The organism is Pelovirga sp., from assembly GCF_059864205.1.
The window spans coordinates 1-57671 of the sequence record NZ_JCBCBS010000046.1 but is presented as its reverse complement, the minus strand read 5'-3'; the positions used below and the strand labels follow the sequence as shown (position 1 = coordinate 57671).

Sequence of the window (57671 nt, the reverse complement as noted above, 5' to 3'; positions counted from 1 at the left end):
GCCCTTTAAGGAGTAGCCTATGTGTGAAGAAACCCACAGCCATCAGCATAGTGGCCACAGACTTGTTGTCGAACCTCAGCAGAGTCTGCTCAGCAATAACGATCACCTTGCCGCTCACATCCGCAAACGTCTGGACAACCTGGGGATTCGCGGCATCAATCTGATGGGTTCGCCCGGTAGTGGCAAAACTGCCCTGCTCGAAGCACTGATTGATCAATATCCTCACGGCAATCTGGCCGAACTGGCAGTTCTGGAGGGGGATCTGGCGACCAGTCGCGATGCCGACCGGATTAATAACAGGGGCGTCAAAGCGCAGCAGATCACCACCGGTAGCGCCTGTCACCTGTCGGCGTCCATGGTGGCCGAAGCCTTGATCGGGGTATCGCTGGAGGGGGTGAAAACCCTGTTTATCGAGAATGTCGGCAACCTGGTCTGCCCGAGCAAGTTCGCCTTGGGCACCCATAAGAATGTGGTTGCCGTGTCTATCCCGGAAGGGGATGACAAGCCGATCAAGTACCCGGTCATGATCCGGGTAGCGGATATAGTCGTTTTAACCAAAGCCGATCTGCTGCCGCACTTTGATTTCAACGTGGAGCGCTGTCGGCAGGAGATCGAACAGATCAATCATCATGCGCAGGTGCTGGTGACCTCGGCCAAAACGGGGGAAGGGATCAGCGAATTGTGGCAGGAGTTGCAGAGTTAGCACTGCTGATTGGCAAGAAAGGCCCAGACTTCCTGTAGAAAAGTTAATATGAGCAAATATCAGGACCTCACGATAGCACCAGCGTCGGGATCTTTGAAAGCAGCGGGAACTGTTTGAGGCGCCAGCCGAGTTTTTCCCGCAAGAGAAAACATCCCGACGCTGGAGCTTAACGAAAGACAAGGGCATACCACCTATGTGTCTGGCTATTCCATCAAAAATTGTCCGTATTGATCGCGATACCTGCATGGGAGAGATCGATACCATGGGAGTCACGCGTGAAGCGAATTTTTCCCTGGTTGACGATGAGATTACTGTTGGCGACTGGGTGTTGGTGCATGTCGGACTGGCTATCAGTCGCATTGACGCCGATGAGGCGCAAAAGACCCTCGCCATGTACCGGGAGATTATTGAGCTGCAGGACGGAGCCCTGAATGCAGGCGGCTGACATCCTGCTACAGATGGTGCGCAGCAATGATGCCATCCGTGCTTTTGCCGAGCACATTAAGATTGAGGCAGCACAACTCAAGAAGCCCCTGCGGATCATGGAGGTCTGTGGCGGCCATACCCATGCCATCCTTCAATACGGGCTCGATCAGTTATTACCCGGCACCATCAAGTTGGTTCATGGCCCGGGGTGCCCGGTCTGTGTCCTGCCGCAGCACCGCATCGATGCCGCCATCAATCTGGCTCAACGGCCCGATACTATTCTGGTCACCCTGGGCGACATGATCCGCGTACCGGGCAGTCGCGGCGTCTCCCTGCAGCAGACCCGCGCTACCGGTGCCGATGTGCGCTACCTCTATTCACCGCTGGACTGCCTCGCCATTGCCGCCGACAATCCGCAAAAAACCGTCATCTATGTTGCCATCGGTTTTGAAACCACCACCCCCATGACCGCCCTGCTGCTGGAACAAGCGCACAGCAGGCAACTCGACAATCTCCTTGTCCACAGCAATCATGTGCTGGTGCCCCAGGCGATGGAACTGATTCTGGCCGCCGGTGGAGCCGTCGATGCTTTTATCGCACCGGGACATGTCAGTGTTATGGCGGGGGCGAAGCAATATCATATCCTCGCGGAAAAATATCACGCGCCGGTGGTAGTCTCCGGCTTTGAGCCGGTGGACTTGCTTGACGCGGTTCTGCGCATCATCCATCAGGTCAATACCGGTATGGCCACGGTCGATAACGCCTACAGTCGCTTTGTCAAAACAACCGGCAATCGCAAGGCGCAACAACTGGTCGATAAGTACTTCGAACCCCATGATGATTTTCTCTGGCGCGGCATCGGCCGGATTCCCGGTTCGGCGCTGAAGTTGCGCAGCGCCTATGGCGAACGTGACGCCGAGGTGCAATGCCCCGAATCCTGCCCCGCACCAACAGAAGAGCAGCGCGGCAACTGCCTGTGTGGTTCCATTCTGATGGGGCTGGCGCAACCGACCGACTGCCCCCTGTTTGCCGGCGGCTGCACCCCACAAAATCCGCAAGGCAGTTGCATGGTCAGTAACGAAGGAGCCTGCGCTGCCTACTACAAGTACCGGAGGGATTGGTAATGGACACCATTCAGTTGGCCCATGGCTCGGGTGGTCTGGAAAACCAGCAGCTGATTCGTGAGCTTTTCTTTGCCGCCTTTGACAATCCAATGCTGGCCGCCTGTGAAGATGCTGCACTGATTGAGGGGGGCAGCTTTGCCGTGAGTACCGACAGCTTTACCGTCAGCCCGCTGTTCTTTCCCGGCGGCGACATCGGCAAACTGGCGGTTGCCGGAACCCTCAATGATGTCGCTATGCGCGGCGCCCGACCGCAGCACCTGACTGTCGCTTTCATTATTGAAGAGGGCTTAAAAGTGAACACGCTGGCCAGCATTGTACTAAGCATGAAGGATGAACTGATCATCAGCGGCGCTCAGGTGATTGCCGGAGACACCAAGGTGGTACCGCGCGGTGCCATCGATCAGCTGATGATCAACACCACCGGTTTCGGAGCCATTGTCAGTGATTGCAATACCCGCCGCATCGCAGCCGGCGACCATCTGATCATTTCCGGAAATATCGCTCGCCACGGCGCCTGTATCTTTGCCGCTCGTGAAGAGATCGCCATCAAAGGCTTGACCTCCGACTGCTGCACCCTGTGGCCGGCGATTGCCCCGTTACTCCATGCAGGTCTTGGCATCCACGCCATGCGTGACGCCACCCGTGGCGGGATCAGCGCCGTGCTCAATGAATGGGCACAACAGACCGGCCTCTGCCTAAACATCCGCCAGGATGATATCCCGGTCAGCTCCGAGGTGCGCGGCTTTGCCGAAATTCTCGGAATCGATCCCTACGTTCTTGCCTGCGAAGGGGTGTTCATCCTCGCCGTTGCACCGCAGGACAGTACTGCTGTGATTGACCTGCTTCACCGTCACGGACATCCGCAGGCCACGCTGGTCGGCACGGTGGGAATGGCGCAACAGCAGCCAGCGGTGCTGCTGCATTCCGCCTACGGCACCAGGCGCCGGATGGAATATCCGTCCGGGGAAATCCTGCCGAGGATCTGCTGATGCATGAATTTTCGATCGTTTCTTCGTTGCTTGATCTGGTGGAAGCCGATGTCCGTAAACATCATGCCAGATCCGCCACCAGGGTGGTGGTGCGCATCGGTGATATGTCCGGCGTGGTGGCTGAGCTGCTGGCAGAGGCCTTTCACGTGTGCAAGCGCGGTACCCTGGCCGAACAGGCCGAATTGGTGGTTGAAAAGCAGGAGGTGCTGATCAGCTGTCACTGTGGTTACAAAGGGCCGATTAAAGACCGGCGCTTCATCTGCCCGGTGTGCGGCGTGGCAGATATTGAGGTGACTGCCGGGGAAGAGATGATCCTTCAGCAGCTGGAGATGGAGGTAGGGGAATAGCCCATGAAGCATGGCTAAAAAGACGCCGGTCGGCACATCATCTCCAACCGGCGCTACCGTTTATACAACGACCTGAATCGCTTCCCTTAGATACCAGCTGGCAATACCAAAGTAGATGAGCACGCCACAGACATCAGCAATGGTGGTGATCAACGGGGTGCTGGCCGTAGCTGGATCACACCCGAACTTTTCCAGTAAAAACGGCAATCCAAGACCAATCAAACTCCCTACCAACACGACAATAATCATCGTCAGGGCGACAACCACAGCAATATCGACGCCGGCGCGCAGAACCCCGACAGCCATCACGGCAAAGGCCATCGTCAGGCCAAGGGCGCCTGCCACCAGCACCTCTTTGCCCAGCAGTTGCAACCAGTCCTTGCCGGAAACATCACCGGTAGCCAAACCACGCACCATCAGGGTTGCTGACTGTGAACCGGCGTTACCGGCACTGGCCACCAGCAGCGGCATAAAAAACAGCAGTGCCAGATGGGTAGCAATGGTCTCTTCAAAGTAAGCAATGCTGGCACCGGTAAAAATATTAGCGAAGACCAGGACCACCAGCCAGGAGACACGGGAACGATACAGGGACATGGGCGAGGCGGCACGCAGACTGGTATCCAGTTTGCCGACGGTGGCCGACTTGTGAATATCTTCAGTTGCCTCCTCTTCAGCAACGTCCATGGCATCATCATAGGTAACGATACCAACCAGCTTATCACCACCATTAATAACCGGCAGGGCAAGCAGGTCATAGCGCGAGATCAGCCTGGCTGCCTCTTCCTGCGGTTCATCGGCATGAATCGAGACCGGGTCGGTGGTCATGAATGCGGAAATTTTTTCTTCCGGGTCAGCCATGATCAGTTCGCGCAAGGAAACCGTTCCAATCAGCCGCCGGCCACTATCAACCACAAAGGCCTGGTAAATGGTTTCCTTGTCGGCTCCGGTTTTGCGTAAAAACGCGATGCCCTGGGTAGCGGTCATCTTGGCATCAACCACCGCATAATCCGAGGTCATGATCGAACCAACCTTATCCTCACTGTAGGAAGCAAGTTTGAAAATATCGTCGCGCTCGGCTTTTCTCATACTGGTCAGAAGCTGTTGCTGCTTTTCCAGCGGCAACTGATTGAACAGGTCGGCCCGCTCGTCGTTAGGCATCTCGCGAATCAGCTCGATCAGTATGTCCTGATCCAGGGTCAGAACAATTTCGGCCTGCTGATCGATGGAAAAGTAACCGATGACATCAGCACGCACCGCAAGGGGCATCATCACCAGCAGAGTGCCGATTTCTGCGCTGCTGAAGTCTGGCAGAAGGGCGGCAATATCTGCAGGATGCTCATTGCTGATCAGCTTGTGCAAACTGTGGCTATCGGCGGACAGCAGAATCTGCCGCAGGTCGTCCGTCATCATTGTTTCGCTCATAATTCTCTCCTGTATCACAAGGCAAAGAAGAGAGTTAACAGGCGCGCACATCCGCCACTTGTGCCTGATCGCGTCGATGGTTCAACAGCGGACACAGCAATCCTTCATTGGCGAATACAAAACGCACGCAAAAACACAAAAGTCAGTTGGATGACGGCACAAGTCTGTGCAAAAAACACTACAGAGGGGGTACCGCTATCGCTTTATCAAGCAGATAGCAGCACAGATGGCAGAACTATCTACTTGAATGTGAGCCGGTCAACACCGGCCTGCAACTGTCGCCTTCTTGTCTGTTCACTAGGTTCTCCTGGTTAAAAACGATACTGCAGAGTATAAACGGCCACCAGAAAAGTCAATCAAAACCTGGGCATTTGTGCGGATGGTGACAGTTGCTCCACCCCCGCAGGAACCTCAAAAATAAACTCACTGTCGGCCGGATCGAGATTCCAACGGACAGCGACAAAGGTAATCCGCGTCAGGTTGTCCTGCGGGTCGGTCACCTGGGTTGCCACCAGAGGAAACAGCCGAAAGACAGTCCCCTGCTGAAACGCCAGCACCGCCTGGTGATTGACCGTCACTTCGATCTGCTTGAAAAATTGCGATGGGCGTTTAGGTGTCAGCAACAACAGATAATGTCCGGCCTGATCCTGACGACCTTTGCCCCAGGCGATGTCAAAATTCTGCGTCAAATCCCCCAGGCCAGTGAAAAAAGCAGCCGGATTATCGCCGTATTCGGCTTCAACCTGGCTTATCTCGCTGACAATCACCTGACGGTTTTCCGGTACGTAGACCCACAGGGTGGTTCCGTCAGAAAGAACCTGCTGTTCATTGGGCATCTGATAATCCCAACGGAACATGGGCATGGTTGAACCGGTGCGCGCTTGCGGCGGAAACTTGAACCACACCTTGCCCTCACCACGCTGCACCCGGTCAATGGCAACCACTGTCGATAGCTGAACAAAATCCGCCGTGAAGTCACGAATCTGCTGAGACCTCGGGGTTGCAGCGCGAAACGGGGTTTCCAGGGTTGCGATAACACTGGTTAGCTCTTCATCTGCTGCGGCACTGATCGAGCCAGCGAGCAGGACCAGGCAGGTTAGTAAAACCACAGACCACTTCATTGCTATTCTCCTTATAAAAACCTGATCCGCCAGCATAGCATTTTTTAGCCAGGCGTGTGCATTAACCGGTGATCCTCCGGAAACCAATCGGGAGTCGCCTTCAGGAGGTAGAGAAGGGAACATCGATATGTTGACCGTGCAGGCTAATGAAAAGCCCAACCCTGGCAGCAAAACGTTTTTTTGTACCGGCAACCAGCGTCACTGGTAATGCGTACATCAGGCTGCTATCAGCCCTGACGCTGCCCTCCTGATAACGGGGAACGCTGATGTTCAGGCTGGGGAGGCCAGGCCGACCGCCGCTGCCGCCTAGTGCCTCGAGGGCGCTGAGAAAGGCCGAGGCAACGACATTGCCTGCCTCCTTTAACGCCGAACAGGCCATTTCATTGAAGGCCGGTGTTGTCGCAGTTTCTCCTACTAAAGCAGTGACCAGTTGCTGCGCTGCCCTGTTGTCCAGCGCCAGGATAAAGGTACCACAAATCCTGCCCGACAGGTTCAGGGCAACCTCAACACCGTCGCCACGCAATTGTTGCAGGCAGGTGTGAGCGGCAGCAGAAGAATGAATGAAATTCTGACCCTTCAGCACGAGGGATTCCCGTGACAGCAACTGTCCGAGAGTTTCCAGCGCAGAGCGCACACCCGCTTCAATCAAACAGCTGTCCGTGGAAACATCAACAGTCTGACCGGCACCCATCATATCCTTTTTTTCCGTCGCTCGAGCAATGACTGCAGGTCCAGCAGAAAAACCACCTGACCATCGCCAAGGATGGTTCCGCCGGCGCAACCGGGAATCTGATCAAAGGGGGGTGCCAGGCGCTGGACAAAGACTTCCTGCTGACCAATCAGGCGGTCGACAACCAGGCCAATACGGCGCCCCATCACCTCTGTTACCACCAGGGGAAGCTCTTTCATTTTTCCCCCTTTTTGCTGCTTTAGCATTTTACGTAAAGAGAGCAGGGGGATAAAGGCATCCTGATAATGAACCATCAACTGCTTACTGCTGCTATGGATTTCCGCCGGACTGATTTCAATCGCCTGGATGACACGGGTAATAGGAATGGCCAGCCGCGCACCGTCCGATTCGATCAACAGCACGCGGATAATCGCCAGTGATAATGGTAGCTTGAGGGTGATACTGGTACCTGCTCCCGGGGTCGAATCGATCAACACCAGACCGCCCATCCCCTCAATTGCGGTTTTGACAACGTCCATACCGACACCACGACCGGAAATGCCGGTGACGGTATCTACCGTTGAAAACCCCGGTTGACAGATCAACTGATACAGATCGTAATCACGCACCATTTTTACCTCGGCGCTGCTCAACAGTCCACGCTCACGGGCAATGCGGCGAATGGTCTGCGGATCAATGCCGGCGCCGTCATCTGTCACCTGAACCAATACCTGGTCGCGATCGCGCCAGGCTTTAAGACTGATGACTCCAACATCTTTATCTTTAAGTCCATGATCGACAGCGTTACGCACCATGTGAGTCAGGGGATCAACCAGTTCTTCAACGATGGCCCGATCTATTTCAATATCGGCGCCATCAGTCTGCAGTTCAATTTTTTTAGCACTGCTGCGAGCCAGGTCGTAAACAATGCGCGATAAGCGTGAAAACAGGGCCCGTAACGACACCATCCGCACCTGTAGCACCTGGTGATGAAGATTTTTGACCAGACGTGATAACTGTCCTATTCCATCGTCAAGGTCTTTTAGGTGCCGCTGCTTCAGGGCGTTCTGTAGCTGATAGCGGGTGGTAATCAGTTCACCGGTCAGATTAATCAGCTGATCAAGGCGCTCGGTACTGACACGCACGCTGGCGCTCTTCTGTGGTCGCGCACCGAAACCGGTGCTGACCACCGGCTTGGGGAATGAAATCTCCTCGACCTCGCTATATCCGACCAGCTGCGCATGGATTTCTTTTGTGGGCAGTTGAGGGCGTAACTGCACCAGCAGTCGCCCGTCTACCTTGTCGCTCAGAATGTGTTCGAGAGACGGCCAGGATTTCAGCACGATACCGAATTCGCTGCACCTTTTCAGCAAGACCAACAATCGTGGCGCCGCTATCGAAACTGTATCGACCAGGTCTATTTGTATCAACAGCGGCTCTGCGGCGCCCGCTGTTTTAGTGCCTTCTTCCTCTCCTGGCGGAGGTTGACTCCGTTCCCGGCTCACAGGGCCTTCTGAACGTTCTTCCAGGGTCAGAGCCTGGAGATAAAATTCAACACTGCGTTCCGGGCGCTCCTGACTGATGTCATCATGCAGCGCCTCGAGCAGATCGACTCCCGCCAGCATCTGATTAATTTCACCTGCGCTCATATAACCACGCTTGCGACACAGATCCAGGTCATCTTCGAGGCGATGAGCCAGGCGGGCGGTTTCCTCATATTCCATTGTCGCCGCCATCCCCTTGATGGAGTGGGCCTCTCGGAACAGGGCATCGATCTCCTGACGGTTTTCCGGATCACTGTCGAGACGCAGTAATATGTCGGACATGGCCTGCAGATGCTCCGCCGCTTCGACCAGAAACATGCTGCGGTATTTTTCTTTTTCCATCTCTTTATCCAGCGCCTTGAACCAACAGGATCAACTTGCTATAACCCGTTCGGCCACCTCAAGAACCTGCTCCCTCTGGAACGGCTTGACAATAAAATCCCGAGCCCCGACAGTGAGGGCATCAAGGATCAGATGTTTCTGCCCCAATGCGCTACAGACAACCACCCGGGCTTCCGGTTCTAGTTGCAGAATTTTTTTTAACGCCTCGATCCCCCCTAAAACCGGCATGACGATATCCATGGTCACCAGGTCCGGACGCTGCTGTTCATACATCATTACCGCCTGCTCACCGTTCTCCGCTTCGCCGACAACCTCCCATCCGGCCTGCGAAAAAATATCGATCAACATATTGCGCATAAAGAGCGCGTCATCAACAACCAGAACTTGTCCGGGCATATTGTTCTCCTCTGCTTGTACAAGCTGTTTCTATCGCTGCCACGACATAGTTGACATCGAGCAGGCTGATCATATTATTTCCCGAGGCAAAAACACTGCGAACCAAGGACTCTTTGGTGGCAGACTCATCATCCTTGCCAAAGCTTTTTTCCAGCGCGATCAACGGCCGCAGTCGATCAATCGCCAGAGCTAGGGGGCCATACTGGTTGGCCAGAACAATAACGCGCGAACTCCCCTGACAGGTGGCAAAACCGAGGACCAGGGGTAAGTTAACCACCGGGACGATACGTCCGTGAAAAGCAATAGCGCCGCTGACCGTTTCCGGGGCAGCGGGAAAGGGATGCAGCTTGGGCGCTTCGACAACCTCCTGAATGTCGATCAGCTCCAATGCATAGATTTCGTTGCCAATCTCAAAAGGGAGCACCTGGATCATGGCGCTGTGCGCTCATGGTCGCTCCCCAGATTAAAGCGGCGAACGGATGTCAGCAGTTCTTCGGCCAATCGTGACAGGCGCTGTGAGGCGAAAGACATTTCCTCCATGGCAGCGGTTTGTTCTTCGGTTGCCGCGGAGACCTCCTCGGTCGCGGCGGCATTGACTTCAGCCACCCGGGCAATCTCCTCGATGGCTTCAACAATGGCCTGTGACCCGTGGCGCTGTTTTTCGGTAAGATCGCGAATATCAATAGAGCGCTCCTGGGCCGCTTCGGCCTTGTTGATGATGGCCTTGAAGGCATTGCCGGTAACATCAACCGCTTCCCTGCCGATATCTATCGATGTGACGCTCTGCGCCATGGATAACTGGACCTTGTGGCTCTGCTCGCGGGTTTTTTCTATCAACCGGGTAATTTCAGCGGCGGAGGTACTGGTGCTGTCCGCGAGTTTGCTGACCTCTTCGGCGACTACCGCAAAGCCATGACCATATTCTCCAGCGCGCGCTGCTTCAATGGTGGCATTAAGGGCCAGCAGGTTGGTCTTCTGGGCAATACCGGTAATGACATCGATAATGGTACCGATCTTCTGTACCTGCTCGCTGAAGTCAACGATCATGGCCCCGTTTTCTTCAATCTGACTGAGCACCAGTTTCATACTTTCCAGCGCCTTGTTGGTCAGACCTTCTCCCTCACGGGCGGAGATGGTCGTCTCCTCAGCTGATTCCGTCAGCTTACTGGATGAATCCGCCACCAGCTCAATCTGCTCGGCCATTTCACGTACCACGCGTGACACCCGTTCGACCATTTCCGCCTGGGTTTCGGCACCACGGCTGATCTGCTCAATCGAACCGGCAACTTCGTGGGCGGTTGCGGTCATTTCTTCGGCGGTTGTTGCCAACGCCATGGACGATTCATTGACATTCAGGGCGCTGCCGCGGATCTGTCCGACCAGATTACGTAGACTGTCAACAACCAGATTCAGGGAATTGGACAAATCTTCTGTTTCGTCACTGAACAACCCTTTTTGTAAGCGCACTTTGCGACTTAAATCACCATGACTGAGGCGTTCAGCACCTTCGGTAAGAATCTTGATGTTGGCGGTGAAGGCCCTGGAAAACAACCAGCCAAAGATCAGACCAACCAGCAAGGCACCAATCACGGTGATGAGTTGATGCGTCCATTCGGGTGCATCAAGTCGTGGCACCAACAAGTTCAGCAGCACAACGGAGGCCACCACAGCAATGAAGCCGATGACAAATTTATAACTGATCTCTATGCGCATGTTTATCCTCCACCTTCGCAACAACGAGTTTTCATTTTTCGTATCTATTCAGCACCGGGGCGGGAATCCTACGCTGCCCGTCCTCCTGATGGCGCTCTAACGGGTCAATGTGTTGCAAAATGATCAAACCCCGGTCGAAGGCATTGATACATATCGCCATTGTCCTGCCGTAAGATGATCCCGGCACCCGCTGTGATATGACCAATCTTCGCGACCCCGGGAGCGGGCATAGCGGTCTGCTCAAGATCGTGCCGCGAAGAGGTAAACAGCAGTTCGTAATCTTCCCCACCGGCCAAAGCCAGATCGATCAAGCCTGGATCCCGGGCTAGTGCGCTGCGAAAAGCCTGTGACAGGGGCAGCGCAGCAAGGTCCAGCTCGGCACCGACAGCGGAAGCAACCAGCAGATGATTCATATCCGCCAGCAATCCATCAGAGACATCAAGCATCGCTGTTGCCAGCTCGTTTTTACTTAAATATCGTCCCACGTCAATCCGCGCACTGGGGGTGTGAAAGCGCTGCGCCAGAGCTGGCGGTGGAGTCTGCCCGGACTGCAGCAGTTTCAGTGCCAGAGCACTATCACCAAGGGTTCCGGAAACGTAGATGGCATCACCACAACAAGCTCCATGGCGCGCCACCGCCTTACCTGCCGGCACCTGCCCCTGAACAGTAACCGAAACAATCAGCGGGCCGGGCGATCCACAGGTGTCACCGCCGGCAAGAACAACATCGTGCTGTTTTGCCTCGTGAATAAATCCACGAATAAAGTCTTTCAGATCCGCTTCTTTGAGATGTTTTGAGCGCCCAATTCCCAGGAACAGGGCCCGTGGCGTTCCCCCCATGGCAGCGATGTCACTGAGGTTCACCGCAACCGACTTGCGCCCCAGGTCAAACATACTGATCCAGGCGCGGGTGAAATGAACATCTTCAATCAGCAGGTCGTTGCTGGTCAGCAGCAACTGGTTGATCGGCAACTGGTCGATGGCACAATCGTCACCAATACCGCACAACAGCCGGTCGCAAATCCCCACCTGTTGCTGTATCCAGCGGATCAGCTCAAACTCACTACTCTGTACGCTGTTCGTTTCAGTCATCTCTTTGTGTCCAGCTTTCTAAGCGTTTAATTATTATCTTTCTTTCATCATAAGTCAAGTTATCAGTTGCCTCAAACAACAACGGCCAGCTGACGCTGACCGTTGTTGTTCATTTCTGGGGAGATGGGACTGACCGAAGTTTAAACCTGCGGCCCGGCTTTGGTGAAATCAAAGTCGTGGTTATCTTCATCGATATACTTTTTAAAGTTCTGAATAAACATGCCTGCCAGCTTGTTGGCGGTACGGTCAAAGGCCTCCTGATCTTTCCAGGAATTGCGCGGATTAAGCAGCTTGGAGTCAACACCCGGCAGCGCTTTGGGAATATTCAGCTTAAAGAATCGGGTCTGATCAAACTCAGCCGAGAGGATACTACCATCGAGAATGGCATTGATACAGGCTCTGGTCGCTTTGATGCTCATTCGCTCGCCAACACCATAGCCACCACCAACCCAACCGGTATTGACCAGGTAGGCGTTGACATTGTGTTTTTCCATCTTCTCACCCAGCAACTTGGCATAAGCGGTCGGATGCAGGGGCAGGAAAGCTTCACCAAAGCAGGCAGAAAAGGCCGCTGTCGGCTCGGTTACTCCACGCTCGGTGCCGGCAACCTTGGCGGTGTAGCCTGATAAAAAGTAATACATGGCCTGCTCTTTGGTCAATTTGGATACCGGCGGCAACACACCAAAGGCATCACAGGTCAGGAAGATGATGTTTTTCGGGTGACCGGCGCGCAGGCTCGGTTCGTAATTGTCGATATGGTGAATAGGGTAGGAGACTCGAGTGTTTTCGGTTTTATCCTTGCTTGTGTAATCAATAATTCCATCTTCATCATAAACTACGTTTTCCAGTAGAGCATCACGACGAATGGCGTTGAAGATTTCCGGCTCACTGGCGGGGGAAAGATCGATACATTTGGCGTAACAACCCCCTTCGAAATTGAAGATACCATCATCGTCCCAACCATGCTCGTCATCGCCAATAAGCTTACGCGAAGCGTCGGTCGACAAGGTGGTTTTGCCGGTTCCGGAGAGACCGAAGAAAAGACAGACATCGCCCTCTTTACCAACATTGGCACTACAATGCATGGAAAGAATCTTGTTGAGGGGCAACCAGTAGTTCATCATGGTAAAGATCCCCTTTTTCATCTCTCCGCCGTACCAGGTGCCACCGATGATGGCGACGTTTTTCTCAATATTGAAAATGACAAAAACATCAGAATTCAATCCCATCTCTTCCCAACGCTTGTTGGTATAACCGGCAGCATTATAAACCGTAAAATCGGGGGCGAAGTTGTCCAGACCGACAGCATCGGGGCGGATAAACATATTTTTAACAAAGTGCGACTGCCAGGCTATTTCGGTAATAAAACGCACCTGACGGCGGGTTGAAGGGTTTGCCCCGGAATAACCATCAGTTACATAAATATCCTTACCGGACAGATAGTTAATGACCTTGTCATAAATCTCGTCGAAAAAATCAACGGAGATCCGCTGATTAATCGTTCCCCAGGCGATGTGCTGCCTGGACGGATCCTGCTTGACAAAATATTTGTCTTTGGGCGAACGACCGGTGAATTTTCCGGTATCAACCATCATGGTGCCGTTGGCGGAAAGCTTGCCTTCCTGGTTTTTGACCTCGTGTTCAAAAAGCTCATCATATTTTAAGTTACGATAAACCTTACCTACGCTTTTTAGCCCCAATTCCACAGCAGTCAAATCACTCATTAATTTTCTCCCTGTTTTTCAGGTTTTAATGTCCCCCCGATGCTGCCAGGCATATCGAGGCTAGGTCAGTTAAAAATAACTCTGTTATAGGTTATTCACCTCGCGTAATATAGACCAAACACCTGCTGATCGCAACAACTGCACGAGCTTTGGCGGATTTTTTCATTCATCCGAAATATCTGTTCGATCGCATTGATACGGACGGCTTTTAAATGTCTCAGCTGTTTGTTATCATCCCCTGCCAGTGGTGTAAAAGGAGCCCTTTTATGCGTGTTTTTATTACCGGAGGAACCGGCTTTGTCGGCCGACAGGTCACTCAGGAACTGTTACAACAGGGTCATCAGATCAGAGCGCTGGTGCGCGAAACCGGCAAATCTCTACCTGTAGAGGTTGAAACAGTGAGCGGCGATACCACCAGCTATGAGATGTTGGCAGATGCCGCTCTAGGATGTGATGCGATTATCAATCTGGTTGGCATTATCCGCGAGTTTCCCGTTAAAAAGATTACCTTTGACCGCCTTCATACCCAAACCACAAAAAATCTGATCCGTATGGCGCAGGAAACCGGTATTCGACGCTTCATTCAAATGAGCGCTAATGGTACCCGTGTTGATGCGGTAACCGGCTACCACCAGAGCAAATGGCGTGCCGAACAAGCACTGCGTGATAGCGACCTGGATTGGACCATTTTCCGTCCCTCCCTCATCTTTGGCGCCGATGATTTATTTGTCAACATGCTTGCCGGATTAATAAAAACGTTACCCGTTGTTCCGGTAATGGGGGATGGCTGTTATCGTTTACAGCCGGTCTGTGTCGTTGATGTAGCTCGCAGCTTTGTCCAGGCCCTTGAACGCAACGACACCATTCATCAAACCTACCATTGCTGTGGGCCGGAGCAGTTATCCTACGACCAGGTCCTTGATCTCATCGGTCATGCGCTAGGACGTTCCCGTCCCCCACTAAAACTACACCAACCTCTATGCCTGATGAAGCCTTTGATCTCTATTTTCCAGCACCTCCCTCCATTTCCCATGACCAGTGATCAGCTAACCATGTTACTGGAAGAGAACATTTGTAACTCTAGTAACTGGCAGGAAGTATTTGACCTGCAGTTAACCGATTTTGCCGAAGGTATCCAGCAGTACCTTTAAAAATAACGACAGCCCTCCAGGGCTTTGCCTTAGAGGGCTGTCGTTCTATTTTTTGTCACTAAACTACTGGATGTTAGCAGCATCCCCATTGCGGCTATTGGTCATACTATCAAGCAGAACCTTGCTGCCAATTGATGCCGTTTTCTTGACCAGATTCTCTGCCGTTTCAGCATCTTTGCGACGAAAAGCGTCCAGCAGGGCGTCGTGTTCATCAACGGAAATTTCCATCCGTCCGTTGACCGACAAGGATGCTATGCGTAAGCGGCTGAACTTCATTCCCAATTGATGAATCAATTCATAGAGCTTGTTATTATCAGCGGCTTTGAGAAAAACTTCATGGAATTCATTGTGAACACGGTAGAAAGAACGAACGTCACCCTCTGCGGCCAAGGTTCTTAACTTGTTATTGACCGTTTCCAGACGCTCTAGCTCTTTTTCCGTGAGGTTGCGGGCGGCAAGAGACGCAGCGTAGCCTTCAAGGATGCTTTTGATCGCGTAGAACTCCTGCACATCGCGCTCTGACAGCGCTGCCACTACGGCTCCCTTGCGCGGAATAACGGTCAGGTACCCTTCAGATTCCAGCTGCCTGAAGGCTTCGCGGATAGGTGTCCGGCTGATGCCAAAGCGCTCTGCCAGTTCGGGCTCGGCAACTTTCTCGCCCGGTTTAAGATTACCCTTAAGAATCGCATCACGAATGGTTTCGAGAATTTTCTCTCGCAAGGTCTGATGACGTTCCATATGCTTACTCTTCATAGTAGTTCTCCGCATTGACTATACAAATTGTATACAGTATACATCTTGTGTCAATCTTTTTTTTTGGCTCAACCGGGACCTTCGTACAGGGTATTAATTCTTACTTTCGTTGGTCGGCAGTTAGATATTGTTCCCGACTGAACCCTGCTTTTACCCTCAAACTATGGTAAAATCTCGCTCTATCCCTTGGCGAAAGGCTATTATGTCAGAAGTTTATGTCCACGTTCCTGCTGCACTTTTCCCCGAACGAATTAACTTTCTCCTTGCGCGCAAACTGCAACCTGAGGTTGCCTGTCAGGATGCCAATATGGCCAAGCTCGATATTGAACTGCTTGCTGATAGCGCCGCTGCGTTGGCAGTCGCTGGGCTCAAAACGGTATTACATGCCCCCTATGTTGGCTTTTCTCCAGGGGCTGCGGACTTTCACGGTCGCCGACTGACTATCAACCTGCTTGAACAGACGCTGATTCTGGCAGAGCGGATCAATGCGGAAAAAATTATTTTCCACCCCGGTCTTGAAGCCAACGCCCATGAGCGCAGAGTAGGGGATTGGTTTGAACGCTCTTGCATCCTCTGGTCAAATTATGTGTCCTGGGCCAAGCTCAATGATTGCGCGTTCTGTATCGAAAACATCTACGAAACGTCTCCAGTGCCGTTAATACGTCTGATTTCTGCCATTAATTCCCCTTATTTTGGTCATGTTTTTGATGTCGGACACTGGAATATTTTCAGCAGAGAGCCACTAACAACCTGGCTCGATGCCGCAGCACCCCATATTTACCATCTGCATTTACATGATAATCGCGGCCAGATGGATGAGCATCTCGCCATTGGCTCGGGTACGGTGCCGTTCGATCAGCTCTTTTCCTGGCTCGATAGCTGCGATACATCACCTTCTATCACTCTGGAAAACCACAACCGCCACGCCCTGGATCAATCGCTACTCGCCCTCACCAGCACATCGAGAGGGTCCAATCACCAATAAAAAAGGCACCCGCATAGAGTGCCTTTTTCATAGGTGTCGAACCGTATTGATTGTGATCAGTCAGCGCATTTTGCCTGCGACCTGGATACGGATCAGGGCACGCTGGAGTGCCGCTTCCATAATGGCATAGGATTTATCTTCCTGTGACATGGTTTTTAGTGCCTCTTCAGCACGACCCAGGGCCGCCTTAGCGCGGGCAAGATCAATTTCATCAGACTTTTCTGCGGTATCGACCAGAACCGTTACAGCATCTTCATCAATTTCAACATACCCCCAGTTAACGGCAACATGGAAATGCTGACCGCCTCTTTTATAGCTCATTTCCCCGACACGCAAGGTTGTCAGCAGGGGGGTGTGACCAGGCAATATTCCGAGTTCACCAATCAGGCCTGGCAGGGTCAACTCTTCAACCTCCTCAGAAAGAACCTGCTTGTATGGTGTCACCATTTCAAGCTTGAGTTTTTCAGCCATCACGCTATTCCTTTATCTGACAAATCGGTCATTCTCTACGCTGCCATCTTACGAGCTTTTTCGATGACTTCATCAATGGTACCGACCATGTAGAAAGCTTGTTCCGGCAGGCTGTCGTGTTTTCCATCAACAATCTCACGGAAACCCTTGATCGTATCTTTCAACTCAACGTACTTGCCTGGTGAACCGGTAAAAACTTCAGCGACATGGAACGGCTGAGAGAGGAAACGCTGAATTTTGCGTGCCCGCGCGACCACCTGTTTATCCTCTTCAGACAGTTCGTCCATACCGAGGATCGCAATAATATCCTGAAGGTCTTTGTAACGCTGGAGAACGTACTGAACGTCGCGAGCAACCTTGTAATGCTCTTCACCGATCACCTGAGGATCAAGAATCCGGCTGGTCGAGTCAAGCGGGTCAACGGCGGGATAGATACCCAACTCAGCAATCTGACGCGAAAGTACCGTCGTAGCATCAAGGTGGGCAAATGCCGTTGCCGGAGCGGGGTCAGTCAGGTCATCAGCAGGCACATAAATAGCCTGAACTGAGGTAATCGAACCCTTATCGGTGGTGGTGATACGCTCCTGCAGTTCACCCATCTCGGTTGACAGGGTCGGTTGATAGCCAACCGCCGAAGGAATCCGCCCCAGCAGCGCCGAAACCTCAGAACCGGCCTGAGTGAAGCGGAAAATGTTATCAACAAACAGCAGCACGTCCTGACCTTCTTCATCACGAAAATACTCAGCAACGGTCAGTGCCGAGAGAGCTACCCGGGCACGGGCTCCCGGTGGTTCATTCATCTGGCCGTAGATCAGCGATGCCTTACTGAGAACCCCTGAGTCTTTCATCTCTTCCCACAGGTCGTTTCCTTCGCGGGTCCGCTCACCAACACCGGCAAACACCGAAAAACCACCGTGCTGCTGGGCGACATTATTGATCAGCTCCATAATCAGAACCGTCTTGCCGACCCCGGCACCACCGAACAGACCGATTTTTCCACCACGAGAATAAGGAGCAAGCAGATCAACCACCTTGATTCCGGTTTCGAATGCTTCAACTTTGGTCGACTGACTGATAAAATCAGGGGCAGGGCGGTGAATCGGCCACCTCAGATCTGTTTCCACCGGGCCCATTTCATCAATCGGCTGGCCAATAACGTTGAGGATACGTCCCAGAGTTTTAGGTCCGACCGGCATCAGAATCTGATCACCGGTATCAAGGACATCCTGGCCACGAACCAGACCATCGGTAGCATCCATAGCAATGGCGCGAACGGTATTTTCACCGAGGTGCTGAGCGACTTCACAGACCAGGTTCCATTCCCCTTCGCCGAGGGCAGGGTTGGTGATTTTTACCGCATGATAGATTTCCGGCAGCTTGCCGGGTTCAAACTCAACGTCGACAACAGGGCCGATAACCTGTGTGATCTTACCTTTATTCATAACGCAACCTTTCCTCCTAATCCCGCGGGAATGAACCTGTTTCTATTTGAACTCTCGGTATTATTTGATTGATTCAGCACCAGAAATAATTTCCATCAATTCTTTGGTGATAGCAGCCTGACGAGCGCGGTTGTACTGCAGGGTCAATTTGCCGATCATCTCTGATGCATTACGGCTGGCACTATCCATCGCTGACATTCTGGCTCCCTGCTCAGAAGCATTAGACTCGAGCAAGGCACGGAACAATTGTACCTCAACCATTTTTGGTAAAATCTGCGCAAGCACTTCGCTACGACTTGGTTCGTAAAGATAGTCGACCGAATCAATTTCTGCCTGTTCTTCTTTTTCGGCCCTAAACGGCAATAACTGCTCTACCGTGACATTCTGGACAACGGCACTTTGAAATGCATTGTAGATCAGGTAAACCGCGTCATAGGTCTCTTGACCATACATGGCGACAATCTCCTCGCCAATCAGTTGCGCGGTTTTGAAGCTCACATTGCCGGTAACATCCTCATAAACCTTGATAATTTTATCGCCAACGCGATTTTTTAAGAAGTCACGGCCTTTACGGCCGATAATCATCAGATCGATATTGGTGTAACCTTTGGTGTTGTTACGAATAAAACGTTCTGCTTCTTTTGAAGGATTAGCGTTAAAACCGCCACAAAGACCACGATCTGCTGTCAACAGCAATACCAGCGCCCGTTCTTTGCCTCGTTGACTCAAGAATGGGTGCCCATCAGCCTCTTCGCGCTGGGCCAGATGCGACACCACTTTCTGCAGTTTTTGGGCATAGGGTCGAGCCGCTACTGCAGCTTCCTGGGCGCGGCGCAATTTCGCCGCAGCGACCATTTTCATCGCCTTGGTGATCTGCTGGGTATTTTTGACCGAGCCGATCCTCTTTTTTATGTCTTTCAGACTTGGCATCTGTTCAACCTTTTCTCAAGATCAGGCAACAAACTGACTTTTGAATTCATCAAGGGCCTGATTGAGCTTGCTCCCAAGATCGTCATCAATCGCCATTTTTTCTTCCAGATCTTTAAGAATATCTGATTTTTGTGATTCCATGAATGACATCAGTTCGGTTTCATAACGGCCAATAGATCCGATCGGATACTGATCGACGTAACCATTATTCGCAGCATAAATCACCATAACCTGCTTGGCCACCGGCATGGGCACATATTGACCCTGCTTGAGGATTTCAACCAGGCGCGCACCACGATTCAACTGTGCCTGTGTGGCTGCATCGAGGTCTGAACCAAACTGGGCAAATGCGGCCATTTCGCGGTATTGAGCTAGAGCCAGACGCAATGTACCGGCAACCTGCTTCATTGCTTTAACCTGGGCAGAGCCACCAACCCGTGAAACCGACAATCCGACATTGATCGCTGGTCTGACCCCGGAATAGAAAAGATCGGTTTCAAGGAAGATCTGACCATCGGTGATGGAAATAACATTGGTCGGAATATAAGCAGACACATCACCGGCCTGGGTTTCAATAATCGGCAAGGCGGTCAATGAACCGGCACCGAGGGCATCACTAAGCTTGGCAGCACGCTCAAGGAGGCGGCTATGGAGATAGAAAACATCCCCGGGGAAGGCTTCACGACCTGGTGGGCGGCGCAGCAACAGGGAAAGCTGACGATAAGCAACGGCCTGCTTTGACAGATCATCATAAATAATCAGCGCGTGGCGGCCACTGTCACGAAAGAATTCCCCCATGGTAACGCCGGTGTAGGGTGAAATAAACTGCAACGGCGCGGGATCGGACGCTGTCGCGGCGACAACAATGGTGTAATCCATGGCACCGTACTGTCTGAGCTTATCAACCACCTGGGCTACCGTCGAACGTTTCTGACCGATAGCGACATAGATACAGATAACCCCATTACCTTTCTGGTTAATGATGGTATCAATAGCTACGGCAGTTTTTCCGGTCTGGCGGTCACCGATAATCAGTTCGCGCTGGCCGCGGCCAATCGGAACCATGGCATCAATCGCCTTCAAACCGGTCTGCATCGGCTCATGCACCGACTTTCTGGCAACAATACCCGGTGCTTTGATTTCTACCTGACTATAAGTATCGGTTGCGATATCACCTTTGCCATCAATGGGAATACCGATACCGTTGACTACCCGACCGACCAGGGCTTCGCCTACCGGCACCTGAACTATCTTCTCGGTTCTCTTAACCAGGTCACCCTCTTTGATATGCTCGGAATCACCCAGAATAGCGGCACCAACGTTGTCTTCTTCAAGATTGAGAACCATGCCCATGGTACCACCGGGAAACTCGAGAAGTTCGCCGGACATAGCCTTGTCGAGTCCGTGGATACGGGCAATACCATCACCTACGGATATAATGGTACCGGTTTCGCTGACTTCGACTTCACGACCAAAGTTTTCAATCTGCTTCTTGATTATCGCGCTGATTTCTTCTGCTCTAATTTCCATAATCGTGTCCCGTTACCCCTTTGCTAAGGTATCAGCCATACGTTTCAGCTGTGTTCTCACGCTCCCGTCAAACAACTTACCGCCCATTTCCGCCTGCAGTCCGCCGATTAACGCAGCATCTTTTTCCACATTCAGCACCACGGTTTTCCCGGTCTGCTGCTCTAGTCCTTTGCGAATCGTATCGATCCGTTCCTTTGTGAGCTTGTTTGCTGCGCGGATATTTGCCCGAATCACCCCCGATAATTCATCGGCAAACTGCCGATAGTTTATATCGATTTGTTTGACGAATGAAATCCGCCCTTTTTCCAGCAACAAGCCAAAGAATTTGCGCATCGCTTCACTGAGGATAAGAACCTCGGCAACATCATGGAGGATGGCTGCTTTTTTCTGCAGGGAGATGGTCGGGCTATCAAGTAGCAGCCGCAACAGATCTTCCCTTTCAAGCAATCCTGCCATGGTTGAAAGTTCAGCACCAAACTGATCGACCTGCTTGTTTTCCTCTGCAAGTCTCAGCAGCGCTCTGGCATACCGGATAGAAATCGCACTGTTACTCAATGTAGCTCTCCTACCTTCTGCATGTATTCGTCGATCAGACGGCTGTCATCTTCTTTGGTAAAGTTCTTTTTGAGCAGATCCTCAGCAACACCTACGGCTAGCTGGACAGCTTCCTGTTGCAGACTCAAACGCGCCTTAGCCACTTCAAGCGTGGCGGCCCTTTCGGCATCCTGTTCGATTTTAATTGCCTGCTCCCGGGCATTATCGATAATTTTCTGCTTTTCCATTTCTGCCTCTCTACGGATCGAAGCAGAAATGGTGGCTATTTCCTGTGTTGCCTGGTCCAGCTTCTTATCATATTCGGCAAATTTGGCCTCAGCTTCTTCCTTGGCTTTTATGGCTTCTGCAAGGGCCTTTTCGATATCATCGCGACGACCACTAAGAGCGTTGCGTATCGGTTTTTTTAGAAAATATACAAGAATGGCAACGACAATTGAAAAGTTCAACAAACGGTAGAGAAAATCTTTAAGCAGCACACCACTGTCGACGGGATAATCAGCTGCAACAGCGATACCACAGGACAGCACTACCATCACCAGTGCTGCTGTCAGTGTTTTGTATGTCACGTTCATCTTCAAACCTTCCTGCCTTAAGTCAATGATCTGCCGAGAATTTTGGTGGCAATCTGCTGAGCCAGAGATGCTGATTCCTTTTTCAACGTCTGATTTGCCCGAGCTGATTCCTGACCTACCTGTTCTCTGATTTGATCCATTCTCACACTTGCATTGGATTGTGCTGTTGCGATCATTTTGGACTCTTCTTCACCAGCAAGCATTCTAAATTGTGCGCGCTCATCATTGGCCAGTTTTTTGGCTTCTGCCAACTGCTGCTGGTAACGGTTCATTTTATCATCTATCTCTGCCTGTAGCTCTCTTGCGTGGGCATAAGACCCTTCTATTTTTTCACGTCTTTTTTCCATCACTGCGCGCAGTGGCTGGAACAATATCCTATTCATTAGATAGAGTAGAACGATAAAATTTATGAACTGTAGAATGAGTGTCCAGTTAAGGCTAATCACCTAGCTCACCTCTTTTTTTATGGTAAATGCCATGCTCGATTTTCATGTATACAGTATACAGATAGACCGATCGGCGAATTGGAGACGACTTTAAAGAACGGCATAGCTATCATACCTTCGCAACAGTTGTCAACACTCTGTTCGACGGTCGCCGGAGTTGCTATGGAAAGACCTACTCCGGCAACGTGTCTGATTCCTTTTTTTGGTTGTTTTCACCTTTTGGGGTTGACTGCTTGTCCGTGCTGTGGCGCATTTTTATCTCGCCATTGAAAATCACTTTTTCGTCAATCTTCAAACAGGGTGTTTCAATCGTTCCATCTACCTGTGCCGGCGCTCGCAATTCTACCATGGTGGTCGCCTTGATGCCCCCGACAAAGCGCCCACTGAGAATGAGTGCGCCAACACTGATTTGCCCTTCGATCTGCGCCGTTTCACCGACAACTAGGGTATCACTGGAACAAATTTCCCCAGTGAAAATGCCGTCAAGCCGCACCAGCTCATCAAAGTTCAAGGTTCCTTCAAAGCGACTTCCTTGACCCATAAAGGCCTTGATATCCGCCTTATCGATAGCTACCGGCTTTTTCACTTCTCCTTTGTCTTCCTTTTTCCCACCGAACATAGGCTTTCCCTTTTCATTTTCGTTAGCAGAAGCGTGCTTATGTCCCCAGCAATTGTTCAACCAGTCTGGTCAGATCTGCATTGTCGTGGTAATAAATTTCTATTTTGCCGCCGCGTCTTTTATCAACAAGCTTTACTTGTGTTCCCAGATGGATTTCAAGTTCATTTTCAAGTCCACAGATTTCAGGACTTTTTGCTGTTTCAGTTTTAACCTTAGGAGCGCCATTAAAGCTTTTTATTTTTTTAATCAGTTTTTCGGTCTCTCTGACCGACAGTTTTTTTCTGATGATCTCGTTGCCGGCCTCAATGACATCCTCATCCTGCTCAAGGGACAAGAGAGCCCTCGCATGTCCCATGCTCAGTTGGCCCGCTATCACCATCTCCTTGATTTTCTCCGGCAATCGCAACAACCTCAGGGCGTTAGCCACTGTACTTCGATCTTTTCCAACTCGTTGAGCTACGTCTTCCTGGGAGAGATCAAAGGTGGCAACAAGATAACGATAGGCTTCGGCTTCTTCCAGGGGATTCAGATCTTCGCGTTGAATATTTTCAATCAGAGCTATTTCCAAAGCGTGATTTTCACTGACATCCTGAATGACGACGGGGACCCTGTCCAAACCGGCCTTTTGAGCTGCGCGCCAGCGTCTTTCTCCAGCGATGATCTGATAGCGGTCTCCTTGCTGGCGCACAACAAGGGGTTGAATAACCCCTTTTTCCTTGATTGACGCAATCAGTTCCGCCATTTTTTTATCGTCAAAGTTTTTGCGTGGTTGTCTTGAATGGGGCTGCAGTTCTTCTATTGGACAGGAAAAATATTTCTTCCCTCCTTCTTGAGCGGCAGAACTGATCAGCGCACCGATCCCCCTACCAAGAACCGGTCTTTTAGCCATGGCTTCCTCCTGCCAACAATTCGCCCGCTAAATCGATATAGGCCTGTGCCCCACGGGATGCAATATCATAAAGAAGAGCCGGTTTGCCATAACTTGGGGCCTCCGACAAACGGACGTTGCGTGGCACGATGACGGTAAATACTTTATTACCAAAATGTTGACGGATTTCCTGACTAACTTGATGACATAGGTTGTTTCTGCCATCAAACATGGTAAGAAGAATTCCTTCCAGCACAAGTCGTTTATTCAATTCCTGCTGTACCAACCTGATCGTCTGGGTTATCTGCCCGAGCCCTTCCATGGCATAAAATTCGCACTGAAGAGGAACCAAAACAGAATCGGCAGCAGCTAGTGAATTAATCGTCAATAGTCCCAGAGAGGGTGGGCAATCAATAATGATATATTCATATTGTGAGCGGATTTCATCCAGGGCACCCTTGAGCTGCTGTTCACGATTTTTTGTATCAATCAATTCGATTTCTGCACCGATTAAGTCAGTATTAGATGGTAGCACATCCAAAAACTCCAACTCAGTGCGACAAACAACCTCTGATGCTTTTTTTTCTCCCAGAAGAACACTATAAACCGTTGATATCACATTGATTTTGTCAACCCCAAGACCACTGCAGGCATTTGCCTGCGGATCCATATCTATCAGCAATGTGCGTTTTTCCGCTGCAGCCAAGGAGGCTGAAAGATTAACTGCGGTGGTTGTTTTACCTACTCCACCTTTTTGATTTGCTATAGCGATAATCCTGGCCACGTTGGATTCTCCTCATTCCTGAACAACTCAGCAGGGCAGATTACCATAAAACTATTATTCTTTCAGCTTAAAGATTGTGTAATTATTCAGCAACCGATACGGCAGTGTGGCCCTGCAGTTGATAACACCTGAAGGCAACTCCTATACTGTCAATCCTGCGTGTTTTTGGACGAAATCCGGCTTTTATTTCTGGATCCCCGACAAAAGCACTCGGGAATGACAACATGTGCCGGCATGCTGAATAGTTACATGACTGTTTTATTTCATTCCTTGATAACTAACTTGATCAGATTATCACTGCATAAGCCGTTGGCCTATTCCCTCTTTTTGACAATGCGCAGCAAGCATCTTTCAGCACCCGAAAAGGGAAGTTGGTATTTTATTCCACATATGGGAATATCATACCAGTTTTTCCATTTGTTTTTAACAGCAAACAATTCTTCCTCCCCCTCTGGTCCCTTCATGGCGATCAGCATTCCGCCCGGTTTAATAACTGGCAAGGCCATCTTCAAGAGATCGTTCACATCGGCAACGGCCCGCGCAACCACTACATCAAACCCCTGCCACGCTGGGTTGATCCTGGTTATTTCTTCAATGCGCGCACACTCGATCTCGAGGTTTTTTATTCTCAACAGTCTTTTTACGTGCTTCTGAAAGTTAATTTTTTTACCTACACTATCAAGGGAATAGAAGGTTTTCTGTGGCATCGCCAGGGCAAGGGGAATTACCGGGAGTCCGGCGCCAGAGCCCATATCCAAAACTCGAAATTGGTCCCCCAACAATCCTACCAGCACCAGTGAGTCGAGCAGGTGCTTCTCGACAACTTCATCCATTGTTCTGATAGAAGTCAGGTTGATCTTGGCATTCCAACGCAACAACTCCTCGGCAAACAGTATCAGACGATCAACCAGTTGAACATCCACTCCTTCGATACCAAGAAGTCCTGCACCCCTTTTTAATCTATTTTTCACGCGATTTTTTTCTCAAGTAGACACTTAAAACAGCTACCGCGGCGGGCGTTATTCCCTGTATACGACCTGCCTGACCGAGGCTTGTGGGACGATATTTCATCAGTTTTTCTCTGACCTCAGAAGATAGGCTCGCGACCTTTTCATAATCGATATCATCCGGAATAATCACCTTTTCGTATCCTACGAAACGTTCTACCTGTTCGATCTGGCGAGCTATATACCCTTCATATTTGATTGATATTTCGACTTGTTCAAGAACTTTTTCCGGGAGAAGTTTCATTTCGGGTATTTGTTCACTGATTGTTCGGATAGAGATGTCAGGCCTTCTGATAATTTGTTCGAGCGTTACGCCACTCTTTAATTCACCAAGCCCAAACAGGCTGCACAATCTATCATCCTTGCTGGTTATTTTGGTCTCCCTACAAAGTTCATATGCTTTTTCTATTAACCCAGTCTTCTCCTGGTAACGTCGCCAGCGCTCATCGCTCACCAAGCCAACATACCTACCCAACTCAGTCAAACGCAGGTCGGCGTTATCTTCACGTAATAATAATCGGTATTCTGCTCGTGAAGTGAACATACGGTAGGGTTCTGTCGTGTCTTGAGTAATCAAGTCGTCGATCATGACGCCGAGATAACCCTGATCTCTTCTTATTATCAGCGGATCTTGTTCACGACATTGCAAGGCGGCGTTAATTCCTGCCAGCAAACCCTGCCCAGCCGCCTCTTCATATCCGGATGTTCCATTTATTTGTCCAGCATGAAACAACCCCGAAATCTCGCGGGCTTCCAATGTCGCTTTAATTTGGCGCGGTTCCACAAAGTCATACTCTATGGCATACCCTGGACGCATGATTTCGACTTGTTCAAACCCAACCATGGAGCGAAAATATTGTAGTTGAACGTCCGCCGGTAACGACGTCGACAGTCCACTTGGATACATCTCTGCCCCCTTGATTCCTTCCGGCTCAACAAATGATTGATGGCTTGCTTTGTCAGGGAAGCGGATAACCTTATCCTCAATCGATGGACAGTATCTTGGCCCTATACCTTCGATAACACCAGCATATAAGGGTGATTTATGAATGTTGCTGCGGATGATGTCGTGCGTCTTCTCGTTTGTGTTGGCAATATAACAATCCACCTGGTGACGCTCTATCTTATCATTCATAAATGAAAACGGTCGTATTATTGCATCTCCCGGCTGCCTTTCAAGCTTGGAAAAATCGATTGAGCGCGAAGACAGCCTCGCCGGTGTTCCGGTTTTTAACCTTCCAACGGTGAAACCCAGAGAGCGCAGACAGTTTGATATTTTTTCCGCCGACGGCTCTCCGGCCCTGCCCCCCGAATAATTTTTCATTCCCACGTGGATCAAACCGCGCATGAAGGTTCCAGTTGTCAAAATAACCGATCGACCAAGAAAATCTAGTCCCTCGCGCGTTTTAACACCCACAACCCTATAATTTTTAACTATGATCTCTTCTACTACACCCTGCTTCAAATCAAGATTCTCAGTTGACTCCAAAACCAGCTTCATTCTGGCACTATAAGCCATCCTATCTGCTTGAGCTCTCCCTGCCCTAACAGCTGGACCCTTGCGCATGTTCAGTCGGCGAAACTGAATTCCTGTCTCATCTATATTCAGCCCCATCTCGCCACCCATTGCATCTACTTCATGAACGAGGTGACCCTTTGCCAAACCTCCTATTGATGGATTACATGACATCTGGGCAACCATATCCAAACCCATCGTCAACAACAGAGTAGAACATCCCATGCGCGCAGCGGCAAGTGCAGCCTCACACCCGGCATGGCCGGCTCCGACAACAATAATCTGATATTTTTTTCCGTACCCTGCCATCACCCACCTACCATTATTGTTTCACGTGAAACAAACCTACTTGCCAATACAAAAAGAAGAAAAAATATCATCAAGCACATCTTCTGTAGTAATGCTGCCGGTCACCCTTCCCAGGGAATCAAGAGCAGAGCGCAAATCAATTGAAAGAAGGTCAAGGTCGACAGATCCAAGGTTGTTAAGGAAGTTTTTTATCGAGGAGACTGACCCGGTCAGTGCTTCATAGTGCCGGCGCTCGGTAATATAGGGTGATTCTGAGGAGGGAAGATAATCATTTAACAAAAAGGAGGCGATAGTATCAGTAAGAACATCAATACCATCACCGAGCTTAGCAGAAACAGTAACGATAGGACCGGGGAAAAAAGAAAGGTCATGATGTTCCGACAGGAGATCTGACTTATTTACCACCAAAACAACAGGAACGGCTGATAAATCCGCAAGAAGAGCCCTAAACTGATCGCACAAAGGTGCGGAACCGTCCAGCATTAGAAGAACCAAATTTGCAATCTTTACCACATTGCGCGCCCGCCGTACTCCTTCCTGTTCAACAAATTCATCGGAACTGCGCAAGCCCGCCGTATCGACAAGACGAACGTTAATTCCGCCTATCTGCGTTGACTGTTCTATCAGATCACGAGTGGTTCCAGGAACAGAAGATACAATGGATCGGTCTTGCTGGAGTAAAGCGTTCATAAGCGAACTTTTACCAGCATTAGGAAGTCCGGCAAGCACAACAGTAGCACCATCATGGACAAATTGTCCTGCACGATACGTATTCATTAGATCAGACATTTGAACATGAAGGTTTTCTGCAGTAGAAAAAAGTCGATCTAAATTTTCTGTTGGTAGATCTTCCTCAGGGAAATCTATCCAGGCTTCTGTTTGAACCAGAAGATTTTTTATAGTGGCAGAGTAGCTGTGTAACTGTCGACTGAGTAAACCGTCAAGTTGTTGCAGAGCAGACCGTCGAGAAAACTCGGATGTAGACTGAATAAGACGAGAAACAGCTTCAGCCTGAACAAGGTCAATACGCCCATTTAGATACGCACGATAAGTAAATTCCCCAGGATTTGCCAACCGGATATCATTAGCATAAGCCAGTTGTAAAATCCTTCGTACTATCTGACGACTACCATGACAGTGTACCTCTACAACCGGTTCACATGTATAGGTGCGGGGAGGGTCCATGTATACAACCATTACTTCATCAATATCACTGTCGTCTTCATCAACAATCCGACCAAGATAAAGATAATGAGATTGGAAATTTCCTATCGGGTTTTTTGTCCGAAAAAAGGATTTTAAAAAGGACAATGCTCTGTAACCTGATATGCGTATAACAGCGATACCAGATTCACTAACAGCGGTAGCAGGGGCAATAATAGTATCCTTATCAAGAATCATGATATGGCTATCATGCCTTTTGTGCCTGACGACGAATCAACAATTGTTGAAGAATTGTCAGCAAGTTATTAACCAACCAGTAGACAACCAACCCGGCAGGGAAATTAAGAAAAAGGAAGGTAAAGATAATGGGCATCATCAGCATCACTTTTTCTTGTGTTGGATCAAGGTTGGTTGGCGTTAACTTTTGTTGTAAAAACATGGATGCACCCATGATAACGGGAGTGATATAGTAGGGATCTTTGGCAGAAAGATCAGATATCCACAAAATAAAAGGTGCGTGCCGTAACTCTATAGAATCAAGAAGGACCTTATAAAGCGAGAAAAAAACCGGAATTTGAATCAAAATAGGTAAACAGCCGCCAAGAGGATTAACCTTATTATCACGGTAAAACGACATCATTTCTTGATTTAAGCGTTGTTTGTCATCAGCATATTTTTCTTTAAGTCTCTTCATTTCCGGCTGCAATTTCTGCATGCCCTGCATAGATTTATAGCTTTTATGCGTAAGGGGCCAGAAAATCAACTTTATGCATACAGTTAACAAAATAATAGAGAAGCCATAGTTATTGATATAGCCATTAAAAAAAAGAAGAACATTAAAAAGCGGTTTAGCGAGAAAATGAAAAAAACCGAAGTGAATAGCCTCCTCAAAAGAAGAATTGCTTGACGAAAGATATTCAAGATTTTTTGGACCAAGATAAGCAACATGCTGAAAAGATTTATTTTGCCCAGGTAAGAGAATAAAAGAGCTGGATGAAAATCTATTCTCAATAAAATCGGGTTCATAGCGTATCAAAACCTGATCTATGTTGCTGTTAGGATTAAGTACCTGTAAGAAATATTTATCAGTAAATCCCGACCAAACAAAGTCATTGTAAACAACTGAGTTTTTAACAATATCTTTTGGTTTATCTTCTTTTAATTTATTACCATCAAAAGTAAGTGGGCCTACAAAAGAATAGAAGTCCGATTTTTTATCAGTAGACCAGGGTGTAATTAATGAAATATTATATTTGCCGGCAAAGTGTTCTTGGTTGTTGTTTTGAATAGTAAAACTAGTATCAATATGGTAGGAGTTTTTATATAACGTAAATGTTTTTATAACAGAAAAACCATTGTATTCTGATTGAAAAGTAAGAAGAAGAAAGTCATTTCCGTCGTCAAAGTTTTGATCTCCAATATCAACCAAAGTATAGAAAATATCTTCAGGTAAATTAAGACCATCTGAAATAAAAGATTTAAAAGAATATGTTTCAAAATTCTGAGAACTTAACAAATAAAAATTAGAGTTTTCACTATTATCATCGGCTTTATAATCAGAAAAACTAATACTTTTTATAGATGCGCCTTTTGTAGAAAAGATAATGGTGTAAGTTCCACTATTTATTTCAATCAATTTTTCTTCTATTGAATTTGAATAATCAGTAGAAACAAGTGATTCATTTTGTTTAACAAATGGGGGGTCCACTGCGGGTAAAGTAATATCTGTTGTTTTAACGGTGGGTTGTGGCAGTGGAGCAGGTGTAAAAAAAAGACTATAACCAGACCATAGCAGTATGATTAGAACGATAGCAATAATAGTTCTATTGTCCATTATTTCGTATCCTAATTTTGTGATGAGGGACCGGATCAAAACCACCGGGGTGGAATGGATGGCATTTGATAATCCTTATTAAGGAATAATACAAACCTTTAAATATTCCATGTATAATTAATGCTTCACGTACATAGGAAGAACAAGAAGGATAAAAACGGCAGCAATTTTGTTTAAGGGGAGAGATTAGATATTTATAAATATCTATTAAGTAGATGAAAGGAAATACAAGTAATTTACTTGATCGAGAAAAGTTCATCTAATTCATTTTTTACAAAAATTGTGTTTTGTTTAGTAAAAGGGCGCCTTACAATCAAGACAAAATCAAAGTTTTTTAAATTATGCTGATTCAATCTAAAAAACTCTCTTAAAAACCGCTTAATATAGTTCCTCTTAACAGCATTGCCATTTTTCCGACTTACAGTAAGACCAAGACGAGTAACACCTTCCAGGTTATGTTTAAATAAAAGAACAAAATGGGGTGATTTTTTTCTGCACCCCACTTTTTCCGTATACCTGAAATCTCGCGGTTTAAGTAAACGATTTCTCTTAAGAAAAAAAAAGTTCACCTATTTTTTAGGAATGCTTGCCGCTAAGCATTTACGTCCCTGGGCACGGCGCCTGTTAATTGTGGCACGTCCATTTTTGGTTTGCATCCGCTTCCTAAAACCATGGGTACGTTTTCTTTTGATTCGACTAGGCTGAAAAGTTCTCTTCGACATAGATAATCTCCTAAAACTGACAAAAGATGAATTTTAGTTGTTTTTTATAAAAAGTCAATAAATTTTGTAAAAAAATTAGCTGGAAGGTAATAAAAAATAAATATATAATACTGGGTCGATCTTAAATAAACATTAATAAAAAGAGTGGTAGAAATGGAAAAATTTTGGCTTGAGGCTATTCATAGACTTAGTGACGAGATAGGCGAGCAAAATAAAAAAACCTGGATAGAACCACTCATTTATTTAAGATGCACAGATGCTTTGTTAATCCTTGAGGCCCCAAATAGATTCATAAAAGATTGGTTTATAGATAATTATCAAACAAAAATAGCTAAAAAGTTAAATGAAATAACTGGAAAAAAACTAAAAATTGAAATAAAAATCAATAAGAAAAATGAAATTAAAAAAGAAGAAGAATATAAAACAGTAATAGATAATGATAAAAAACAGAAAATAGCTGAAAGAAAAGAAGAATCAATAAAAGTATCAAATATAAACCTTTTATATACTTTTGATACTTTTGTTTCAGGCCCATCAAATCAATTTGCCCATGCCGCTGCAATGGCTGTAGCTAAAAACCCCGCAACAACTTACAATCCTCTCTTTATATATGGCGGTGTTGGTCTAGGAAAAACTCATATTATACATTCAATAGGTAATGAAATATTGAAAAGTAATAGAAATTTGAATATTACTTATTATTCTTCTGAAAAATTTACTAACGAACTTATAAATTCATTAAGACATGGAAGAATGGAAGAATTTAGAAATAAATTCAGAACTATTGATGTTTTATTAGTAGATGATATTCAATTTATTGCAGGAAAGAAAAGTACACAGGAGGAATTTTTTCATACATTCAATGCTTTATATGAATCACATAAACAAATTGTAGTAACATCAGACAAATTTCCAAAGGAAATTCCTGATTTAGAAGAAAGGCTTAGATCAAGATTTGAATGGGGTCTTATAGCAGATATACAAGAACCAGATACAGAAACAAAACAAGCAATATTAAAAATGAAGTCTGAAATAAATAATATAAATATTCCAGAAGATGTAATTTCGTTCCTAGCTAATTCTATAACAAGTAATGTTAGAGAATTAGAAGGTTATTTGATAAGAATTGGAGCGTATTCAAGTCTTACATCTACTCCAATAAATATAGATATGGCAAAAGACGTTCTCAAAAATATTATAACTGAAAATAATAAAGAAATTACAATCGATAGAATTCAAAAAACAGTCGCTGAATACTATCAGATTAAAACCGCAGAAATTAAATCGCAAAAAAGATTGAAAAACATAGTGTTACCAAGACAAATAGCTATGTATATAAGTAGAAATATGACTAATTTATCTTATCCGGAAATTGGTGATAAATTTGGTGGAAAAGATCACTCTACCATTATTCATGCAATTAAAAAGATTGAAGAAAAAATGGCTTCGGATATGAGTCTAAAAATGACTGTTGATAAATTGATGGAAAAGTTGTTGGGATAATTTTTTAATAATGAATTTTTATAATATTTGTGTATAGAAAATTATTGTTAATTTATTTAAATTTACAATAATCATTAAATTTAGATGGTTTATAGAGATATCAACATATAAACAGGCCCTACTATTACTATTTTAAAAGATATTAAATATAAAAGAAGTATTTCCTGTTGAGGAGTTTTTTATGGAATTTAAAATACAAAAAGATACCTTTCTAAATGCTTTGTTTAGAATTCAAGGAATTGTAGATAAAAAACATACAATCCCAATACTTTCAAATGTATTTATTGAGGCATATGATAATCAAATCATTTTATCAGCAACTGATTTAGAAATAGGTTTAAAAACTTGTTTTAAATGTGAAGTTAAAGAAAAAGGTAAAATAACTATTTCTGCAAAAAAACTGTTTGAAATAATAAAAGAATTGCCAAATGATATTATAAATATAAAAGAAAAAAATAATTATTGGATTGAAATATCTTGTGGAAATTCTTTATTCAATCTTGTTGGATTACCTCCAGATGAATTTCCAAAAATTCCAGAACAAAGTAATGATCTTATAGATTTTGACAGCAATATATTAAATAAAATGATTTATTCTACTGTTTTCTCAGTATCTAATGACGAAACAAAATTTAATCTTACAGGTATTTTTGTCAAATTTGATGATAATAAACTTAATTTTGCATCAACAGATGGACATAGATTATCAGTTATAAGTAAAGAATTAAACTTTCAACTAAGTGAAAAATTTAAAAATGGTTTTATATTACCAAAAAAAGGAATAATAGAATTAAATAAAATAATTGATACTAATGGTAAAATGATAAAAATAGGTGTAACTGAAAATTTATTCAATTATGTTGATGAAAACACAACTTTTGTGATGAGAATGATAGACGGTGATTTTCCTGACTATAAGAGAGTGATTCCAGAGAAAACTGATAACTACTCAACAATTGAAGTAAAGAAATTTACTGATGTACTTAAAAGAATATCTGTTCTTTCGAATGAAAAAACTAAAGGAGTAAAAATTAATATTTTTAATAATGAATTAGTGGTTTCATCTTCAAATCCTGATTTTGGAGATGCAAAAGAAGAGATGGATGTTGTTTATAAAGGAGATGATATAACTATAGGTTTTAATGCCAGATATATAATAGATATTCTAAATATTATAAATGAGGAAAAAATTAATTTTTATATAAAAGATAATATATCTCCAGGTATGATTATTCCCTTAAATAATGAAGAATATCTATCAGTCGTAATGCCTATGAGATTTTAGTTTAATGCTTTTAGAAAAAATAAAAATTATAAACTTTAGAAATATTGATTCTTTAGTTTATTACCCAGGAAAGAATGTTAATTATATCATTGGAGACAATGCACAAGGAAAAACTAACTTTTTAGAAGCAATTTATTTTATGGCTTATGGTAAAAGTTTCAGAACAAATAAGATAAATAATTTATTCAACAACAAAAAGTACTTTTATTTAAATTCAGATATAAATAATGATAATGTTTTTTACTCTATAGATATTAAAGTTAACGATATTGAAAAAAAAATAAAATTAAATAATAAATTAAAAAAAATAAAAGATATTTCTGAAAAATTAAACATTATTTTATATTTTCCCAGTGAAATAAATATATTACTTAAATCACCTTCCTTAAGAAGAAATTTATTAGATAAGTCTATTTTTTTACATGATATTAAATACCTTGATCTTCATATTGATTATATAAGATGCCTAAAAAACAGAAATATTTGTTTAAAAGAAAATAAAGATGATTATATATGGAGAGAACAATTAATTGACTTATCTTATCATATAGTAAAAAAAAGAATTTCTTACATTGATAGAATAAATAAAATTTTATTTCAGAACGTTGATTTTTTTGAAAATGAAATTTATAAAATAAAATATAAAAATTTAGATTTAGATAACTATAAAATAAATATAAGTAAAGAATTCGATAAAACAATAAAACATGAGCAAAAGGTTGGTTATACCCTGCTTGGACAACATACGGATAATGTAACATTCCATATTAATAATAAAAATATTGAAAATTACGGGTCAGAGGGTCAAAAAAAAACATTTTTGCTTCTATATAAATATTCACAGTTAATAAATTTTTATAATCATAAAAAATTTAAACCCATATTGTTAATAGACGATATATCAAGTGAAGTAGATAAAAAACGAGAAAAATTGTTAATTGAGAAATTACTCTTAAATTGTGATCAGTCTTTTATCACATCTTTGAATAAACCCTCTTTTATCAATAAAAAGGCTAATTTTTTTTATATTAACAATGGAAGACTAATTTCAAATAAGGAAATAGAATGACTGAAGAATCAAATTATAGTGGTGAAAGTATTCAAGTTCTAGAAGGACTAGAGGCTGTACGTAAAAGACCTGCAATGTATATAGGTTCAACCTCTATTCAAGGATTACATCATCTTGTTTATGAAGTAATTGATAATTCTATTGATGAATCTCTTGCTGGTTATTGTGATGAAATATTAATTAATATACATGATGATAGTTCCGTTACAGTTGAAGACAATGGACGTGGTATTCCTGTAGAAATTATAGATAAATATCAAAAATCTGCAGCTGAAGTTGTCATGACTATTTTACATGCAGGAGGGAAATTCGATGACAAGGGAGAAGGGGCCTATAAGGTTTCCGGAGGTCTCCATGGTGTCGGTGTATCTGTTGTAAACGCATTATCTATGCAATTAGAACTTGAAATAAGACGCGGAGGTAAAATTTATCGTCAACGCTACAACAAGGGAATACCAGAGGCACCGTTAGTAGAGTGTGGAACAACAATTAAAAGAGGTACTAAAATTACTTTTTGGCCTGATCCTGAAGTTTTTGAAACAGTATCTTTTAACTTTGAAACACTTTCTCAGCGTTTTCGGGAAATGGCTTTTCTCAATGCAGGTGTAAGAATAAAGGTTGCCGACGAACGTTCAGATAAATTTTATGAATTTATGTATGAGGGTGGTATACGATCTTTTGTAGAATACTTGAATAGAGCAAAAAGTCCTCTTCATCCCACACCAATCTATTTCCATGGAAAAAAAGAAAACGCAGAAATAGAAATTGCCATTCAGTACAACGATGGCTTCGACGAAAAAGTATTTTCTTTTGCCAACAATATCAATACCCATGAGGGTGGCACACATCTAAGTGGTTTTAAGGCGGCATTAACACGAACAATGAACACCTATGCAACAGCAAATAACTTGCTGAAAAATGTGAAAATAGCCATCTCCGGAGATGATTTACGCGAGGGTATTGCAGCAGTCATATCTATAAAAATTCCTGATCCCCAGTTTGAAGGACAAACCAAAACAAAACTGGGAAACTCAGAGATAAAAGGTCATGTAGAGGCCTTGATGAACGAACAGCTGGCAACATTTCTTGAAGAAAATCCCCAAGTTGCCAAAAAAATACTGGAAAAAGGAATAGAGGCCGCACGCGCTCGGGAAGCAGCGCGCAAAGCCCGCGATTTAACGCGACGTAAGGGTGCCTTAGAGGGCCTTTCCTTGCCGGGCAAATTAGCTGACTGTCAGGAAAAAGACCCGGCGTTATGTGAAATTTACCTGGTCGAGGGTGATTCTGCCGGGGGTAGTGCCAAGCAAGGTCGAGATCGTCGGTATCAGGCGATATTGCCGCTTAAAGGTAAAATTTTAAATGTCGAAAAAGCACGCTTTGACAAGCTGCTTACTTCCAATGAAATAAAAACCCTTATCACTGCCATGGGCACAGGTATTGGCAAGGACGATTTTGATGTCAGCAAGCTTCGCTATCACCGGGTTATTATTATGACTGACGCTGACGTTGATGGTTCGCATATTCGTACCTTGTTGTTAACCTTCTTTTTCAGACAAATGCCGGAAATAATTGAACGTGGTCATCTTTATATTGCCCAACCACCGCTGTATAAAGTGAAGCGTGGCAAGAAAGAAATCTATCTTAAGGACGACGACGTTCTTCTTGATTACCTGCTGGATACAGGAACTGAGGGTGTGGCCCTGGAAATGGATAATGGCCAGAAGATTGTTCGTGGTAAGCAGATCATCCCCATGTTGCGACATATTATCGACTACAATGAGCATTTCGATAAAATTGTGAATCGGGGTATACCAGCGCAGATTCTCAGCATTTTTTTGCGCGGAAAAATTCGTAATGGTTTTGCCGATCAGCCCACCCTCGAGCCCTTGGTAGAGCAGTTACGCCAGATCGAGCCGACGGCCCGTTTTGATCTCATGGAAGATCCAGACCGGATTATCGTTCGACTCGGTAATTTACATGCGCGTATCGATCGGCAAACTGTCGAGATACTTTCAACCCATGAGTATAAACTGTTGAACCAGGCCTATCGTCAGATTGAGGATATCTGTGCCGAGCATCCGATCGTTATTTCAGTCGAAGGAAAACAGGAGCAGGAGGTCAATAATCGTCAGGATCTTCTCAATGCCATCCTCAGCAGAGCTAAAAAAGGTCAATATATTCAGCGCTACAAAGGTCTTGGCGAAATGAATCCGGACCAGTTATGGGAAACCACGATGAATGCAGAAAAAAGAATTTTGCTGCAGGTAGCCATCGAGGATGCTGTTAGAGCCGACGAAATATTTACCGTGTTGATGGGCGATCAGGTAGAGCCGCGGCGTGAATTTATCGAAATGAATGCTCTTAATGTTGTGAATCTTGACGTTTAACCATCACTTGAAAAAGGCTTCCGCCGGAAGCTTGGAGGAATAGATGATCCAAGAACAAAATAAGGTATCGGTAAATATTGTCGATGAGATGCGCAAGTCCTATATGGATTATGCCATGAGCGTCATTGTCGGCCGGGCGCTGCCGGATGTTCGTGATGGGCTTAAGCCGGTCCATCGTCGCATTCTGTTTGCCATGCACGATCTCGGTAATGATTTTAATAAGCCCTATAAAAAATCAGCACGGGTTGTTGGTGATGTCATCGGTAAATATCATCCCCATGGAGACAGTGCGGTCTACGACTCCATCGTCAGGATGGCCCAGCATTTTTCTATGCGCCACCCACTGGTGGATGGCCAGGGGAATTTCGGCTCGGTCGATGGTGATTCGGCAGCGGCCATGCGTTATACCGAAATTCGTATGGATAAAATGGCTCATGAGTTACTCGCAGACATCGACAAGGAGACCGTCGATTTTGGCCCCAACTATGATGAATCCCTTGAAGAACCCCTGGTATTACCCTGTAAATATCCCAACCTGCTGGTCAACGGCTCAGAGGGAATCGCGGTTGGGATGGCAACAAAGATTCCACCGCACAATCTCGGTGAGGTGATCGACGGTCTGATTGCCGTTATTGATGATCCGCGTCTTGGTGTAGAAGAGTTGATGGATATCATTCATGGGCCGGATTTTCCCACGGCCGGATTTATCAATGGTAAGGAGGGTATCCGCGAGGCGTACAAAACCGGTCGCGGCATTGTTCAAATGCGCTCGCGTGCCATGGTAGAGGTTGATCGGCGCAGTGGGCGCGAAGCCATTGTGGTGACGGAAATTCCCTACCAGGTCAATAAAGCCCGGCTGATTGAAAAAATAGCTGAGTTGGTCAAAAACAAGAAAATTGAGGGCATTTCCGATCTGCGCGATGAATCGGACCGGGATGGCATGCGGATTGTCATCGAACTGAAAAAAGACATGGTCGCTGGTGTTGTGCTCAATCAGCTTTACAAGATGACGGCGATGCAGTCTTCTTTCGGCATTATTATGCTGGCCATCGTCAAGGGACAACCAAAAATTCTGACGTTACGCGAAGTTCTCGATAATTTTATCGATCACCGCCGTGAAATTGTTACCCGCCGCTGTATCTTTGAACTGAAAAAAGCCGAAGCTCGTGCGCACATTCTGCAGGGATTAAAAATCGCCCTTGAACATCTCGATGAAGTGATAGAGCTTATCAAAGGCAGTGCTAACTCACCGGAAGCCAAGAGTCGCCTGATGGAGCGCTTTGCTTTTACTGATATCCAGGCACAAGCTATTCTGGACATGCGTCTGCATCGCTTGACCGGCCTTGAAAGGGATAAGATCCTTGAGGAGTTGGCGCAGGTTCTGGCGCAGATTGACCGGCTTAAAGAAATCCTCGCCAGCGAAGTTGAAATTCTCAACATCATTAAGCAGGAGCTGCTTGAAGTTAGAGAAAAATTTGCCAACGCCAGACGTACCGAAATCATCGATCGTACCGCTGATCTGACCCTGGAAGATATGATTGTTGAAGAAGACATGGTGGTAACCGTTACCCATAGTGGCTATATCAAGCGCAATGCGGTTTCCCTCTATCGGGCGCAGCGACGGGGCGGCAAGGGGCGCAGCGGTATGCGCACCAAGGACGAAGATTTTGTCGAGAATCTTTTCATCGCTTCAACCCATTCCTATATTCTGATTTTTACCAACCTCGGCAAGCTGTATTGGCTGAAGGTTCATGAGGTACCACAGGGCGGCATGGCCTCGCGCGGCAAGGCAATTGTCAACCTGCTTGAACTGGCGCCGGATGAAAAGGTCACGACCATTCTGCCGGTGAAAAAGTTCGAGGAAGGGCGCTACATTGTTACTGCTACTGCTCGTGGAATTATCAAAAAAACCGACCTGATGGCTTATTCCCATCCACGCAGCGGTGGTATTATTGCCCTGACCATCGATGAGGGGGATAGCCTGATCGAGGCACGCCTGACCGACGGCAACCGCGATCTTATTCTCGCCAGCAGCAACGGCAAATCGATCCGCTTCCCGGAAACCAATATCCGCTCCATGGGGCGGACAGCACGTGGCGTACGCGGCATTACTCTGGATCCGGATGATGAAGTTGTCGGATTGCAATCGGTAACCGACAGCACCGCCATGGCACTGGTAACGATTACCGAGAATGGTTACGGAAAGCGAACCGATATTGCCGAATATCGTGTACAAAGTCGTGGAGGCAAAGGGATTATTACCATCAAAACCAGCCGGCGTAATGGCCGGGTCGTGGCAATCAGGATGGTAGACGAAGATTCCGATCTGATGTTTATCACCAATCGCGGAAAAATGCTGCGCACCAATGTGCGCAATATCCGCTCCATCGGCCGCAATACGCAAGGGGTGCGGATGATGGTCCTCGAGGCGGATGAACTTATTGTTTCTGTGGCAATGCTGGCGGAAAAGGATTCAGTCGATGAGTCTGGAGAAATTGAAGAAGCAATTGAGGCAGGACTTGAAGCAGGACCTGAAGCCCCGGAAGGCGACGAAGAGCAGGAATAACCTATTCAAGCTATCGATATTGTTCATGATTGTGTTGTTGGTCGGGGCCATCGGCTACGTAAAATGGCAAGGCTATCTTTTTTCCGAACCACAACGTCTATTGACCAAAGGAGTGAAGCAGGAAAGCCTGGGGCGTTCGACAGAAGCTCTGGCCAGGTATCGACAGATTATCACGCAATATCCACAGGAGTCTGTTGCCCCCGAGGCACTCTATCGTATGGCGCGGCTTTGGCATTTTGATCTGCAGAATCCACAACAGGCTTTACTGAAATACCTGCAGTTGGAGCGTGACTACACCGATAGCAGCCATATTCAGCAGGCCCGCGAAGCCGCCGCTCGTATCGTTAAAATTGATCTGGGAGACGATATCCAGGCGATTGGCTATTATCAACGCCTGCTTGACAATAGGCAGGGGACTCTCGATCAATATCTGTACGAGATTGCTGACAGCTACTTTCGCCTGGAAAACTATCCGCAGGCGCGGATTGAACTGGAGAATCTGCTGTCAACATATCCCGACAGTTCCTTGATTCCAGAGGCTCTTCATCGCAAAGCCACGATTCTGGTGCTTGAAAACCGCACGGACGAAGCTTATCAGGATTGGCGTCAGTTGGTTGAGGATTTTCCCGACAGTGGTTATGCCGGAAGGGCACGTTTTAATCTGGCCTCAATGCTGGAGGAAAAGGGGGAACTGGAATCGGCACTGGCGGAGTACCGCAGTTTGGAAAATTATCCACGACCATTGTTGCTGGAACAGAAAATCGATCATTTAACACGACGCATCCAAAACAGAAATGAGGGGTTGGAATGAATACCAGAATAGCAGTAGTTGGCGCAGGCAGCTGGGGCACAACCCTTGCAAATCTACTGGCGGAAAAGAATCTGTCCGTTACCCTTTGGTGTTTTGAAAAAGACCTGGCGCAGCGAATGCAGACAACCAGGATAAACGACCTCTATCTCCCAGGCATTTCCCTGTCGCACAACCTGAAGATAACCGATGATCTTGGCGAAGCCGTCAGTGAAGCCTCTTTTGTTATCTATGTCACGCCGTCACAGGTGTCGCGCCAGGTACTGCGTCAGTCACTACCAGCCTTAAGGGCTGATGCTATTATCGTCTCCGCTTCGAAGGGGATAGAAAACGACAGTTTGCAGCTGCTTTCCCAGGTGTTTGACAATGAACTTCCCACAGGGTTGAAGCGGTCCGTGGTTTTTCTCTCCGGGCCTTCTTTTGCCCGCGAGGTCAGTCAGCATATGCCGACCGCAGTGGTTGCTGCCGGTTATGAACCAGCGGCTGCTGAGGCTGTGCAACAGCTCTTCAGTACCCCGGTATTTCGGGTCTATACCCACCACGACATTGTCGGGGTTGAGCTGGGCGGCGCTATGAAAAACGTTATTGCCCTGGCGGCCGGGGTCGCCGATGGTTTAGGTTTTGGGTACAATACTCGCGCCGCCCTGATTACCCGGGGGCTGGCGGAAATGACACGCATGGGGGTCAAGCTTGGGGCCGACCCGACAACCTTTGCCGGTCTGGCTGGTATGGGGGATCTGGTGCTGACCTGTACCGGCGACTTATCGCGGAATCGCAGTGTTGGTATAGAGCTAGGCAAGGGGCGCTCCCTCGAAGAGATTCTGGCGGGAATGAACATGGTCGCAGAGGGTGTTAAAACCACCCTATCAGCCTATCAATTGGCACAAAAACTGGGGGTGGATGTTCCCATTATCGAACAAACCTACTTGATCCTTTATCAGGATAAAGATCCGCGTCAGGCGGTAACTGATTTGATGTTGCGCGACCTCAAAGCGGAAAAAATTTAAACTGATACGGATTACAGACAAAGGAGCACCCATGAGGATTCTGATAACATTTATACTGCTGATGTGGTTTGCAAGCGGCAGCCTGTTTGCTGCTACCCTGGTTGAGATGAAAACCAGCCACGGAGCAATTCAGATTGAACTGTATCCAGAGCAGGCCCCAAAAACAGTAGAAAACTTTCTTCATTACGTCGATCAGGGATTCTATGATGGAACGGTTTTTCATCGTGTCATTAAAGGATTCATGATTCAGGGGGGCGGCTTTGACGAGCAAGACCGCCAAAAGGAAACTGCAGCGCCGATCCGTAATGAAGCCGGCAACGGACTGAAAAACCGCGCTGGTAGCCTGGCAATGGCACGCACCAGCCAGGTTGATAGCGCCACCAGTCAGTTTTTTATCAACCTGACTGACAACGACTTTCTTAACCATCGTGGCAGAACCCCTAACGTTTTTGGCTATGCGGTTTTTGGCCAGGTGGTTGGGGGGATGGATGTAGTTGAAACAATCGGTAAACAAAAGACTTACAACCGCAATAACCTCTTTCAGGATTATCCCGAACGTCAGATAATCATTGAAAGTATTCGTAGAATTGATACATTGTAGCGTATTCGGTTGTTTTTGCAGACCAATCTTGATGCCCGCGCATAAAGCATCAGGATGGATGGCTCAGCTCAAAGCGCCACATGCAAGGCGCGCCATGGTTGAATAATGAGGCGTACTAACCTCCGTCGAAGCAGTGAGACGATGGCTGCAACACAGCAGTTGGTGCGTTTTTACGACGCCATCAATCTTGGCGGCTAACCGGCGACCCAGAGAAAGGCGGATAGATGGCACGATTTCGGGTCATGAGCTACGATCTCAATCATGCCCACAGCCGTTCCGGTGAACTGTGTCAGAAGCTTTGCGCCCAGATTATTCGCCAGCAGGGTGCCGATCTGGTAATGCTGCAACGCATCGGGCCGCCATTGGGAGAAACATCCCTACAGTGGTTGGCAGAGCAAGTCGGGTTGCCGGCTTATGGATCCGATAGCGAAGGCAACTGTGCCTTTTTATCTCGTTACCCACTGCATAACCTACAAACCATCCCTTTAGGTTATGGTGACCACAGCCTCAGAGCCGATTTTGATCCAGCCGCCGAGCGCGTTCATCTCGTTAATCTGACCTTAAGCTGGCAGCCGCGCAAGCGCCTTAAGCAAGTCATCCGACTTCTTGGCGAGCAGGTGCTTGGCGGTCGCAGTTTTCCCTGTGCAACAATTATCGCCGGAGACTTTGGCCTTCCTCTGTGGGGCTGTGGACAAGTTGCTTTTAATCCACAACTGGTGCGTGCGAACTATCCCCTGTGGCGGGCAAATTACCCGGCAGTTTTTCCTCTGTGGGGACGGGGTCGCGTCTATTTTCAGGGCCCTATTACTGCTTTAAGTGGTCAGATAATCACCAGTAAAGAAGCAAAAAGAACGCTAATTCAGCTGCCTATGGTTCTAGATGTAGAAACCCGTGATACCCGCAGTACTCTGCGCATCAAAGATCAGGTAACACTTAACCATAAACACCCAAAGCCTGTCTGTGGATAAGTTGATGAAATGTGGAAAAGTGGTTTGTGCTGAGAAAGACCGGGTATGAAGAGCCGCGAAAAAGCATTGCAACTGCTCAAATTTCTTGAGCAGGTTTACCCTGACGCCCATTGTGCACTGAATTACCGATCTCCTTGGGAGCTCCTGGTGGCCACCATTCTCTCAGCCCAGTGTACCGATGTACGGGTGAACCAGGTGACTGTTGAACTGTTCAGGGTTTTTCCCGATCCAGCCAGTTTAGCGTCGGCAGCACAGGAAAGGGTTGAGGAGGTGATTCGTTCAACTGGGTTTTTTCGCAACAAGGCTAAAAATCTGATCAACTGTGCGGCGCAGGTACTTGAAAGACATCAGGGCGAAGTGCCGCAAACCCTGAAAGAACTCGTTGCCCTTGCCGGGGTTGGGCGCAAAACGGCCAATGTTGTTCTAGGAAATGCCTTTGGCGTACCAGGTATGGTGGTTGATACCCATGTTAAGCGCCTGGCGCGTCGATTTGCCTGGACCAGATCTGATCACCCGGATCAAATAGAAAAAGACCTGTGTCGCTTGTTACCGTCATCCGAGTGGACCCAATGCGCCCATCTATTGATCTGGCATGGGCGGGCTTGTTGTAAGGCCCCTGTTCCCCACTGCAGTCGCTGTGTAATTGTTGCGCTTTGTCCACGAAAAGGGGTTGAACGGGCACATTAATCCAGGCGTGAATATGGGTAGATAATAGGTGAGATAAGTTGACATAAGAAAAGCCCCGCAAGAATTTGCGGGGCTTTCCGGTCTACCCTCAGAGGCGTCCATAACTACAGCGATTGCTGTAGAAAACAGTTGATAATCTAGATTTTTACGACATTTGCTGATTGTGGGCCTTTTTCCCCCTGGATGACGTCAAAGCTTACACGATCTCCCTCAGCCAGGGATTTGAACCCCTCGGACTGGATAGCAGAAAAATGGACGAAGACATCAGGACCGTTGTCCTGCTCGATAAAACCAAAACCTTTAGAATCGTTGAACCACTTTACAGTACCTTCTGCCATGCTTTTACTCCTTATACATTTTGTCGAGGGTAACCGATTACTACGTTTTGCTTCTAGCACAAGAAACAATGAAAAACAACGTTATTTTGCAAGGAAACCATGTTTTTGTAGCACTTTTTGAGGCAACGTTAGCATTACAATGGTGGTTAACACCCATAGTGACATAATGATTTTAGACAAATATGATGAGGCTGTGTTGGCAATTGTACGAAACACAGGGTAGACTCAAAAATAACATAACAACATAACAACATAAGGAGGTCGCCGATGGCCGGCAATTCATTTGCGAGTGAAAAAAATCTGACGGTCAATGGTATCAATTACCGTTACCATAGCCTGAAATCAGCCTCGGCAACGGGACTGGGCAATATTGATCGTCTTCCATTTACCATCAAAATTCTGCTGGAAAACCTGCTGCGCAAAGAAGATGGTCAATTGGTCCAGCGCCAGGATATCGAAGCTGTTGCCAAGTGGGGCACAAAAACCGCACAGGCCGGCGAAATTGCGTTCAGTCCGGCGCGGGTATTAATGCAGGATTTTACCGGTGTGCCGGCGATAGTTGATCTGGCGGCGATGCGCGACGCGGTGGCCAAACGAGGCGGGAACCCGGCAGCTATCAATCCTCAGATTCCCGTCGATCTGGTTATTGATCATTCGGTCATGGTCGATCATTTCGGTAGTTCCGACGCTTACAAGGCGAATGTTGATCGTGAAATGGAACGCAACCGCGAGCGCTATACATTTTTGCGCTGGGGACAGAAAGCTTTCAATAATTTTCGCGTGGTTCCACCAGGTACCGGAATCTGCCATCAGGTCAATCTTGAGTATCTGGCCCAGGGCGTGTGGAGCGACCAAGCTGACAGCGAAACCTGGGTTTATCCCGACACCCTGGTAGGTACCGACAGCCACACGACCATGATCAACGGCCTCGGCGTGCTGGGCTGGGGGGTCGGCGGCATTGAAGCTGAAGCGGCGATGCTGGGCCAACCCATCTCCATGCTGATTCCCGAGGTAGTGGGTTTTCGTCTGACCGGTAGCCTGCCCGAAGGGGTCACCGCCACCGATCTGGTTCTGACCGTGACCCAGATGTTGCGTCAACACGGTGTGGTCAGTAAGTTTGTCGAATTCTTTGGTGCCGGACTGTCGCAACTACCACTGGCGGACCGCGCTACCATCGCCAATATGGCGCCGGAGTATGGAGCAACCTGCGGATTCTTCCCCATTGACCAGATAACCCTGAAATATCTGGCGTTGACCGGACGCAGTCAGCAGACCATTGATTTGGTCGAGGCTTACTGCAAGGAGCAGGGACTATGGCGTAGCGATGATCTGGCGGAGCCGGTTTATAGTGCTGTGCTGGAGCTTGATTTAAGCACGGTCAGACCCAGTCTGGCCGGACCGAAGCGCCCGCAGGACCGCGTCTTGTTGGAGCAGATGCGGACCTCGACACAGGAAGTTATCCCTGCACAGAACCCCGATAAGGCTGTTCCCATTCCTGACAGCAAGGATCAACTGCACCACGGTGACGTGGTGATCGCGGCGATTACCTCCTGTACCAACACCTCCAATCCGGCAGTGATGATGGCCGCCGGGCTGCTGGCTAAAAAAGCCGTGGAAAAAGGACTGAACACCAGGTCCTGGGTTAAAACATCCCTGGCTCCCGGATCCAAGGTGGTTACCAGCTACCTGGCCAAGGCCGGCCTGCAGGACTTTCTTGACCAGCTAGGTTTTAATGTGGTCGGTTATGGCTGTACCACCTGTATCGGTAATTCCGGACCCTTAAGTGGACCGATCGCTGAAGCTATCGAAGCCGGTGATCTCACGGTCTGCTCGGTGTTATCGGGTAACCGCAACTTTGAGGGGCGTATCCACGCCCAGACCAAAGCCAACTGGCTTGCCTCACCACCCTTGGTGGTTGCTTTTGCCCTGGCCGGTACCACCCGTATTGACCTGACCAACGAACCGATCGGTACCGGCACCGACGGTCAACCGGTCTATCTGAAGGACATCTGGCCGAGTAACGCCGAGGTTGCCGAGATGGTGGCCCTGGTCAATGCGCAGATGTTTCTTAAGGAGTATGCCGAGGTTTTTGATGGCGATGAAAGCTGGCAGAACCTGCCGGTACCCGAAGGTTTGACCTATGCCTGGGATAAAGAATCAACCTATATCCGGCGCCCGATCTTTTTTGATTCCCTGGAAGTTGCACCTGGCTATCCGGGGATTAAAGACGCCAGAGTGCTGGCTTTGCTCGGCGATACCATCACCACTGATCATATTTCCCCGGCCGGATCGATCAAGGCAAGTAGTCCGGCAGGGATCTATCTGCGTGAGCGCGGGGTTGACGAGGAGGAGTTCAATTCCTATGGTTCACGTCGTGGCAATCCGGAACTGATGGTCCGTGGCACCTTTGCCAATATCCGCCTGCGCAATCGTATGATACCGGGTAGTGAAGGGGGCGTTACCAGGCACTACCCTTCCGGTGATGATCTGAGTATTTATGATGCATCACAACGCTATATCGATGAATCGGTCCCGCTGATCGTGGTGGCAGGCAAGGAATACGGCACCGGTTCCAGTCGTGACTGGGCCGCTAAAGGGACTTTGATGCTTGGGATCAAAGCGGTATTAACCCAAAGCTACGAGCGTATTCATCGTTCCAACCTGGTCGGGATGGGGGTCTTACCGCTCCAGTTTACCGGCAAAGACAGTGCTGAAAGTCTGGGGTTGGACGGTAGTGAAACCTTCAATCTGCCTGCCGGTCCAGTCCTGCAGGCAAAGCAGAAATTGCCGCTTGAGATTATCCGTGCCAACGGCCAGCGCCAGATCATCGAGGTGCTGTGCCGGATCGACACCGATCAGGAGGTGGCTTTCTTCAAAAGTGGCGGAATTCTTAACCACGTGTTGCTGGAACTGATGAAGAAGTAGCGACATTTCAAGGCAGATCGATCATGACAGCGCCGGTGGAGAAAACCAACTCCATCGGCGTTTTTTGTGGGTCAACTATTCAATCAATCTCAATGTCGCTGATAATAACTTGCGTGCCGGCAACCTGCCAGCGGATATTGAAGCGGTCAAGAAGACAGCCGTATGAGCGCTGATCGTCCCCTTGGTGGCGATAAGCCGGACGTGGATCGAGGGACAGGGTTTCGCGGATCAGGGTTTCCAGTTCCGGCGCCTGAACAGAAAAATCGATCAGTTTGCGCCGGGCCTGATCACTGAAGCTGACCTCCAGGCAGGATTGTGGCTCGCTGCCGGCAAAGCCGCCCTGCGCATTCGGAAGGCTGTCGGCATAGGGGATATAGGGCTTGATATCAATGATCGGCGTTGCATCGATCAGGTCTGCTCCCTGCACCTCCAGCGTCAATGCGCCAGGCTTGTTGTGAATGTCAAGCAATGTAACGGCGGACAGGCCGATGGGGTTGGGGCGAAAGGGGGAACGCGAGGCAAAGACCCCAACGCGGCGGTTGCCGCCCAGCCGGGGCGGTCGCACCGTCGGGCTCCACCCCTGATCAAGATGCTGGTGAAAAACAAAAAGTAGCCAGAGATGACTGAAGCCATCAAGACCACGAACAGCTTCGGCGGAGCTGTATTCGGGCAGAAACTTGACGGTGGCCCTGATCGACGGTGCCAGACCCGCCTGGCGCGGGGTTGCGAACTTTTCCCTGAACGGCGAGTGGATGATGGCAATGGGGGACAGCTGCAGCTTATTCATTAAACCCCCTTTGCTGATTGCAGATTGGTCAAAGGAGCTTTGCGACTGCTCAACCAGACCCCGAAGAAGACCAGAATGCAGGCAAATAATTGTGACATGTTAAGTTTGTCACCCAGAATGAGCATCCCCATGATCACAGCAAATACCGGAATCAGATTGACATAGGCGGCGGCGCGATTAGCCGGAATTTTGCTGACACCGAAATTATAACAGCCGTAGGCCAGACAGCTGATGGCAACCCCGAGATAGATAACGGCCAGAGCAGGAACCATTACCCAGCCGGCCGGCAGACCCGCACCCGGCAGTAGCAAAAAAGGGAAAAAAAACAGACTGCCGATAAAAGCCTGAAAAGCCGTCAGGAACAGGGGCGGGTAGTGACTGCTTAAGTGTTTGACCGAAATGGTATAGCCGGCAGCAAAAATCATCGCGAGAAACTCCAGAAAATTACCCAGTAAGGGGTTAGGCGCATTGTCGCTGCTGTCTCCAGCCAGGCTCAACCAGATAACGCCACCAATTGCTACACCGAAGCCGATCAGGGTCTGGCGGCGAATCTGTTCCTTCAACAGACCCCAGGCCAGCACAGCCACCAACAAGGGCAGGATAGCGGAAATCATTCCGGCTTGGGAAGCACTGGTCAATTCAAGGGCTTTGGCTTCAAACAGAAAATACAGACAGGGTTCGCAAAAAGCCATTAACAGCAGGTATTTGACATCTTTGCGGCGGAATGTCAGACGCCGGAAAGATGGGATAAAGATAGAGAAACACAGGGTAGCAATCAGCATCCGGCCAAAAACCACCTGCATTGGATGATATCCCGTGAGCGCCAACTTCATGGCAACAAAAGAGCTGGCCCAGAGAATCATCGCCAGCAGCAGACAGATTTGTGGTAACCATTGATTGAATTTCCTCACCTAAGTACTCCATAGTAAGATTCAGCCGGAAGATAATACCCCCTGATAAATCTTTCCATCAAAAAACATAAGGAACCATTATTGTCTTGTAAGAGAGACAGAGAAATTTTCACTACCTACAAATAACCTGATTGGGTAACTTTTCTGATTGCAGGGCGAATAACAGGAAAACCCTTATTGCGGAGAACAGCATGCTAATCTGTGAGCAATGTATACCTACCTTTGACGATACCCTCAACCACCACCAGATTCAGCTGGAGCGTCAAACGATTTTCACCCTCCAGATCAATGTCGGCAAGCTATGTAATCAATCCTGCGCCCATTGCCATGTTGACGCCGGCCCCTGGCGCGACGAGATGATGACGACAACGACCTTTGACCGACTGATTGAGCTGCTGGAGCAGTCGCCTGCTGTGCAAACCGTCGATATGACCGGCGGTGCACCGGAACTCAACCCCAACTTTCGTCCCTTCGTGAAGAAGGTCAGGGCGCTGGGCAAGAACCTTCTGCTGCGCTGTAATCTGACCGTGCTGTTTGAGCCCGGGCAGGAAGATACCGCCGCATTTCTGGCACAACAGCGGGTCGAAGTCGTAGCTTCTTTGCCCTGCTATCTCGAAGATAATGTCAACAATCAGCGTGGTGACGGGGTGTTTGCTAAAAGCATCAAGGCCCTTAAGCAACTCAACGCTCTGGGTTACGGGCAGCCCGACGCAGAGTTGCAATTAAATCTGGTTTACAACCCCGTCGGAGCGCATTTGCCACCCAGTCAAACCGCTTTGGAACAGGCCTATCGCGAGCAACTTATGGGTCGGTTCGGGATTGTTTTCAACCGGCTCTATACCCTCTCCAACATTCCGGTAACCCGTTATGCCCAGCATTTGCATCGAAACCAGCAGTATGATGACTATCTGAATCTGCTGGTGGAGAACTTCAACCCCGTCGCTGCGCGCAACCTCATGTGTCTGCAACAGGTCTCTGTCGCCTGGGATGGTAGCCTTTATGACTGTGATTTTAATCAGATGGTTAACCTTCCCGTGGGCGGTGAGGTCTGCAACATCTGGGATATCGAACGTCTCGAACAGGTCCCTCGCCGCATCGCCACCGCTGAGCATTGTTTCGGCTGCAGCGCTGGTGCCGGCAGTTCCTGTGGCGGAGCACTGCTATGAGCTTCGAGACGATCGTAACTATTCAGCGCTATCCTTGCGCAGGGCCTTTGGATCCTGTGGCAAGGGTTTTTGTCGCCATGGACGGCGACAAAAAGCGGTCATGGAAGACCCAACGGGAAACAATCGCGTCCCTTGACATAGGATTCAAAGGCCCGGTGCTGAACAGATACAGACGATCAATGAAACCCGCAGTCAATCGATTCAGAATTATTACGGGGATGTGCTGCAAAGCAGTCATGATCTACGGACCACCTCAGGGTTTTCACAACCACTCTGGTTTTTTTCTCTGTCATCCCTCAGCCGTAGCCGATACGCCAGGAGCCAGCCCATGCTGTTGATCTGTTTCCGCCAAATCGTTCTGATCCTCATGCTGATGGGGGGATCTCTTGTTCAGGCGGCGGATCTGCGATTATCTTTTGGCGATCCTGAACAGGGAATTGCCGACGGTTGGCGTGAGCAGCATTTTCGCGCGACAGATCCGACGCAGTACCGCTTGCTCGAAGATGGTGGCGAGGTGGTGCTGCAGGCTGAAAGCCGCAAGCAGGCGTCGGGGCTGGTGTATGAAATCGATGTCGATCTCGCCTCCTATCCGATTCTCGTATGGCGCTGGAAGGTAGAGGGTATTATTCCTGCCGGAAACGCCCTGACCAGGGAGGGAGATGACTATCCTGCCCGCGTCTATGTGGTGTTTCCCCACTGGTTCAAGCCCAAAACCAGAAGTATCAACTACATCTGGGCCAATCGCCTGGCGCAAGGGGAGGTTGTTCCCAACCCATTTTTCGGTAATGCCCGCATGATGGCGGTGCAAAGCGGAAATGAGCGGGCCGGCACCTGGATTACAGAATGTCGTAATGTTTATCAGGATTACCGCGAGATTTTTGGCGATGCTCCGCCAACAGCCGGAGCCATCGCCCTGATGACCGATACCGATAATACCGGCGGAGAAGCCCGCGCCTGGTACGCCGATATCCGTCTGGTGGCGGCAGACAAGGATGCTGATCCGCCCCTTTACTGCCCCTGAGCAGGCTTGATGTTGTTGCCAATACTCCTTCCTTGGAGCCGTTTTTGAACCGCCGCCGCAGTCTGATCAGGGTTTTCTTCAGGGAGGGTGTAGGGAAGTCAGAACAGTTCGGGTGAAAAAACCGTTGGCAGTTTGGCAGCCGCTTTAACCGTCCTGTTCCCAGATATCAGGGTTTGTAAGAATAGTCAAAGGTCATCTTCTCAGGCGCATGAAGGAAAACAGAATGACTTGCGAGACTCTCTTATTGCATTTCTGACAATTCCAATCATGCCGGTGCCATTCGACTTATTGCTTCGGCGACAAAACAGTTAAAAGTTGAACTTACATCCTCATTCCCGCGAAAGCGGGAATCCAGTGAGATTTTAGGCTGTTAAAGAACGGATCCCCAATTAAGGCACGCGGGGATGACAGGTTATTTACTCACCGGAGTAATAACATCCTTCTAACCGGGCGCAAGGACACCAATATCAGCAGGATCAGGGCGCTCCACTCCAACCACAGGGGCAGCAATTCCTGCACGGCACCGATCTGTGCCGGAACTTCAATGCTAAATTCCCTGACAACCCCGTCAACCAGCACTCCGAGTACCAAGGAAGTAGAAACAATTCCGATCAGGTAGCAGCCAAGGGCACGATTGCCCATTTCCCGGCGCAGCACTCCGAGGGTGGCCAGACTTGTGATCGGGCCTGCCAGCAGGAATACCAGTACGGTACCCGGGGAGACCCCAGCCACCAGCATGGCTGCGGCGATGGGCGTCGCGGCGGTGGCACAGATGTACAACGGAATACCGATCACCGCCATGAGCAACATCGGCCCGAGACCACTGCCGTAAGCGGCCAGGGCTTGCGGCGGCACAAAGGCCAGAAGCAGACCCGCCATCACCAGACCGATCACCAACCAGAGGCGAATATCATCCAGGAGCTCACCGAAAGCATAACTCACGCCGTTACGCAACCGATCGACAAAGGGAAGCTTGGCGGCATTCTGCGGCACTGATTTGCAAGTACAGGTATCCTTGCAAGCAATATTGTCGGAAGACACTGAGTCAGGAGACAAGGGGAGATTGGTTGCAGATCTGTCTGATGTGGCAACAAGCAACCCAGTGATGATGGCAGTGACCACAGCGCCACTCGCCCGTACTATAGCCATGAAGGGTCCGAGCAGAGCATAGGTGATGGCGAGGGAGTCGACCCCGATGCCGGGGGTCCCAATGAGAAACGCGGTGGTTGGCCCACGGCCGGCACCGCCCCGGTGTAGCGCCAGAGCCGTCGGAATGGCTCCACAGGAACATAGTGGCAAAGGAGCTCCGATGACCGCTGCACGGGCGATGTCCAGCAGGTCGGATCCGCCAACCAGACGCTGCAGAACCTCTTCAGGCACAAAGGCTTTGATCAGCCCGGCGGCAAAAAACCCAACCAGCAGCCAGGGTGCAGCTGTTAGGGCAATGGAGAGAATTTCGTTAAGGATGATCATGTGTCGGATTCCAATCAAGGGTTATCTGTCGAAATGATTTGTTGTACCATTATCAAGTATCATCCGAAGACCGCTGACTCCACAACCCACTGACAGGATTATCCTTGCGCGGGGACCAGCAACAACATAATAAATCGTCCTCACCGGAGCCACAAGACAGCGCTGCTGAACTCCAATCCCAGGTGAGAGAAGCAAAAGAGTGGCACCAGGAATAGTCGCAAAATCATTGTTGGTGTAGACGGGCATTGATAGCAAATGGTGCTCTAGGTGAAGCCGCTCTGACGCCAAAATCGGGCCAAGCGCCCGGCCTTTCCCTGCGCGCTTTTTTCCTTTCAGCGCTGAGCGTATGTGTGGCGTATTTTGTTCTACCTGGTTGGGGGCGAAAAAACCGCGACAGCTTGCTGCCATTGGTGGAGGCTGGTTAGTCCTCACGCTGATATGACATGGGGTCTTGTACCCGTGCGGATCTGGACACATAAGATGGACGGACTAAAAGAAAGTGACTTTATTCTTGCGGCAAAGATCAGCGTATTGAAAAAACGGGCATCCTAATATCAGCAGAACGGGCAGGAGACCGGATATTCGGTGGCCGGAACCGATCAGGTTTTTATTCTGATTGCTTAAGAGACCCACCGGGTTTCTGAGCGGTTTTGCCAGCGTCCCAGCAGCCAGCGCCCCAGCCCCATCCCAACTAGCGTCATGAACATCACCGGGAGAAAGTGCCAGACTACAAGCTGCACTGGATCATCACTGGGATCCACCAGCCGCAGCAGGATATAACCCAGGCCGGCAACGCACAGACCGATCATGCTCCCGGCCCAGCAGCAGCGGGTGGGGGCGGCTTTGGCTGTGACATAAAACATGACCCCCCCCGGTAGCAGCCCGTAGAGGATGATGCGCACGACACAATCAAAGCGACCCAATTGTAGGCACTCACTTAAAGTCAGGGTACTGAAGTTCCACATGCCGTAGATAAGCAAGCCGGCAAACAGGCCCAGGGGTAGTAAGGGCACAAAGCGGACCCAGGGTTTCTGGTTGATGTCGGGCAGGCTGAGCCAGCCGGCAGCCAGCGTACTGAGCAGCACAACGCCCAGCATCAGCAGGACTTCAGTTAAAAACAGGCTTTGCTGAATTTTCTGACCGATATCGTCGCGCAACCCGTGGCTCACTAACAACAGGGCAAAGTAGAGGGTCATCAGCATCAACAGGCGCAACACGACAGCGGAAGCCTTGGGTGCAGCCTTTGGCGCGCCTGCTTGGGCAAGTCGGGTGATAAGATCACTGGTTTGCATGAGAATCTTCCTGTTGGGCCTGTAGCGCCAGGGTTTTCATGGCGCGGTGAACGGCGACCTTGACGGCGCCCTCACTCATGCCGAGGCTGTTCCCCACGTCCCGGGCACTATGCCCTTCGATTTTCATCATCTGGATAATAGTTCGCTCCCGCGGGGATAAGGTTTCAAGTAATCTGTCAAGCTGTTGACGATCATCCAGTGCCATCCGCAACTCCGGTGCCCTCTGTTCTGCAACAGCCTCCAGTTCCACCTGGATTCCCGCCGCTTTACGTCGGTAATGGCTGCGCAGATGATCCTTGATCTTGTAATCGGCAATGGCAAACATCCAGTTCAAAAAAGAGCGATCGCTATTGAAGGTGTGTCCGGCGCGATGGACGGCCAGCAGGACGTCCTGTACCCGATCCTCCAACTCGCTGTGATCCCCCAGGCGCTTGTAGATAAAACCCCGAATCATTGGAGCGATATCCGTTAGCAGTTGATGGTAAGCCTTGCCGTCACCCGTCTGGGCTTTACGCATGGCTTCGGCAAGCTGCCGATCTGTTGGTGAAGGAGCCATCTTGGGTCTTCCGATAGTGATTTATTTGCAGAAACCATAGCATGATACGCTGAATATGATAAAAATAAACCTCTTCGCTTTTGCCTTCGATTTTGTCGAGGTCAAGCAGATGATGACCCGGACGTACGAGTCAACGCGTCAATGGTTGGGTGATGGCAGTCTAGATCGGGATGATGACTAGGCAGGGATTGTGCCGCATCGCCATGACATGTGATCATAAGTGACTATGCAGTTTCTGGTGCGAATAATCGCCACCAGTACTTATCTTTCTTGCTTTTTTAAGGCCTCAAGATCAGGAATCAACAAAGAGCGGTAGGCGGTTTGCAGAAGTCCTGCACGTTTGAGCCGGGCGATTTCCTCAGCGACAGCTTCACGCGTTGCTCCCACCAGATAGGCAATATCCTTCTGCGTAATTGTCAGCCTGATGCCGTTTGCTTCCTTGATTCCGTGACGTTCGGTGAGGCGTAGCAAGGTTGTTTTGAGTCGTTCCGAGACAGATTTAAAGGTCAGATCCTGGAGACGGGTTTCCAATTCGCGCAGGCGAAAGCCGATCAACTTCATGATATTGAAGGTCAACTCCGGATGTTCAGTCAGAAATTTATTAAAATGGGTGCGGCTGAAGATACAGACCAGGCTGTCCTCGGTAGCTTCGGCAAAGTGTGAGCGCCTTTTTTCATCGGTGACGGCCAGTTCTCCAAAAATTTCACCAGGGCCTAAGACATCGAGCGTGATTTCATTACCTTCGGCATTCACCATTCCCAGGCGAACCCGCCCTTTTTTAACCAGATAAATCTTGTCACTGACATCACGGGACAGATAAAAAGGCTGGCCACGGAGGCATTCCTCCATTTTGCTGATACCTGCCAGATATGACTTGTCCTCATCACTGAGGCTGGCAAAAACCCCGCCGGTATTCTTGATGTACCAGATTTTGTCCTGCATTGTTTTTCCTCTGATAAACGGTAAGTCCCTACTTTAGCAGGTTTTTACTTGATTAAAAGAATTAACTTAACAAATAATGCCACCACTTTGCCGAAAAGTATCCCAGCTTATATTTTCAGCCGCCTACCCACAGATTCTGCGGAGGAGGCTAAAAGACAATGACTGGATTTTTGTCGGTCCGGTAAAATAGCTATCAAAAACCTCCCGCCGCTCACCTCTTGTCCGGAGGTTTTCAGTCCCACATTCCCCTTCCTCTGCAAATTTTTTCTTTTTCTAATATTTAAACGAAAATGCGTCAGCAAAACCACCTGAATGTAAGATGTGTTACATTCTGTCTTTACCGATCTCGTTAGGATTAGCATCAGGGGATATTTAAGACGATGGTTAACCCAAGGGACTATCGTTGAGCTGTAACTATTCAGCACTGTACTTGCGCAGGGTCGGGGTTCCTGTGGCAAGGGTTTTTGTCGCCATGGACGGCGACAAAAAGCGGTCAGGGATGACCCAACGGGAAACAATCGCGTCCCTTGACATAGGACCCCCGATCCGGTGCTGAACAGATACGTTGAGCTTTTATTAACCGAGTTTCAACAAAGGAGGCTTTATGAGTCGGATTTGCACCCTGGATATTAAGGATGTAGCTGATAATGTTGCCGGTATTCTCAAAGAAATCGATCAGGCTTTTGGTTATGTCCCCCATCTGTTTTCAACCTACGCCCATCATCCGCCGCTGCTCGAAGCCAACTGGAACAAGGTGAAACGGGTGATGATGGAAGGTGACCTGTCGCGCAAGACCAAAGAGGCCATCGCCCTGCTGGTGTCGCAGGACAATGGCTGTAACTACTGTGTTGCCGCCCATACCGGTGCTTTGCAGATGATTGGGCTCAGCGACGAAGAGATCGAAAAAATATCCTCGCAACTTGACGCTGCCGATTTTTCTGAACTGGAGCGATCCCTGATCCGCTTTGCCCGTAAAGCCAACAGCGACCCCCACCGGGTCAGCGATGAAGAATTTCAGGCGCTTAAGGCTATCGGCGCGACAGATGCACAGATTGTCGAGGCTTTGGGTGTCATGGAGGTGTTTACTGCTTTTAATAAATTCCTTGACGTCTTGCAGGTAGAGTTGGGGTAGCTTGCAAGAAGATTTTAAGCAGGGGAAACACCCTCATTGGATAAAAGTATCAGATGATCGGCGAGCACCTTGCTGCCGGGAGGAAACTATGGGTTTGTTGGGAAAAAAAGGAATTATTGTTGCTGTCGTTGTGGTTCTGATCGGGCTCTTTTTTGTGTTTGATCTGCATCATTTTCTGACCCTGGCGGAGCTGAAAACACGGCAGGAGGCCTTTCACCAGTTTTATCTGGCGAATCGTCTGGTGACCCTGGGAACCTATTTTTTGCTTTATATTGTCGTCACCGCCTTGTCGCTGCCCGGCGCAACCGTCATGACCCTGGCCGGCGGTGCCCTGTTCGGTTTCTGGTCGGCGCTGATCGTGGTGTCTTTCGCCAGTACCATCGGCGCGACTCTGGCCTTTCTGGTCAGTCGTTTTCTGTTACGTGACTGGGTTCAGGGGAAGTTTGGCGAACGTCTGAAGGCCCTCAATGACGGCATTGCCAAAGAGGGGGGATTCTATCTGTTTACCTTGCGGTTGGTGCCCCTGTTTCCTTTCTTTGTCATCAATCTGGTCATGGGTTTGACCCCGATGCGCACCTGGACCTACTACTGGGTCAGCCAGATCGGCATGCTGGCTGGTACCGCTGTTTACGTCAACGCCGGCACCCAGCTTGGTCAGATCGAGAGTCTGGGCGGAATTCTCTCGCCCGGGCTCCTCTTTTCATTTGTCCTGCTCGGAGTTTTCCCCCTGCTTGCCCGTAAAGGAGTTGATATTGTGCAAAAAAGCCGCATCTTGAAGCAGTTCGTCAAACCGAAGTCCTTCGACTACAACATTGTCGTCCTTGGGGCCGGATCCGCCGGTCTGGTCAGTTCTTATATCGCTGCGGCGGTGAAGTCGAAAGTCGCCCTGATTGAGCGCGACAAGATGGGAGGCGATTGCCTGAATACCGGCTGTGTACCGAGTAAAGCTCTGATCCGGTCGGCTAAAATTCTTAACT

58 protein-coding genes are annotated in these 57671 nt (G+C 48.3%); 24 read left to right on the top strand and 34 right to left on the bottom strand.

The annotated features are described in order from the left end of the window. Window positions 1–19 precede the first annotated feature (19 nt). From hypB to AC6F7T_RS02825, 5 genes are all read left to right on the top strand, one after another. Window positions 20–703: a hydrogenase nickel incorporation protein HypB gene (gene hypB / locus AC6F7T_RS02845; protein WP_500716457.1), complete on the top strand. Its 684-nt coding sequence runs from the start codon at window positions 20–22 to the stop codon at window positions 701–703. A gap of 193 nt (window positions 704–896) precedes the next feature. After that, window positions 897–1148 (top strand): HypC/HybG/HupF family hydrogenase formation chaperone, encoded by a 252-nt coding sequence (locus AC6F7T_RS02840; protein WP_500716456.1) that lies wholly within the window; start codon window positions 897–899, stop codon window positions 1146–1148. Beyond that, window positions 1135–2253, top strand: a complete 1119-nt coding sequence (gene hypD / locus AC6F7T_RS02835; protein WP_500716455.1) for a hydrogenase formation protein HypD — start codon at window positions 1135–1137, stop codon at window positions 2251–2253. The genes AC6F7T_RS02840 and hypD overlap by 14 nt, the downstream gene beginning before the upstream one ends. Beyond that, window positions 2253–3242 carry a hydrogenase expression/formation protein HypE gene (gene hypE / locus AC6F7T_RS02830; RefSeq protein ID WP_500716454.1) on the top strand — a complete coding sequence of 330 codons (990 nt, stop codon included), beginning with the start codon at window positions 2253–2255 and terminating at the stop codon, window positions 3240–3242. Before hypD ends, hypE begins: the two co-directional genes overlap by 1 nt. Continuing rightward, on the top strand, window positions 3242–3589 hold the full coding sequence (locus AC6F7T_RS02825; protein ID WP_500716453.1) for a hydrogenase/urease maturation nickel metallochaperone HypA: 348 nt from the start codon (window positions 3242–3244) through the stop codon (window positions 3587–3589). The genes hypE and AC6F7T_RS02825 overlap by 1 nt, the downstream gene beginning before the upstream one ends. Before the next feature lie 60 nt (window positions 3590–3649). Here AC6F7T_RS02825 and mgtE read toward each other — a convergent pair whose 3' ends face one another. From mgtE to pckA, 9 genes are all read right to left on the bottom strand, one after another. After that, a complete protein-coding gene (mgtE, locus tag AC6F7T_RS02820) occupies window positions 3650–5011 on the bottom strand; it encodes a magnesium transporter (RefSeq protein ID WP_500716452.1) in 1362 nt (453 codons plus the stop codon). A gap of 356 nt (window positions 5012–5367) precedes the next feature. After that, window positions 5368–6132 (bottom strand): outer-membrane lipoprotein carrier protein LolA, encoded by a 765-nt coding sequence (locus AC6F7T_RS02815; protein ID WP_500716451.1) that lies wholly within the window; start codon window positions 6130–6132, stop codon window positions 5368–5370. Window positions 6133–6232: 100 nt separating this feature from the next. Continuing rightward, window positions 6233–6826 (bottom strand): chemotaxis protein CheX, encoded by a 594-nt coding sequence (locus tag AC6F7T_RS02810; protein ID WP_500716450.1) that lies wholly within the window; start codon window positions 6824–6826, stop codon window positions 6233–6235. After that, window positions 6823–8688 (bottom strand): chemotaxis protein CheW, encoded by a 1866-nt coding sequence (locus AC6F7T_RS02805; protein ID WP_500716449.1) that lies wholly within the window; start codon window positions 8686–8688, stop codon window positions 6823–6825. Before AC6F7T_RS02805 ends, AC6F7T_RS02810 begins: the two co-directional genes overlap by 4 nt. A gap of 30 nt (window positions 8689–8718) precedes the next feature. Next, entirely contained in the window at window positions 8719–9084 is a 366-nt protein-coding gene (locus AC6F7T_RS02800; protein WP_500716448.1) for a response regulator, read from the bottom strand. After that, the gene (locus tag AC6F7T_RS02795; protein WP_500716447.1) at window positions 9059–9517 is read right to left on the bottom strand and encodes a chemotaxis protein CheW; all 459 of its coding nucleotides are present in this window, start codon (window positions 9515–9517) and stop codon (window positions 9059–9061) included. Before AC6F7T_RS02795 ends, AC6F7T_RS02800 begins: the two co-directional genes overlap by 26 nt. Beyond that, the gene (locus AC6F7T_RS02790; RefSeq protein WP_500716446.1) at window positions 9514–10797 is read right to left on the bottom strand and encodes a methyl-accepting chemotaxis protein; all 1284 of its coding nucleotides are present in this window, start codon (window positions 10795–10797) and stop codon (window positions 9514–9516) included. Before AC6F7T_RS02790 ends, AC6F7T_RS02795 begins: the two co-directional genes overlap by 4 nt. A gap of 104 nt (window positions 10798–10901) precedes the next feature. Beyond that, entirely contained in the window at window positions 10902–11888 is a 987-nt protein-coding gene (gene thiL, locus AC6F7T_RS02785) for a thiamine-phosphate kinase (RefSeq protein WP_500716445.1), read from the bottom strand. A gap of 140 nt (window positions 11889–12028) precedes the next feature. Continuing rightward, window positions 12029–13612: a phosphoenolpyruvate carboxykinase (ATP) gene (pckA, locus tag AC6F7T_RS02780; protein ID WP_500716444.1), complete on the bottom strand. Its 1584-nt coding sequence runs from the start codon at window positions 13610–13612 to the stop codon at window positions 12029–12031. Window positions 13613–13878: 266 nt separating this feature from the next. On the opposite strand from pckA, the gene AC6F7T_RS02775 reads away from it, so the two are divergent. Next, window positions 13879–14763, top strand: a complete 885-nt coding sequence (locus AC6F7T_RS02775; protein ID WP_500716443.1) for an NAD(P)H-binding protein — start codon at window positions 13879–13881, stop codon at window positions 14761–14763. A gap of 63 nt (window positions 14764–14826) precedes the next feature. Here AC6F7T_RS02775 and AC6F7T_RS02770 read toward each other — a convergent pair whose 3' ends face one another. Next, window positions 14827–15516, bottom strand: a complete 690-nt coding sequence (locus tag AC6F7T_RS02770) for an FCD domain-containing protein (protein ID WP_500716442.1) — start codon at window positions 15514–15516, stop codon at window positions 14827–14829. Window positions 15517–15718: 202 nt separating this feature from the next. On the opposite strand from AC6F7T_RS02770, the gene AC6F7T_RS02765 reads away from it, so the two are divergent. After that, window positions 15719–16501 carry a TIM barrel protein gene (locus AC6F7T_RS02765; protein WP_500716441.1) on the top strand — a complete coding sequence of 261 codons (783 nt, stop codon included), beginning with the start codon at window positions 15719–15721 and terminating at the stop codon, window positions 16499–16501. A 60-nt stretch (window positions 16502–16561) separates the two neighbouring features. Here the strand turns inward: AC6F7T_RS02765 and AC6F7T_RS02760 are convergent, their stop codons facing one another. The 17 genes from AC6F7T_RS02760 to rpmH form a co-directional block, all read right to left on the bottom strand. Continuing rightward, window positions 16562–16972: a F0F1 ATP synthase subunit epsilon gene (locus tag AC6F7T_RS02760; RefSeq protein ID WP_500716440.1), complete on the bottom strand. Its 411-nt coding sequence runs from the start codon at window positions 16970–16972 to the stop codon at window positions 16562–16564. 35 nt (window positions 16973–17007) lie between these two features. After that, window positions 17008–18414 carry a F0F1 ATP synthase subunit beta gene (gene atpD / locus AC6F7T_RS02755; protein WP_500716439.1) on the bottom strand — a complete coding sequence of 469 codons (1407 nt, stop codon included), beginning with the start codon at window positions 18412–18414 and terminating at the stop codon, window positions 17008–17010. Window positions 18415–18474: 60 nt separating this feature from the next. After that, window positions 18475–19344, bottom strand: coding sequence for an ATP synthase F1 subunit gamma (atpG, locus tag AC6F7T_RS02750; protein ID WP_500716438.1), 870 nt, complete (start codon window positions 19342–19344; stop codon window positions 18475–18477). 21 nt (window positions 19345–19365) lie between these two features. Beyond that, window positions 19366–20874: a F0F1 ATP synthase subunit alpha gene (gene atpA, locus AC6F7T_RS02745; RefSeq protein ID WP_500716437.1), complete on the bottom strand. Its 1509-nt coding sequence runs from the start codon at window positions 20872–20874 to the stop codon at window positions 19366–19368. A gap of 12 nt (window positions 20875–20886) precedes the next feature. Further along, on the bottom strand, window positions 20887–21429 hold the full coding sequence (gene atpH / locus AC6F7T_RS02740) for an ATP synthase F1 subunit delta (protein ID WP_500716436.1): 543 nt from the start codon (window positions 21427–21429) through the stop codon (window positions 20887–20889). Continuing rightward, window positions 21426–22001: a F0F1 ATP synthase subunit B gene (atpF, locus tag AC6F7T_RS02735; protein ID WP_500716435.1), complete on the bottom strand. Its 576-nt coding sequence runs from the start codon at window positions 21999–22001 to the stop codon at window positions 21426–21428. The genes atpH and atpF overlap by 4 nt, the downstream gene beginning before the upstream one ends. Window positions 22002–22018: 17 nt before the next feature. Continuing rightward, complete coding sequence (locus AC6F7T_RS02730; protein WP_500716434.1) at window positions 22019–22447, bottom strand: F0F1 ATP synthase subunit B family protein; 429 nt, start codon at window positions 22445–22447, stop codon at window positions 22019–22021. A gap of 172 nt (window positions 22448–22619) precedes the next feature. After that, entirely contained in the window at window positions 22620–23066 is a 447-nt protein-coding gene (locus AC6F7T_RS02725; RefSeq protein ID WP_500716433.1) for a polymer-forming cytoskeletal protein, read from the bottom strand. A 37-nt stretch (window positions 23067–23103) separates the two neighbouring features. Further along, entirely contained in the window at window positions 23104–23955 is an 852-nt protein-coding gene (locus AC6F7T_RS02720; RefSeq protein WP_500716432.1) for a ParB/RepB/Spo0J family partition protein, read from the bottom strand. Next, the gene (locus AC6F7T_RS02715; RefSeq protein ID WP_500716431.1) at window positions 23948–24718 is read right to left on the bottom strand and encodes an AAA family ATPase; all 771 of its coding nucleotides are present in this window, start codon (window positions 24716–24718) and stop codon (window positions 23948–23950) included. The genes AC6F7T_RS02720 and AC6F7T_RS02715 overlap by 8 nt, the downstream gene beginning before the upstream one ends. A 314-nt stretch (window positions 24719–25032) precedes the next feature. Next, on the bottom strand, window positions 25033–25689 hold the full coding sequence (rsmG, locus tag AC6F7T_RS02710) for a 16S rRNA (guanine(527)-N(7))-methyltransferase RsmG (protein WP_500716430.1): 657 nt from the start codon (window positions 25687–25689) through the stop codon (window positions 25033–25035). Next, a complete protein-coding gene (mnmG, locus tag AC6F7T_RS02705) occupies window positions 25679–27550 on the bottom strand; it encodes a tRNA uridine-5-carboxymethylaminomethyl(34) synthesis enzyme MnmG (RefSeq protein ID WP_500716429.1) in 1872 nt (623 codons plus the stop codon). The genes rsmG and mnmG overlap by 11 nt, the downstream gene beginning before the upstream one ends. A gap of 36 nt (window positions 27551–27586) precedes the next feature. Next, complete coding sequence (gene mnmE / locus AC6F7T_RS02700) at window positions 27587–28951, bottom strand: tRNA uridine-5-carboxymethylaminomethyl(34) synthesis GTPase MnmE (protein WP_500716428.1); 1365 nt, start codon at window positions 28949–28951, stop codon at window positions 27587–27589. Between the two features lie 10 nt (window positions 28952–28961). Continuing rightward, the gene (gene yidC, locus AC6F7T_RS02695; RefSeq protein ID WP_500716427.1) at window positions 28962–30548 is read right to left on the bottom strand and encodes a membrane protein insertase YidC; all 1587 of its coding nucleotides are present in this window, start codon (window positions 30546–30548) and stop codon (window positions 28962–28964) included. Then, window positions 30538–30807, bottom strand: coding sequence for a membrane protein insertion efficiency factor YidD (gene yidD / locus AC6F7T_RS02690; RefSeq protein WP_500716426.1), 270 nt, complete (start codon window positions 30805–30807; stop codon window positions 30538–30540). Before yidD ends, yidC begins: the two co-directional genes overlap by 11 nt. Then, the gene (rnpA, locus tag AC6F7T_RS02685; protein WP_500716425.1) at window positions 30785–31051 is read right to left on the bottom strand and encodes a ribonuclease P protein component; all 267 of its coding nucleotides are present in this window, start codon (window positions 31049–31051) and stop codon (window positions 30785–30787) included. Before rnpA ends, yidD begins: the two co-directional genes overlap by 23 nt. Window positions 31052–31117: 66 nt before the next feature. Then, entirely contained in the window at window positions 31118–31270 is a 153-nt protein-coding gene (rpmH, locus tag AC6F7T_RS02680) for a 50S ribosomal protein L34 (protein WP_500716424.1), read from the bottom strand. 153 nt (window positions 31271–31423) lie between these two features. Between rpmH and dnaA the strand changes: the two genes are divergently transcribed. From dnaA to nth, 10 genes are all read left to right on the top strand, one after another. Beyond that, window positions 31424–32773, top strand: coding sequence for a chromosomal replication initiator protein DnaA (gene dnaA, locus AC6F7T_RS02675; protein ID WP_500716423.1), 1350 nt, complete (start codon window positions 31424–31426; stop codon window positions 32771–32773). A 181-nt stretch (window positions 32774–32954) separates the two neighbouring features. Further along, a complete protein-coding gene (gene dnaN, locus AC6F7T_RS02670) occupies window positions 32955–34058 on the top strand; it encodes a DNA polymerase III subunit beta (protein WP_500716422.1) in 1104 nt (367 codons plus the stop codon). 4 nt (window positions 34059–34062) lie between these two features. Continuing rightward, a complete protein-coding gene (gene recF, locus AC6F7T_RS02665) occupies window positions 34063–35127 on the top strand; it encodes a DNA replication/repair protein RecF (protein WP_500716421.1) in 1065 nt (354 codons plus the stop codon). After that, complete coding sequence (gene gyrB, locus AC6F7T_RS02660; protein ID WP_500716420.1) at window positions 35124–37514, top strand: DNA topoisomerase (ATP-hydrolyzing) subunit B; 2391 nt, start codon at window positions 35124–35126, stop codon at window positions 37512–37514. Before recF ends, gyrB begins: the two co-directional genes overlap by 4 nt. Before the next feature lie 43 nt (window positions 37515–37557). After that, window positions 37558–40080 carry a DNA gyrase subunit A gene (gene gyrA, locus AC6F7T_RS02655; RefSeq protein ID WP_500716419.1) on the top strand — a complete coding sequence of 841 codons (2523 nt, stop codon included), beginning with the start codon at window positions 37558–37560 and terminating at the stop codon, window positions 40078–40080. 25 nt (window positions 40081–40105) lie between these two features. Continuing rightward, window positions 40106–40891 (top strand): tetratricopeptide repeat protein, encoded by a 786-nt coding sequence (locus AC6F7T_RS02650; protein ID WP_500716418.1) that lies wholly within the window; start codon window positions 40106–40108, stop codon window positions 40889–40891. Then, window positions 40888–41895: an NAD(P)H-dependent glycerol-3-phosphate dehydrogenase gene (locus AC6F7T_RS02645; protein ID WP_500716417.1), complete on the top strand. Its 1008-nt coding sequence runs from the start codon at window positions 40888–40890 to the stop codon at window positions 41893–41895. The genes AC6F7T_RS02650 and AC6F7T_RS02645 overlap by 4 nt, the downstream gene beginning before the upstream one ends. Window positions 41896–41956: 61 nt before the next feature. After that, window positions 41957–42496, top strand: coding sequence for a peptidylprolyl isomerase (locus AC6F7T_RS02640; RefSeq protein ID WP_500716478.1), 540 nt, complete (start codon window positions 41957–41959; stop codon window positions 42494–42496). Between the two features lie 224 nt (window positions 42497–42720). Beyond that, the gene (locus AC6F7T_RS02635; protein ID WP_500716416.1) at window positions 42721–43464 is read left to right on the top strand and encodes an endonuclease/exonuclease/phosphatase family protein; all 744 of its coding nucleotides are present in this window, start codon (window positions 42721–42723) and stop codon (window positions 43462–43464) included. A 45-nt stretch (window positions 43465–43509) separates the two neighbouring features. Continuing rightward, window positions 43510–44151 (top strand): endonuclease III, encoded by a 642-nt coding sequence (gene nth / locus AC6F7T_RS02630; protein ID WP_500716415.1) that lies wholly within the window; start codon window positions 43510–43512, stop codon window positions 44149–44151. Window positions 44152–44288: 137 nt separating this feature from the next. Here the strand turns inward: nth and AC6F7T_RS02625 are convergent, their stop codons facing one another. Continuing rightward, window positions 44289–44489 carry a cold-shock protein gene (locus AC6F7T_RS02625; protein ID WP_191155658.1) on the bottom strand — a complete coding sequence of 67 codons (201 nt, stop codon included), beginning with the start codon at window positions 44487–44489 and terminating at the stop codon, window positions 44289–44291. Window positions 44490–44756: 267 nt separating this feature from the next. On the opposite strand from AC6F7T_RS02625, the gene acnA reads away from it, so the two are divergent. Beyond that, window positions 44757–47414: an aconitate hydratase AcnA gene (acnA, locus tag AC6F7T_RS02620; protein ID WP_500716414.1), complete on the top strand. Its 2658-nt coding sequence runs from the start codon at window positions 44757–44759 to the stop codon at window positions 47412–47414. A 79-nt stretch (window positions 47415–47493) separates the two neighbouring features. Here acnA and tsaA read toward each other — a convergent pair whose 3' ends face one another. Together tsaA and AC6F7T_RS02610 are read right to left on the bottom strand one after the other, a co-directional pair. Then, window positions 47494–48201, bottom strand: coding sequence for a tRNA (N6-threonylcarbamoyladenosine(37)-N6)-methyltransferase TrmO (gene tsaA / locus AC6F7T_RS02615; protein ID WP_500716413.1), 708 nt, complete (start codon window positions 48199–48201; stop codon window positions 47494–47496). Then, window positions 48201–49112 carry an EamA family transporter gene (locus AC6F7T_RS02610; protein ID WP_500716412.1) on the bottom strand — a complete coding sequence of 304 codons (912 nt, stop codon included), beginning with the start codon at window positions 49110–49112 and terminating at the stop codon, window positions 48201–48203. Before AC6F7T_RS02610 ends, tsaA begins: the two co-directional genes overlap by 1 nt. Window positions 49113–49303: 191 nt before the next feature. On the opposite strand from AC6F7T_RS02610, the gene arsS reads away from it, so the two are divergent. After that, complete coding sequence (gene arsS, locus AC6F7T_RS02605) at window positions 49304–50278, top strand: arsenosugar biosynthesis radical SAM (seleno)protein ArsS (protein WP_500716411.1); 975 nt, start codon at window positions 49304–49306, stop codon at window positions 50276–50278. Window positions 50279–50606: 328 nt separating this feature from the next. Further along, on the top strand, window positions 50607–51299 hold the full coding sequence (locus AC6F7T_RS02600) for a DUF3047 domain-containing protein (protein WP_500716410.1): 693 nt from the start codon (window positions 50607–50609) through the stop codon (window positions 51297–51299). A gap of 420 nt (window positions 51300–51719) precedes the next feature. Here AC6F7T_RS02600 and AC6F7T_RS02595 read toward each other — a convergent pair whose 3' ends face one another. Continuing rightward, window positions 51720–52772, bottom strand: a complete 1053-nt coding sequence (locus AC6F7T_RS02595) for an SO_0444 family Cu/Zn efflux transporter (RefSeq protein WP_500716409.1) — start codon at window positions 52770–52772, stop codon at window positions 51720–51722. A gap of 438 nt (window positions 52773–53210) precedes the next feature. On the opposite strand from AC6F7T_RS02595, the gene AC6F7T_RS02590 reads away from it, so the two are divergent. Beyond that, the gene (locus tag AC6F7T_RS02590) at window positions 53211–53324 is read left to right on the top strand and encodes a 4a-hydroxytetrahydrobiopterin dehydratase (RefSeq protein WP_500716477.1); all 114 of its coding nucleotides are present in this window, start codon (window positions 53211–53213) and stop codon (window positions 53322–53324) included. A 68-nt stretch (window positions 53325–53392) separates the two neighbouring features. Here AC6F7T_RS02590 and AC6F7T_RS02585 read toward each other — a convergent pair whose 3' ends face one another. Beyond that, window positions 53393–54064, bottom strand: coding sequence for an NrsF family protein (locus AC6F7T_RS02585; RefSeq protein WP_500716408.1), 672 nt, complete (start codon window positions 54062–54064; stop codon window positions 53393–53395). Next, a complete protein-coding gene (locus AC6F7T_RS02580; RefSeq protein WP_500716407.1) occupies window positions 54051–54620 on the bottom strand; it encodes a sigma-70 family RNA polymerase sigma factor in 570 nt (189 codons plus the stop codon). Before AC6F7T_RS02580 ends, AC6F7T_RS02585 begins: the two co-directional genes overlap by 14 nt. A 55-nt stretch (window positions 54621–54675) precedes the next feature. Between AC6F7T_RS02580 and AC6F7T_RS02575 the strand changes: the two genes are divergently transcribed. Continuing rightward, on the top strand, window positions 54676–54801 hold the full coding sequence (locus tag AC6F7T_RS02575) for a hypothetical protein (protein WP_500716406.1): 126 nt from the start codon (window positions 54676–54678) through the stop codon (window positions 54799–54801). Between the two features lie 80 nt (window positions 54802–54881). Here the strand turns inward: AC6F7T_RS02575 and AC6F7T_RS02570 are convergent, their stop codons facing one another. Further along, window positions 54882–55562: a cyclic nucleotide-binding domain-containing protein gene (locus AC6F7T_RS02570; RefSeq protein ID WP_500716405.1), complete on the bottom strand. Its 681-nt coding sequence runs from the start codon at window positions 55560–55562 to the stop codon at window positions 54882–54884. Window positions 55563–56166: 604 nt separating this feature from the next. On the opposite strand from AC6F7T_RS02570, the gene AC6F7T_RS02565 reads away from it, so the two are divergent. Together AC6F7T_RS02565 and AC6F7T_RS02560 are read left to right on the top strand one after the other, a co-directional pair. After that, a complete protein-coding gene (locus AC6F7T_RS02565; protein WP_500716404.1) occupies window positions 56167–56694 on the top strand; it encodes a peroxidase-related enzyme in 528 nt (175 codons plus the stop codon). A gap of 88 nt (window positions 56695–56782) precedes the next feature. After that, the coding region (locus AC6F7T_RS02560; RefSeq protein ID WP_500716403.1) for a VTT domain-containing protein at window positions 56783–57671 on the top strand (889 nt) is incomplete at its 3' end.

Coding starts and splice junctions, on each gene's coding strand:
- hypB (WP_500716457.1), top strand. CDS start 20: ATGTGTGAAGAAACCCACAGCCATCAGCATAGTGGCCACAGACTTGTT.
- AC6F7T_RS02840 (WP_500716456.1), top strand. CDS start 897: ATGTGTCTGGCTATTCCATCAAAAATTGTCCGTATTGATCGCGATACC.
- hypD (WP_500716455.1), top strand. CDS start 1,135: ATGCAGGCGGCTGACATCCTGCTACAGATGGTGCGCAGCAATGATGCC.
- hypE (WP_500716454.1), top strand. CDS start 2,253: ATGGACACCATTCAGTTGGCCCATGGCTCGGGTGGTCTGGAAAACCAG.
- AC6F7T_RS02825 (WP_500716453.1), top strand. CDS start 3,242: ATGCATGAATTTTCGATCGTTTCTTCGTTGCTTGATCTGGTGGAAGCC.
- mgtE (WP_500716452.1), bottom strand. CDS start 5,011: ATGAGCGAAACAATGATGACGGACGACCTGCGGCAGATTCTGCTGTCC.
- AC6F7T_RS02815 (WP_500716451.1), bottom strand. CDS start 6,132: ATGAAGTGGTCTGTGGTTTTACTAACCTGCCTGGTCCTGCTCGCTGGC.
- AC6F7T_RS02810 (WP_500716450.1), bottom strand. CDS start 6,826: ATGATGGGTGCCGGTCAGACTGTTGATGTTTCCACGGACAGCTGTTTG.
- AC6F7T_RS02805 (WP_500716449.1), bottom strand. CDS start 8,688: ATGGAAAAAGAAAAATACCGCAGCATGTTTCTGGTCGAAGCGGCGGAG.
- AC6F7T_RS02800 (WP_500716448.1), bottom strand. CDS start 9,084: ATGCCCGGACAAGTTCTGGTTGTTGATGACGCGCTCTTTATGCGCAAT.
- AC6F7T_RS02795 (WP_500716447.1), bottom strand. CDS start 9,517: ATGATCCAGGTGCTCCCTTTTGAGATTGGCAACGAAATCTATGCATTG.
- AC6F7T_RS02790 (WP_500716446.1), bottom strand. CDS start 10,797: ATGCGCATAGAGATCAGTTATAAATTTGTCATCGGCTTCATTGCTGTG.
- thiL (WP_500716445.1), bottom strand. CDS start 11,888: ATGACTGAAACGAACAGCGTACAGAGTAGTGAGTTTGAGCTGATCCGC.
- pckA (WP_500716444.1), bottom strand. CDS start 13,612: ATGAGTGATTTGACTGCTGTGGAATTGGGGCTAAAAAGCGTAGGTAAG.
- AC6F7T_RS02775 (WP_500716443.1), top strand. CDS start 13,879: ATGCGTGTTTTTATTACCGGAGGAACCGGCTTTGTCGGCCGACAGGTC.
- AC6F7T_RS02770 (WP_500716442.1), bottom strand. CDS start 15,516: ATGAAGAGTAAGCATATGGAACGTCATCAGACCTTGCGAGAGAAAATT.
- AC6F7T_RS02765 (WP_500716441.1), top strand. CDS start 15,719: ATGTCAGAAGTTTATGTCCACGTTCCTGCTGCACTTTTCCCCGAACGA.
- AC6F7T_RS02760 (WP_500716440.1), bottom strand. CDS start 16,972: ATGGCTGAAAAACTCAAGCTTGAAATGGTGACACCATACAAGCAGGTT.
- atpD (WP_500716439.1), bottom strand. CDS start 18,414: ATGAATAAAGGTAAGATCACACAGGTTATCGGCCCTGTTGTCGACGTT.
- atpG (WP_500716438.1), bottom strand. CDS start 19,344: ATGCCAAGTCTGAAAGACATAAAAAAGAGGATCGGCTCGGTCAAAAAT.
- atpA (WP_500716437.1), bottom strand. CDS start 20,874: ATGGAAATTAGAGCAGAAGAAATCAGCGCGATAATCAAGAAGCAGATT.
- atpF (WP_500716435.1), bottom strand. CDS start 22,001: ATGAACGTGACATACAAAACACTGACAGCAGCACTGGTGATGGTAGTG.
- AC6F7T_RS02725 (WP_500716433.1), bottom strand. CDS start 23,066: ATGTTCGGTGGGAAAAAGGAAGACAAAGGAGAAGTGAAAAAGCCGGTA.
- AC6F7T_RS02720 (WP_500716432.1), bottom strand. CDS start 23,955: ATGGCTAAAAGACCGGTTCTTGGTAGGGGGATCGGTGCGCTGATCAGT.
- mnmG (WP_500716429.1), bottom strand. CDS start 27,550: ATGGCAGGGTACGGAAAAAAATATCAGATTATTGTTGTCGGAGCCGGC.
- mnmE (WP_500716428.1), bottom strand. CDS start 28,951: ATGATTCTTGATAAGGATACTATTATTGCCCCTGCTACCGCTGTTAGT.
- yidC (WP_500716427.1), bottom strand. CDS start 30,548: ATGGACAATAGAACTATTATTGCTATCGTTCTAATCATACTGCTATGG.
- yidD (WP_500716426.1), bottom strand. CDS start 30,807: ATGAACTTTTCTCGATCAAGTAAATTACTTGTATTTCCTTTCATCTAC.
- rpmH (WP_500716424.1), bottom strand. CDS start 31,270: ATGTCGAAGAGAACTTTTCAGCCTAGTCGAATCAAAAGAAAACGTACC.
- dnaA (WP_500716423.1), top strand. CDS start 31,424: ATGGAAAAATTTTGGCTTGAGGCTATTCATAGACTTAGTGACGAGATA.
- dnaN (WP_500716422.1), top strand. CDS start 32,955: ATGGAATTTAAAATACAAAAAGATACCTTTCTAAATGCTTTGTTTAGA.
- recF (WP_500716421.1), top strand. CDS start 34,063: ATGCTTTTAGAAAAAATAAAAATTATAAACTTTAGAAATATTGATTCT.
- gyrB (WP_500716420.1), top strand. CDS start 35,124: ATGACTGAAGAATCAAATTATAGTGGTGAAAGTATTCAAGTTCTAGAA.
- gyrA (WP_500716419.1), top strand. CDS start 37,558: ATGATCCAAGAACAAAATAAGGTATCGGTAAATATTGTCGATGAGATG.
- AC6F7T_RS02650 (WP_500716418.1), top strand. CDS start 40,106: ATGATTGTGTTGTTGGTCGGGGCCATCGGCTACGTAAAATGGCAAGGC.
- AC6F7T_RS02645 (WP_500716417.1), top strand. CDS start 40,888: ATGAATACCAGAATAGCAGTAGTTGGCGCAGGCAGCTGGGGCACAACC.
- AC6F7T_RS02640 (WP_500716478.1), top strand. CDS start 41,957: ATGTGGTTTGCAAGCGGCAGCCTGTTTGCTGCTACCCTGGTTGAGATG.
- AC6F7T_RS02635 (WP_500716416.1), top strand. CDS start 42,721: ATGGCACGATTTCGGGTCATGAGCTACGATCTCAATCATGCCCACAGC.
- nth (WP_500716415.1), top strand. CDS start 43,510: ATGAAGAGCCGCGAAAAAGCATTGCAACTGCTCAAATTTCTTGAGCAG.
- AC6F7T_RS02625 (WP_191155658.1), bottom strand. CDS start 44,489: ATGGCAGAAGGTACTGTAAAGTGGTTCAACGATTCTAAAGGTTTTGGT.
- acnA (WP_500716414.1), top strand. CDS start 44,757: ATGGCCGGCAATTCATTTGCGAGTGAAAAAAATCTGACGGTCAATGGT.
- tsaA (WP_500716413.1), bottom strand. CDS start 48,201: ATGAATAAGCTGCAGCTGTCCCCCATTGCCATCATCCACTCGCCGTTC.
- arsS (WP_500716411.1), top strand. CDS start 49,304: ATGCTAATCTGTGAGCAATGTATACCTACCTTTGACGATACCCTCAAC.
- AC6F7T_RS02600 (WP_500716410.1), top strand. CDS start 50,607: ATGCTGTTGATCTGTTTCCGCCAAATCGTTCTGATCCTCATGCTGATG.
- AC6F7T_RS02595 (WP_500716409.1), bottom strand. CDS start 52,772: ATGATCATCCTTAACGAAATTCTCTCCATTGCCCTAACAGCTGCACCC.
- AC6F7T_RS02590 (WP_500716477.1), top strand. CDS start 53,211: ATGACATGGGGTCTTGTACCCGTGCGGATCTGGACACATAAGATGGAC.
- AC6F7T_RS02585 (WP_500716408.1), bottom strand. CDS start 54,064: ATGCAAACCAGTGATCTTATCACCCGACTTGCCCAAGCAGGCGCGCCA.
- AC6F7T_RS02580 (WP_500716407.1), bottom strand. CDS start 54,620: ATGGCTCCTTCACCAACAGATCGGCAGCTTGCCGAAGCCATGCGTAAA.
- AC6F7T_RS02575 (WP_500716406.1), top strand. CDS start 54,676: ATGATAAAAATAAACCTCTTCGCTTTTGCCTTCGATTTTGTCGAGGTC.
- AC6F7T_RS02570 (WP_500716405.1), bottom strand. CDS start 55,562: ATGCAGGACAAAATCTGGTACATCAAGAATACCGGCGGGGTTTTTGCC.
- AC6F7T_RS02565 (WP_500716404.1), top strand. CDS start 56,167: ATGAGTCGGATTTGCACCCTGGATATTAAGGATGTAGCTGATAATGTT.